General features: G+C 75.0%; 56 protein-coding genes and 1 pseudogene (1 of these 57 cut by a window edge). 33 read left to right on the top strand and 24 right to left on the bottom strand.

Features of this window, described 5'->3' with window-relative positions; genetic code table 11:
• Window positions 1-281 carry the beginning of a catalase gene (locus ACZ6ZR_RS05240; RefSeq protein ID WP_465639531.1) on the bottom strand. The gene continues 592 nt to the left of window position 1, outside the view, so only the first 281 of its 873 coding nucleotides appear in the window; it begins with the start codon at window positions 279-281; its stop codon lies beyond the left edge, outside the window.
• Window positions 282-375: 94 nt separating this feature from the next.
• Here ACZ6ZR_RS05240 and ACZ6ZR_RS05235 point away from each other — a divergent pair, with 94 nt between their 5' ends.
• The 10 genes from ACZ6ZR_RS05235 to ACZ6ZR_RS05190 all read left to right on the top strand — a co-directional run bounded on the left by ACZ6ZR_RS05235 (window position 376) and on the right by ACZ6ZR_RS05190 (window position 12191).
• Complete coding sequence (locus ACZ6ZR_RS05235) at window positions 376-3081, top strand: AAA family ATPase (RefSeq protein WP_465639529.1); 2706 nt, start codon at window positions 376-378, stop codon at window positions 3079-3081.
• Between the two features lie 284 nt (window positions 3082-3365).
• Entirely contained in the window at window positions 3366-4871 is a 1506-nt protein-coding gene (locus tag ACZ6ZR_RS05230; protein ID WP_465639527.1) for a GMC family oxidoreductase, read from the top strand.
• Between the two features lie 22 nt (window positions 4872-4893).
• Window positions 4894-6429 carry a GMC family oxidoreductase gene (locus ACZ6ZR_RS05225; protein ID WP_465639525.1) on the top strand — a complete coding sequence of 512 codons (1536 nt, stop codon included), beginning with the start codon at window positions 4894-4896 and terminating at the stop codon, window positions 6427-6429.
• Between the two features lie 9 nt (window positions 6430-6438).
• Window positions 6439-7545 carry an NAD(P)-dependent alcohol dehydrogenase gene (locus ACZ6ZR_RS05220; RefSeq protein ID WP_465639523.1) on the top strand — a complete coding sequence of 369 codons (1107 nt, stop codon included), beginning with the start codon at window positions 6439-6441 and terminating at the stop codon, window positions 7543-7545.
• Window positions 7542-8390, top strand: coding sequence for a phosphatase PAP2 family protein (locus ACZ6ZR_RS05215; protein ID WP_465639521.1), 849 nt, complete (start codon window positions 7542-7544; stop codon window positions 8388-8390). Before ACZ6ZR_RS05220 ends, ACZ6ZR_RS05215 begins: the two co-directional genes overlap by 4 nt.
• Entirely contained in the window at window positions 8387-9205 is an 819-nt protein-coding gene (locus ACZ6ZR_RS05210; RefSeq protein ID WP_465639519.1) for an alpha/beta fold hydrolase, read from the top strand. The genes ACZ6ZR_RS05215 and ACZ6ZR_RS05210 overlap by 4 nt, the downstream gene beginning before the upstream one ends.
• 83 nt (window positions 9206-9288) lie before the next feature.
• The gene (locus ACZ6ZR_RS05205) at window positions 9289-9885 is read left to right on the top strand and encodes an NADPH-dependent FMN reductase (protein ID WP_465639518.1); all 597 of its coding nucleotides are present in this window, start codon (window positions 9289-9291) and stop codon (window positions 9883-9885) included.
• 9 nt (window positions 9886-9894) lie between these two features.
• Window positions 9895-11316 (top strand): aldehyde dehydrogenase family protein, encoded by a 1422-nt coding sequence (locus ACZ6ZR_RS05200; RefSeq protein WP_465639516.1) that lies wholly within the window; start codon window positions 9895-9897, stop codon window positions 11314-11316.
• Window positions 11317-11325: 9 nt separating this feature from the next.
• Window positions 11326-11556, top strand: coding sequence for a putative antibiotic biosynthesis monooxygenase (locus tag ACZ6ZR_RS05195; protein ID WP_465639514.1), 231 nt, complete (start codon window positions 11326-11328; stop codon window positions 11554-11556).
• The gene (locus ACZ6ZR_RS05190; protein ID WP_465639512.1) at window positions 11553-12191 is read left to right on the top strand and encodes an NADPH-dependent F420 reductase; all 639 of its coding nucleotides are present in this window, start codon (window positions 11553-11555) and stop codon (window positions 12189-12191) included. Before ACZ6ZR_RS05195 ends, ACZ6ZR_RS05190 begins: the two co-directional genes overlap by 4 nt.
• Before the next feature lie 50 nt (window positions 12192-12241).
• Here the strand turns inward: ACZ6ZR_RS05190 and ACZ6ZR_RS05185 are convergent, their stop codons facing one another.
• A complete protein-coding gene (locus tag ACZ6ZR_RS05185; RefSeq protein WP_465639511.1) occupies window positions 12242-12865 on the bottom strand; it encodes a GNAT family N-acetyltransferase in 624 nt (207 codons plus the stop codon).
• Between the two features lie 238 nt (window positions 12866-13103).
• Between ACZ6ZR_RS05185 and ACZ6ZR_RS05180 the strand changes: the two genes are divergently transcribed.
• Window positions 13104-13832 carry a dienelactone hydrolase family protein gene (locus ACZ6ZR_RS05180; protein WP_465639509.1) on the top strand — a complete coding sequence of 243 codons (729 nt, stop codon included), beginning with the start codon at window positions 13104-13106 and terminating at the stop codon, window positions 13830-13832.
• A gap of 49 nt (window positions 13833-13881) precedes the next feature.
• Here ACZ6ZR_RS05180 and ACZ6ZR_RS05175 read toward each other — a convergent pair whose 3' ends face one another.
• Complete coding sequence (locus tag ACZ6ZR_RS05175) at window positions 13882-15372, bottom strand: FAD-binding oxidoreductase (RefSeq protein WP_465639508.1); 1491 nt, start codon at window positions 15370-15372, stop codon at window positions 13882-13884.
• Window positions 15373-15599: 227 nt separating this feature from the next.
• Here ACZ6ZR_RS05175 and ACZ6ZR_RS05170 point away from each other — a divergent pair, with 227 nt between their 5' ends.
• The gene (locus ACZ6ZR_RS05170) at window positions 15600-16367 is read left to right on the top strand and encodes a S1 family peptidase (protein ID WP_465639506.1); all 768 of its coding nucleotides are present in this window, start codon (window positions 15600-15602) and stop codon (window positions 16365-16367) included.
• Between the two features lie 194 nt (window positions 16368-16561).
• Here ACZ6ZR_RS05170 and ACZ6ZR_RS05165 read toward each other — a convergent pair whose 3' ends face one another.
• Together ACZ6ZR_RS05165 and ACZ6ZR_RS05160 are read right to left on the bottom strand one after the other, a co-directional pair.
• On the bottom strand, window positions 16562-17275 hold the full coding sequence (locus tag ACZ6ZR_RS05165) for a hypothetical protein (protein WP_465639504.1): 714 nt from the start codon (window positions 17273-17275) through the stop codon (window positions 16562-16564).
• A gap of 159 nt (window positions 17276-17434) precedes the next feature.
• Window positions 17435-17695 (bottom strand): hypothetical protein, encoded by a 261-nt coding sequence (locus ACZ6ZR_RS05160; protein WP_465639502.1) that lies wholly within the window; start codon window positions 17693-17695, stop codon window positions 17435-17437.
• A gap of 262 nt (window positions 17696-17957) precedes the next feature.
• Here ACZ6ZR_RS05160 and ACZ6ZR_RS05155 point away from each other — a divergent pair, with 262 nt between their 5' ends.
• Window positions 17958-18161 (top strand): cold-shock protein, encoded by a 204-nt coding sequence (locus ACZ6ZR_RS05155; protein WP_465639500.1) that lies wholly within the window; start codon window positions 17958-17960, stop codon window positions 18159-18161.
• Window positions 18162-18219: 58 nt separating this feature from the next.
• Here ACZ6ZR_RS05155 and ACZ6ZR_RS05150 read toward each other — a convergent pair whose 3' ends face one another.
• The 4 genes from ACZ6ZR_RS05150 to ACZ6ZR_RS05135 all read right to left on the bottom strand — a co-directional run bounded on the left by ACZ6ZR_RS05150 (window position 18220) and on the right by ACZ6ZR_RS05135 (window position 22042).
• Window positions 18220-18444: a helix-turn-helix domain-containing protein gene (locus ACZ6ZR_RS05150; protein ID WP_465639499.1), complete on the bottom strand. Its 225-nt coding sequence runs from the start codon at window positions 18442-18444 to the stop codon at window positions 18220-18222.
• The gene (locus ACZ6ZR_RS05145; protein ID WP_465639497.1) at window positions 18444-18914 is read right to left on the bottom strand and encodes a DUF2975 domain-containing protein; all 471 of its coding nucleotides are present in this window, start codon (window positions 18912-18914) and stop codon (window positions 18444-18446) included. Before ACZ6ZR_RS05145 ends, ACZ6ZR_RS05150 begins: the two co-directional genes overlap by 1 nt.
• 77 nt (window positions 18915-18991) lie before the next feature.
• Window positions 18992-20152 (bottom strand): hypothetical protein, encoded by a 1161-nt coding sequence (locus ACZ6ZR_RS05140; RefSeq protein WP_465639495.1) that lies wholly within the window; start codon window positions 20150-20152, stop codon window positions 18992-18994.
• A gap of 156 nt (window positions 20153-20308) precedes the next feature.
• Window positions 20309-22042, bottom strand: coding sequence for an amidase (locus tag ACZ6ZR_RS05135; RefSeq protein WP_465639493.1), 1734 nt, complete (start codon window positions 22040-22042; stop codon window positions 20309-20311).
• Between the two features lie 97 nt (window positions 22043-22139).
• On the opposite strand from ACZ6ZR_RS05135, the gene ACZ6ZR_RS05130 reads away from it, so the two are divergent.
• From ACZ6ZR_RS05130 to ACZ6ZR_RS05120, 3 genes are all read left to right on the top strand, one after another.
• Window positions 22140-22739 carry a TetR/AcrR family transcriptional regulator gene (locus ACZ6ZR_RS05130; protein ID WP_465639491.1) on the top strand — a complete coding sequence of 200 codons (600 nt, stop codon included), beginning with the start codon at window positions 22140-22142 and terminating at the stop codon, window positions 22737-22739.
• Window positions 22740-22801: 62 nt separating this feature from the next.
• Window positions 22802-23401 (top strand): CGNR zinc finger domain-containing protein, encoded by a 600-nt coding sequence (locus tag ACZ6ZR_RS05125; RefSeq protein WP_465639489.1) that lies wholly within the window; start codon window positions 22802-22804, stop codon window positions 23399-23401.
• A gap of 82 nt (window positions 23402-23483) precedes the next feature.
• Window positions 23484-24566: an NAD-dependent epimerase/dehydratase family protein gene (locus ACZ6ZR_RS05120; protein WP_465639488.1), complete on the top strand. Its 1083-nt coding sequence runs from the start codon at window positions 23484-23486 to the stop codon at window positions 24564-24566.
• Between the two features lie 185 nt (window positions 24567-24751).
• Here the strand turns inward: ACZ6ZR_RS05120 and ACZ6ZR_RS05115 are convergent, their stop codons facing one another.
• Both ACZ6ZR_RS05115 and ACZ6ZR_RS05110 read right to left on the bottom strand, forming a co-directional pair.
• Window positions 24752-25906 carry a sensor histidine kinase gene (locus ACZ6ZR_RS05115; protein WP_465639486.1) on the bottom strand — a complete coding sequence of 385 codons (1155 nt, stop codon included), beginning with the start codon at window positions 25904-25906 and terminating at the stop codon, window positions 24752-24754.
• 9 nt (window positions 25907-25915) lie between these two features.
• Entirely contained in the window at window positions 25916-26644 is a 729-nt protein-coding gene (locus ACZ6ZR_RS05110) for a response regulator transcription factor (protein ID WP_465639485.1), read from the bottom strand.
• Between the two features lie 202 nt (window positions 26645-26846).
• On the opposite strand from ACZ6ZR_RS05110, the pseudogene ACZ6ZR_RS05105 reads away from it, so the two are divergent.
• The 3 genes and pseudogenes from ACZ6ZR_RS05105 to ACZ6ZR_RS05095 all read left to right on the top strand — a co-directional run.
• Window positions 26847-27467: pseudogene (locus ACZ6ZR_RS05105) on the top strand (glycosyltransferase family 2 protein); the annotation flags it as partial.
• On the top strand, window positions 27447-28088 hold the full coding sequence (locus ACZ6ZR_RS05100) for a TIGR04282 family arsenosugar biosynthesis glycosyltransferase (protein WP_465639642.1): 642 nt from the start codon (window positions 27447-27449) through the stop codon (window positions 28086-28088). The pseudogene ACZ6ZR_RS05105 and the gene ACZ6ZR_RS05100, both read left to right, overlap by 21 nt.
• A complete protein-coding gene (locus ACZ6ZR_RS05095) occupies window positions 28085-28771 on the top strand; it encodes a class I SAM-dependent DNA methyltransferase (RefSeq protein WP_465639483.1) in 687 nt (228 codons plus the stop codon). The genes ACZ6ZR_RS05100 and ACZ6ZR_RS05095 overlap by 4 nt, the downstream gene beginning before the upstream one ends.
• Here the strand turns inward: ACZ6ZR_RS05095 and ACZ6ZR_RS05090 are convergent.
• Window positions 28749-30152 carry a glycosyltransferase 87 family protein gene (locus tag ACZ6ZR_RS05090; protein ID WP_465639482.1) on the bottom strand — a complete coding sequence of 468 codons (1404 nt, stop codon included), beginning with the start codon at window positions 30150-30152 and terminating at the stop codon, window positions 28749-28751. The two genes, ACZ6ZR_RS05095 and ACZ6ZR_RS05090, sit on opposite strands and share 23 nt — an antisense overlap.
• 113 nt (window positions 30153-30265) lie before the next feature.
• On the opposite strand from ACZ6ZR_RS05090, the gene ACZ6ZR_RS05085 reads away from it, so the two are divergent.
• From ACZ6ZR_RS05085 to ACZ6ZR_RS05070, 4 genes are all read left to right on the top strand, one after another.
• Window positions 30266-31447: a molybdopterin-dependent oxidoreductase gene (locus tag ACZ6ZR_RS05085; protein WP_465639480.1), complete on the top strand. Its 1182-nt coding sequence runs from the start codon at window positions 30266-30268 to the stop codon at window positions 31445-31447.
• A complete protein-coding gene (locus ACZ6ZR_RS05080) occupies window positions 31444-31872 on the top strand; it encodes a hypothetical protein (protein ID WP_465639478.1) in 429 nt (142 codons plus the stop codon). Before ACZ6ZR_RS05085 ends, ACZ6ZR_RS05080 begins: the two co-directional genes overlap by 4 nt.
• 64 nt (window positions 31873-31936) lie before the next feature.
• On the top strand, window positions 31937-32653 hold the full coding sequence (locus ACZ6ZR_RS05075) for a molybdopterin-dependent oxidoreductase (protein WP_465639476.1): 717 nt from the start codon (window positions 31937-31939) through the stop codon (window positions 32651-32653).
• A complete protein-coding gene (locus tag ACZ6ZR_RS05070) occupies window positions 32637-33284 on the top strand; it encodes a cytochrome b/b6 domain-containing protein (RefSeq protein ID WP_465639475.1) in 648 nt (215 codons plus the stop codon). The genes ACZ6ZR_RS05075 and ACZ6ZR_RS05070 overlap by 17 nt, the downstream gene beginning before the upstream one ends.
• 7 nt (window positions 33285-33291) lie before the next feature.
• Here the strand turns inward: ACZ6ZR_RS05070 and ACZ6ZR_RS05065 are convergent, their stop codons facing one another.
• The 7 genes from ACZ6ZR_RS05065 to ACZ6ZR_RS05035 all read right to left on the bottom strand — a co-directional run bounded on the left by ACZ6ZR_RS05065 (window position 33292) and on the right by ACZ6ZR_RS05035 (window position 40037).
• Window positions 33292-34062, bottom strand: a complete 771-nt coding sequence (locus tag ACZ6ZR_RS05065) for an FAD:protein FMN transferase (protein WP_465639640.1) — start codon at window positions 34060-34062, stop codon at window positions 33292-33294.
• Between the two features lie 17 nt (window positions 34063-34079).
• Complete coding sequence (locus tag ACZ6ZR_RS05060; protein WP_465639473.1) at window positions 34080-34523, bottom strand: FMN-binding protein; 444 nt, start codon at window positions 34521-34523, stop codon at window positions 34080-34082.
• Between the two features lie 48 nt (window positions 34524-34571).
• Window positions 34572-35903 (bottom strand): ferredoxin reductase family protein, encoded by a 1332-nt coding sequence (locus ACZ6ZR_RS05055; RefSeq protein WP_465639471.1) that lies wholly within the window; start codon window positions 35901-35903, stop codon window positions 34572-34574.
• A 311-nt stretch (window positions 35904-36214) separates the two neighbouring features.
• Complete coding sequence (locus ACZ6ZR_RS05050) at window positions 36215-36379, bottom strand: hypothetical protein (protein WP_465639469.1); 165 nt, start codon at window positions 36377-36379, stop codon at window positions 36215-36217.
• 264 nt (window positions 36380-36643) lie between these two features.
• Window positions 36644-37381, bottom strand: a complete 738-nt coding sequence (locus ACZ6ZR_RS05045) for a succinate dehydrogenase/fumarate reductase iron-sulfur subunit (protein WP_465639467.1) — start codon at window positions 37379-37381, stop codon at window positions 36644-36646.
• Window positions 37378-39336 carry a fumarate reductase/succinate dehydrogenase flavoprotein subunit gene (locus ACZ6ZR_RS05040; RefSeq protein ID WP_465639465.1) on the bottom strand — a complete coding sequence of 653 codons (1959 nt, stop codon included), beginning with the start codon at window positions 39334-39336 and terminating at the stop codon, window positions 37378-37380. The genes ACZ6ZR_RS05045 and ACZ6ZR_RS05040 overlap by 4 nt, the downstream gene beginning before the upstream one ends.
• Entirely contained in the window at window positions 39333-40037 is a 705-nt protein-coding gene (locus ACZ6ZR_RS05035) for a succinate dehydrogenase cytochrome b subunit (protein WP_465639463.1), read from the bottom strand. Before ACZ6ZR_RS05035 ends, ACZ6ZR_RS05040 begins: the two co-directional genes overlap by 4 nt.
• An 83-nt stretch (window positions 40038-40120) precedes the next feature.
• Here ACZ6ZR_RS05035 and ACZ6ZR_RS05030 point away from each other — a divergent pair, with 83 nt between their 5' ends.
• From ACZ6ZR_RS05030 to ACZ6ZR_RS05020, 3 genes are all read left to right on the top strand, one after another.
• Entirely contained in the window at window positions 40121-41044 is a 924-nt protein-coding gene (locus ACZ6ZR_RS05030; RefSeq protein ID WP_465639461.1) for a LysR family transcriptional regulator, read from the top strand.
• A gap of 36 nt (window positions 41045-41080) precedes the next feature.
• The gene (locus ACZ6ZR_RS05025) at window positions 41081-41290 is read left to right on the top strand and encodes a hypothetical protein (RefSeq protein WP_465639459.1); all 210 of its coding nucleotides are present in this window, start codon (window positions 41081-41083) and stop codon (window positions 41288-41290) included.
• 63 nt (window positions 41291-41353) lie between these two features.
• Window positions 41354-43273 carry a potassium channel family protein gene (locus tag ACZ6ZR_RS05020; RefSeq protein ID WP_465639457.1) on the top strand — a complete coding sequence of 640 codons (1920 nt, stop codon included), beginning with the start codon at window positions 41354-41356 and terminating at the stop codon, window positions 43271-43273.
• Here ACZ6ZR_RS05020 and ACZ6ZR_RS05015 read toward each other — a convergent pair.
• Both ACZ6ZR_RS05015 and ACZ6ZR_RS05010 read right to left on the bottom strand, forming a co-directional pair.
• Window positions 43224-44063 (bottom strand): hypothetical protein, encoded by an 840-nt coding sequence (locus ACZ6ZR_RS05015; RefSeq protein WP_465639455.1) that lies wholly within the window; start codon window positions 44061-44063, stop codon window positions 43224-43226. The genes ACZ6ZR_RS05020 and ACZ6ZR_RS05015 overlap by 50 nt on opposite strands.
• Before the next feature lie 9 nt (window positions 44064-44072).
• Window positions 44073-44420 carry an SAV_915 family protein gene (locus tag ACZ6ZR_RS05010; RefSeq protein WP_465639454.1) on the bottom strand — a complete coding sequence of 116 codons (348 nt, stop codon included), beginning with the start codon at window positions 44418-44420 and terminating at the stop codon, window positions 44073-44075.
• 236 nt (window positions 44421-44656) lie between these two features.
• On the opposite strand from ACZ6ZR_RS05010, the gene ACZ6ZR_RS05005 reads away from it, so the two are divergent.
• Both ACZ6ZR_RS05005 and ACZ6ZR_RS05000 read left to right on the top strand, forming a co-directional pair.
• A complete protein-coding gene (locus ACZ6ZR_RS05005; RefSeq protein ID WP_465639452.1) occupies window positions 44657-44992 on the top strand; it encodes a DUF7336 domain-containing protein in 336 nt (111 codons plus the stop codon).
• Window positions 44989-45273: a DUF7336 domain-containing protein gene (locus tag ACZ6ZR_RS05000; protein WP_465639450.1), complete on the top strand. Its 285-nt coding sequence runs from the start codon at window positions 44989-44991 to the stop codon at window positions 45271-45273. Before ACZ6ZR_RS05005 ends, ACZ6ZR_RS05000 begins: the two co-directional genes overlap by 4 nt.
• 410 nt (window positions 45274-45683) lie before the next feature.
• Here ACZ6ZR_RS05000 and ACZ6ZR_RS04995 read toward each other — a convergent pair whose 3' ends face one another.
• Window positions 45684-47633, bottom strand: a complete 1950-nt coding sequence (locus ACZ6ZR_RS04995) for an APC family permease (RefSeq protein WP_465639639.1) — start codon at window positions 47631-47633, stop codon at window positions 45684-45686.
• 170 nt (window positions 47634-47803) lie between these two features.
• Window positions 47804-48940, bottom strand: a complete 1137-nt coding sequence (locus tag ACZ6ZR_RS04990) for a TIGR03364 family FAD-dependent oxidoreductase (protein WP_465639448.1) — start codon at window positions 48938-48940, stop codon at window positions 47804-47806.
• Between the two features lie 151 nt (window positions 48941-49091).
• Between ACZ6ZR_RS04990 and ACZ6ZR_RS04985 the strand changes: the two genes are divergently transcribed.
• Both ACZ6ZR_RS04985 and ACZ6ZR_RS04980 read left to right on the top strand, forming a co-directional pair.
• Window positions 49092-49853, top strand: coding sequence for a GntR family transcriptional regulator (locus ACZ6ZR_RS04985; protein ID WP_465639446.1), 762 nt, complete (start codon window positions 49092-49094; stop codon window positions 49851-49853).
• 3 nt (window positions 49854-49856) lie between these two features.
• Window positions 49857-50540: a phosphonatase-like hydrolase gene (locus ACZ6ZR_RS04980; protein ID WP_465639444.1), complete on the top strand. Its 684-nt coding sequence runs from the start codon at window positions 49857-49859 to the stop codon at window positions 50538-50540.
• Window positions 50541-50595: 55 nt separating this feature from the next.
• On the opposite strand, the gene ACZ6ZR_RS04975 is transcribed toward ACZ6ZR_RS04980, so the two are convergent.
• Entirely contained in the window at window positions 50596-51576 is a 981-nt protein-coding gene (locus ACZ6ZR_RS04975) for a DUF5937 family protein (protein WP_465639442.1), read from the bottom strand.
• A gap of 62 nt (window positions 51577-51638) precedes the next feature.
• On the opposite strand from ACZ6ZR_RS04975, the gene ACZ6ZR_RS04970 reads away from it, so the two are divergent.
• The 3 genes from ACZ6ZR_RS04970 to ACZ6ZR_RS04960 all read left to right on the top strand — a co-directional run.
• Window positions 51639-52946: an MFS transporter gene (locus ACZ6ZR_RS04970; protein ID WP_465639440.1), complete on the top strand. Its 1308-nt coding sequence runs from the start codon at window positions 51639-51641 to the stop codon at window positions 52944-52946.
• A 74-nt stretch (window positions 52947-53020) separates the two neighbouring features.
• Window positions 53021-53311, top strand: a complete 291-nt coding sequence (locus ACZ6ZR_RS04965; protein ID WP_465639438.1) for a DUF1330 domain-containing protein — start codon at window positions 53021-53023, stop codon at window positions 53309-53311.
• Between the two features lie 105 nt (window positions 53312-53416).
• A partial coding sequence (locus tag ACZ6ZR_RS04960) for a serine hydrolase domain-containing protein (RefSeq protein ID WP_465639436.1) occupies window positions 53417-54244 on the top strand: 828 nt, incomplete at its 3' end.

The following is a 54244-nucleotide window of genomic DNA, read 5'->3' as shown; positions in this document are numbered from 1 at the left end:
TCCAGTTCGCCGATCCGGACGGCGAGGCCGTGGTCGGAGGGTGCGCCGTCGTGGCCCTGCGGCCCGCCGAGGGTGCTGGAGAACCGCGCGGTGGCGGGGGTGGCCGGGGTGGCGAAGAGCGCGGCGGTGCTCAGCGGCGGGGCGAGCGGCGAGGGCGTGAAGCTGCCGGACGCCCAGCCGCCCCGGGCGTGCAGGAGTCGGTCGCGGGGGTCGGCGCCGGTGGCCGCGGCGATCCGGGAGGCGAGCCGGGCGCCGTGGGCGGCGGTGGAGTTGCTGGTCATGGCCGTGACGGTAGGGCGCGTGGTCCGGTCCGCGGATCGGTCACCGTATCGGTCGGGGCCGCGTGGTGAGGGACTGTCAGTGAGTACGGGGAGCGTGGAAGTGAAGCTGTACGGGCGGGAGCGGGAGCAGGCCGAGCTGGCGGGGCTGCTGACGGGTGCGCGGGAGGGCCGGGGGTCGGCCCTGGTGCTCTGGGGCGATCCGGGCATCGGCAAGAGCGCGCTGATGGAGCGGGCCGCGGCCGGTGCGGAGGGCTTCACCGTGCTGGCCTGCCGGGGCAGCCGGATGGAGTCCGGTCTGGCCTTCGCCGCGCTGCACGAGATGCTCTGGCCGGTGGCGGGGCGGATCGATGCCCTTCCACAGCCGCAGGCCTTGGCGCTGCGCGAGGTGCTCGGGCACGGCCACGGTGACGCGGAGCAGTTCCTGATCTACGTCGGCGCCCTCACCCTGCTGACCGAACTCGCCGCCGAGGAACCGCTGTTGCTGCTGGTCGAGGACAGCGCGCAACTGGACGGGTCGACCGCCGCCTGTCTGGCCTTCGTCGCCCGCCGGCTGTCCGGCGCGCCGGTGACGATGCTGATCGCCTCGCACACCGATCCGTCCGCCGGGGGCTACTGGGAGGGCCTGCCGGGCCTGGCCGTCTCCGGGCTGGCGGAGACCGAGGCGGCCCGGCTGGTCCGGGCCGAGGTCCCGGACGCGACCGATGCCACCGTGTCGCGCGCCGTCCGGGAGGCCTGCGGCAATCCGCTGGCCCTGCGCGAACTCCCGGCCCTGCTCGGCGAGTCGACGGAGCGCCTGGCGGTCGGCCCGCGCCTGCGGCACGCCTTCGGCGCCCGGACCGCCGCGCTCTCGGCTCCGGCACGGGCCCTGCTCCTGCTGCTGGCGGCCGAGGACCGGGGTGACCAGCACCTGGTGCGGCGGGCCGCAGGCGCGCTCGGCCTCGGCCCGCAGGCCTGGGAGGAGGCCCGGCACTCGGGGCTGCTGACGGTCCGTGAGCAGGAGCTGGGGTTCCGCGCGCCGCTGATCGGGTCGGTGGTGTACGAGGCCGCGCCGTTCGCCGAACGGCAGGCCGCGCACCGGGCGTTGGCGGCGGCGCTGGGCGACGGCCCGGTCCACGCGGGGCTGCGGGCCTGGCACCTGGCGGCGGCGGCCGACCGCCCGGACGAGTCGGTGGCGGACCTGCTGGAGGAGGCGGCGCGACAGGACCGCTCGGGCGGGGGTGCCGCCTCCGCCACCCGGGCGCTGCTGCGGGCCGCCGAACTCTCCCCCGCACCACCGGACGCCGGGCGGCGGCTGGCCCTCGGGGCGCTCAACGCCTGGGAGTCCGGGCAGGTGGAGCGGGCCAGGGGCCTGCTGGAACGGGCCGGACAGCTGGTGCCGGACGAGCTGGTCGCCGAGGCGAGCGGCGGGCTGGCGGGGCTGGCCGAGTTCGCCCACGGCGACCAGGAGAGCGCGCACCGGCTGCTGCTGCGCGACTCCCGGACCGTCTCCGAGCCGTCCCGGGCACTGGAGTTGGCCGCCCTGTCGATGCGGGCCGGCTGGGCGGCCGGCTCGCCCGAGCGGCAGGCCACCGGGCTGGCCCGGGTCAACGAACTGACCAGGGAGGGCAGTTCGCCGGAGTCGGTGGTGCTGGCGGAGCTGGCACCGTGGTGGGGCGCCGGCGGGTCCGCCGGCCCGGTGCTCACGGACGAGGCGGTGGCCCGGCTGGGCGCGGTCTGCTGGCGGCTGGTGCCGCCCGGCCCGATCGCCGTGGCCTGGGGTGCCGAGCGGGCGGTGGCGGAGGCCTTCGCCCGCAAACTGGCCGACCTGCGGCGCGGGGACGCGGCCAGCGCGCTGGTCCTGACGGTGCCGCAGACCGCGACGCTGGACATCGTCTCCGGCCACTGGGAGACGGCGGCGGCCAACGCCGCCGAGACGCTGCGGCTGGCCGAGGAGATCGGAGCCGGACACGCCGCCTCGCAGTGCCGCAACTCGCTGGCCTGGTTGGCGGCGCTGCGTGGTGAGGACCGGACCGTCGCGGAACTCTCGGCCGTGACGCTGGAGTTGTCGGTGCCCCGGCGGGTGCGGGCGCTCACCGCCGCCGCGTACTGGAACCAGGGGCAGGCCGCGCTGTACGCCGGGCTGGCGGAGCAGGCCCTGGAACGGCTGGTCCGGCTGGCCGAGCCCGGCCACCACGCGGCGCACCCCACCTTCGCCCTGCTGGCCGCCGCCGACACGGTGGAGGCCGCCGTCCGGGCCGGCCGCCCGGAGGCCGGGGCGGCGGCCTTCGCGACGCTCGCCTCCTGGGCCCGGCGGACGGGCGCGGCGTGGGCGGTGGCGGCGGCGCACCGCAGCGCGGCGGTGCTGGACGGCGGGTGGGCGCAGGAGTGCTTCGAGCGGGCGCTCACGGTGCCGGGAGCGGCGGAGCGGCCGTTCTGCCACGCACGGACGCATCTGCTGTACGGCGAGTGGCTTCGGCGGGCGCGGCGGCGGGCGGAGGCGCGGGTGCACCTGGCGGAGGCGGCGGAGGTGTTCCGGCGGCTGGGGGCGGTGCCGCTGCTGGCACGGGCCTGCGGGGAACGGGAGCTGACGGGAGCTCAGGGACGTCCGGCGGAGGAGGACGGCGGTCTGACGGCCCAGGAGCTCCGGGTGGCCCGGCTGGCGGCCGAGGGGCTGACCAACCGGGAGATCGCGGCCCGGCTGCTGATCAGCCCCCGGACGGTGGGGCACCACCTGTCCCACGTCTTCGCCAAACTCGGCATCGCCGCCCGCGCGGAACTGTCCCGGGTCGACTTCGACAACGGGCTGCGCCTGGTGGCCTGAGGCCGGCGGCCTCTGGCAGTCGGTGCGGCAGGGCAGCGACCCAGGGGCGCGAGGAACTGCGCGCTGCGGGAGGCACCGACCCGTGTGCCGGGTACGGACACTCACGTGCAAGTGAATCTCCGTACCCGGCACACGGGTCTTCTTCTTCCGTCTCGCGCAGTTCCTCGCGCCCCTGACCGCCCTCCGGGCGGTCCGAGGGCGGTCCGGGCGGTCCGAGCGCGGTACGGGGGTGACGGATTCGGTGACCGATGTGCTGGTCGGCGCGGCTGCCTAGCGTCGTCGGCATGAACGACAACGTCCTGACCACCGTCATCGTCGGGGGCGGCTCCGCCGGAGCCGTGCTCGCCGCCCGCCTGACCGAAGACCCCGCCCGCCGCGTGCTGTTGCTGGAGGCGGGCCCCGCCTACGCCCCCGGCACCTACCCCGAGGAGGTCGCCTCCAGCAGCGTGCTGGGCGGCGGGACCGGGCACGACTGGGGGTACCGTTCCGAGCCCGGGGTGATCGGGCATCCGGTGGAGGCGTTCCGGGGCAAGGTGCTCGGCGGCAGCTCCGCCGTCAACGGGTCGGTCGCGGTGCGGGCCCTGCCCTCGGACTTCGCCCGATGGGCGGCGGGCGGGCTGAAGGGCTGGTCGTACGAGGAACTGCTGCCCGCCTTCCGGGCCTTGGAGTCGACCACGGCGGGGGCCGAGGAGCTGCACGGCCGTGGCGGGCCGCTCCCGGTCATCCAGCTGACCCGGGAGGACCTCAGCCCGATGCAGCGGGCCTTCGTGGACGCGGCGCTGGCCGTGGGCCTGCCCGCGGTCGAGGACTTCAACGGCGCCGAGCCGCACGGGGTGGGCCCGTACCCGATGAACGTCCGGGACGGGGTGCGGGTGAACACCGGCATGGCGTACCTGACCGGGGCGGTCCGGGCCCGGCCGAACCTGACGATCCGTGACGGCACCCTGGTGGACCGGGTGCTGTTCGACGCCGGGCGGGCGGCCGGGGTGCTGCTCGCCGACGGGACCGAGGTCCGGGCCGCCGAGGTGGTCCTCAGTGCGGGGGCGTACGGCAGTGCGGCGATCCTGCTGCGCTCGGGCATCGGGCCGGCCGAGGAGCTCCGGGAGCTGGGCGTTCCGGTGGTGGCCGACCTGCCGGTGGGGCGGCGGCTGCAGGACCACCCCTTCTTCTACAACGCCTACGCGGCGGCGCCGGAGCGGATCGGCGCGCAGACCCCGGTGATCGGGGCCAAGGTCTGGACGGCCGGATCCGGGGCCGCCGAGGGCGAGTTGGACCTGCACATCACCGCTACCCACCTGTTCGACCACGCCGCCAGCCCGACCGGGGTCGGCTACGTGCTGGCCGTGGCGCTGGTGCGCCCGGCGTCGGTGGGACGGCTCTCGCTGGTCAGCCGGGATCCGGCGGACGCACCCCGGATCGACCTCAACTTCCTGGCCGAGCCCGAGGACCGCCGGCGGCTGGTCGAGGGCGTGAAACTGGCCCGCCGGATCGGTGCCGCGGAGCCGCTGGCCACGCTGGCCGACCGGGAGCTCAACCCGGGCCCGCAGGCGGTGGACGACGCCGCGGTCGAGGCGGCGGTGCTGGCCACCCTGGACACCTACCACCACCCCACCTCCACCGCCCCGATGGGCGCCGAGGACGACCCGACGGCCGTCACCGACCACCTGGGCGCGGTGCGCGGGGTGGCCGGGCTGCGCGTGGTGGACGCCTCGATCCTCCCCGACGTCCCGTCGGCCGCCACCAACCTCACCGTGATCGCGGCCGCCGAGCACATCGCCCGCCGGATCTGAACTCCTTTCCGAGGAAACGCACATGAGCAACGAGTACGAGCACATCGTCGTCGGTTCCGGATCGGCCGGCGCCGTGGTGGCCCGACGTCTGGTGGAGGCCGGCCGCCGGGTCCTGCTGCTGGAGGCGGGCCCGGCCGACGAGAACGAGGCCATCCACGACCCCACCGGTTCGATCCGGCTCTGGGGCAGCGACTGGGACTGGGCCTACGCCACCGAACCGCAGACCCACGCCGACGGCCGGCGGCTGCCCTGGCCGCGCGGGCGAACGCTGGGCGGGTCCAGCTCCTTCAACGGCATGATCTACGTCCGGGGCGCCGCCGCCGACTACGACTCCTGGGCCTACCAGGGCGCGGCCGGCTGGTCCTGGCGGGAGGTCGAGCCCTACTTCCGCCGGATGGAGGACTTCGACGGCGGACCGGCCGGCGGCCGTGGCACCGGTGGGCCGCTGCACGTCCAGCGCAACCCCGGGCCGGACCCACTGGTGCGGTCCTGGGTGGCGGCGGCGGAGCAGTACGGCCTGCCGTTCAACGAGGACTACAACAGCGGGAGTCAGTACGGCGTCAGCTTCACCCAGCACACCATCAAGGACCGCCGCCGGCAGTCGACCTGGGTGGCCTACGGCCACGCCGTCCGGGAGAACCCGCTGCTGACCGTGGTCACCGGCGCGCTGGTGACCCGGATCGTGGTCGAGGGCGGACGGGCGGCCGGGGTCGCCTACACGGTCGACGGCCGGGAGACGGTGGCCCGGTCGGCGGGAGACGTGGTGCTCTCCGGCGGGGTGTTCGGCACGCCCCAGCTGCTGATGCTCTCCGGCGTCGGCCCCGCCGACCACCTGCGCTCCTTCGGCCTGCCGGTCCGCGCCGACCTGCCCGGCGTCGGACAGAACCTGCAGGACCACTGGTCGGCCCCGTTGGTCTGGCGGTCCAAGCGCCCGCTGCCGGCCTGGGCCGCCCAGGGCCTGGAGGCGCAGTACTTCGCTTCCTCCCGACCGGGCCTGCCGGTGCCCGATGTCCAGCCGCTGTTCCTCTCCTTCCCCTACCCGGTGCCCGGGGCCGAGCTGCCCGAGCACGGCTTCTCGGCCGTGGGGCAGCTGCTGCACCCGTACAGCCGGGGCGAGCTGCGGCTGCGCTCGGCCGACCCGTCGGTGCCACCGGTGCTGGACCCGCGGGTGTTCTCCGACCCGCGCGACCTGGAGACCCTGACCGACAACCTGGAGCAACTGCGGGAGATCGCCCGGCAGTCGGCGCTGCGGGAGTGGAACGACGGCGAGGTGCTGCCGGGCCCCGGCACCGCCGGCCGGGCCGCGCTGCGCGAGCACGTCCGCGCCACCGTGGTCTCCGGCCACCACCAGGTCGGCACCGCCCGGATGGGCCTGGACGCCCTGGCCGTGGTCGACCCCGAGCTGCGGGTGCACGGGGTGGCCAACCTGCGGGTGGCCGACGCCTCGGTGATGCCGCACGAGACCACCGGCAACACCAACGCCCCGAGCATCATGATCGGCGAGAAGGCCGCCGACCTGGTCCTGCGCCGCACCGTGTCCGTCTCCCAGGGGAGTTGAGCAGACCTCATGCCCACCACCGTCACCGCCGCGGTCACCCGTGCCCCCGGCTTCCGGCTGGAGAGCCTGACCCTGGAGGACCCGCGCCCGGACGAGGTGCTGGTCCGCTACGCCGCCGCCGGGCTCTGCCACACCGACCTGGAGGCCGCCGCCGGCCGCCTGCCCACCCCGCACCCGGTGGTGCTGGGCCACGAGGGCGCGGGCGTGGTGGAGGCCATCGGCTCGGCCGTCACCGGCTTCGCCCCGGGGGACCGGGTCGTGCTGAGCCTGGACTCCTGCGGGCGCTGCCCCAACTGCCTGGCCGAACAGCCCGCCTACTGCGAGCACCACCTCCCGCTGAACTTCCACGCCCGCCGCGCCGACGGATCGGTGGGCCTGCGGGACGCGGCCGGGGAGCCCGTCCACGACCACTTCTTCGGCCAGTCCTCCTTCGCCTCGCACGGCCTGGCCCACCCTCGTGGCCTGGTGCGGGTGCCGGACGGCTTGCCGTTCGAAACGCTGGCCCCGCTGGGCTGCGGGGTGATCACCGGCGCCGGGGCGGTACTCAACTCGCTGCGGGTCCCGGTGGGCGCCACGGTGGCGGTCTTCGGCCTGGGCGCGGTCGGGCTCGCCGCGCTGATGGCTGCCGCGACCTGCGGCGCGGGCCGGATCGTCGCCGTCGACCGCAACCCGGAACGCCTCGCTCTGGCAAGGGAGTTGGGCGCCACCGAGGTGGTGGACGCCTCCCGCGACGAGCCGGTCGGGGCGGTCCTGGAGCTCACCGCCGGGCGCGGGGTCGACCACAGCGTGGAGTCCACCGGCGTGGTCGAGGTGATGAACGCCGCCGTCGCGGTGCTCGCCCCGCTTGGCTCCGCCGCGGTGCTCGGCGTGGCCGGACTGGAGGCCGAACTCCGGATCAACGCCTTCGAGTTGCTCAAGGGCCGGAGCGTACGGGGCTCGGTGATGGGGCATCAGGTCCCCGGGGTGCTGATCCCCCGGCTGCTGGAACTGCACCGGCAGGGCCGCTTCCCGCTGGAGCGCCTGGTCACCGGCTACCCGCTGGCGGAGATCGACCGCGCGGTGGCCGACGTCCGGTCCGGCCGGACGGTCAAGGCCGTGCTGCGGCACGGCTCATGACCCTCCGCCATCCGGCCCGGACCGCCTTCCTGGCGCTCGTGCTGCTGTATCTGGCGGCGGTCTGGACACCGCTCGGCCAGCGGGCCGAGAACGCCCTGATCGTCGGCTATGCGGACGCGGCCCGGATCCTCCCGGCCGTCGAGTCCTGGGGGCCGCCGCCGCTGGTCCACGAGTACGCCACGGTCGCCGGCGGCCTGGCCGTGATCGCCGCGCTGACCGTGGTGCGTCGGGGCTGGCGGGAGGGCGGCGCGGCCCTGCTGACCGTCACCGTCACCCTCGGGGCGGCGGAGTTGCTCAACAAGGTCCTGCTCACCCGGCCCGACCTGGTCGGCGCCGAACAGGAGTTACTGGCCGCGAGCTTCCCCAGCGGGCACGTGGCGATCGCCGCCGCGCTGGCACCGGGCCTCGCCCTGGTGACCCCCGCGCGACAGCGGCCGCTCGTCGCGGCGGTCGGCGCCCTCTGGGTGGCGGTGACCGCCGGAGCGGTGCAGGCCCTGTACTGGCACCGGCCGAGCGACGTGCTCGGCGCGGTCCTGCTGGCCTGCGGCGTGCGCCTCGCCGCCGGACGGCTGCTCCACACCGACCGGCCACCGGGGCCGACCCGCCCGGTCGCCGCCGTCCGCCCCGGCATCACCGTCCGGCTGCCTCCCCCGCGTGCCGCGCTGCTGCTCGCGGTCCCGGTCGCGTACGCCGCCGCCAGTCGGCAGGACGGGCTGCCGCGCCCGCTGGCCTTCGCCCTGGCGGCCTGGCTCTGCGCCGCCATGATCCTTCGAACTTCCTTGCTCACCAGCATGGTTGACCATCCCCGCGGCACCCGCCGCGCACCCACCGAGGAACGTCCATGAACAGCACCACCGGCCGCAAGGCCGCCCTCGCCGCCACGGCCACCGCCGTCGCGGTCACCTCCCTCACCTCGCTCGCCCCGGCCGTCGCCGAGGACCGGCACGGCTCCGGACCCAAGCCCACCGTGGTCCTGGTGCACGGCGCGTTCGCCGACGCCTCCGGCTGGAACGACACCGCCGACCGGCTCCGCCGCCAGGGCTTCCCGGTCCGCGCGGTGGCCAACCCGCTGCGCGGACCGGCGAACGACGCGGCCTACCTCCAGGGCCTGCTCAAGGGCGTCAAGGGCCCGAAGATCCTGGTCGGCCACTCCTACGGCGGCGCCGTCATCACCAACGCCGCCCCGGGCATCACGGACGTCAGGGCCCTGGTCTACGTCGCCGCCTTCATGCCCGCCGAGGGCGAGTCGCTCGGCGGCCTGCTGGCCGGGGCCGGCGCGCCGGACCTGCCCGCCCAGCCCTTCGAGTACACCCGCCCGGACGGCACCGTCTCCACCGAGATCGCCCTCGACCCGGAGCGGTTCCGGGACACCTTCGCGGCCGACGTCCCCACCGGGACGGCTGCGCAGATGGCCGCCGCCCAACGGCCCATCGCCGCTGAGGCGTTCGGCCAGCCGCTGAAGCAGGCCGGGTGGAAGACCATCCCGACCTGGGTGCTGGTGGCCAAGAACGACCACGCCCTGCCGCCCGCGCTCCAGCGCACCATGGCGGCCCGGGCCCAGGCCCGCACCACCGAGGTCGCCAGCTCGCACGCGCTGATGGTCAGTCACCCCGACGCCGTCGCCGACGCCGTCCGGGACGCGTACCGCCACACCCGCTGACCCTCCGTCGCGGGCCCCGTCCCCGGGCCGCGCACGGCACCGCCCCGGGGCCCGCGACGCTCCCGAGCAACGAAAGAACCACCGTGTCAGACAAGCACTTCCTCGCGCTCTCCGGCAGCCTGCGGCACTCCTCGCACAACACCGCCCTGCTGCGCGCCCTGCAGGACCTCGCCCCGGCCGGCGTCACCGTCGAGCCGCACCCCGGTCTCGGCGCCCTGCCGTTCTTCGGCCAGGACCTGGAGGACGGCCCGGCCCCGGCCGCCGTCGCCGATCTGCGCCGCCGTGTACAGGCCGCGGACGGCCTGGTCATCGCCACTCCCGAGTACAACTCCGCGATCCCCGGCGTGCTGGTGAACGCCCTGGACTGGCTCTCCCGTCCGTCCGAGGAGCACCGGTCGCCCGTCCTGCGCGGCAAGCCGGCCGCCATCCTGGGCGCCTCGCCCTCCCGCTTCGGCACCGCCCGGGGCCAGTTGGTGCTCCGCCAGATCCTGCACCGCACCCAGACCCCGGTGGTGGCCCACCCTGAGGTCACCGTCTTCGAGTCGCACCGGCGGTTCGCCAGCGACGGCTCCTTCGTGCACGACGATCTCACCGACAGCCTGCTCCGCGCCCTGCTGGCCGAGCTCGTCCTGCTGGCCGAACAGACCGACCTGACCGAACGTCACTCCCACACCTCCTGAGGATCTCCCGTGCACCACGCCCGACACCTGATCAACGGTGAGTGGACCGACTCCGCCCGCCGCACCGAGTCCCTCAACCCCGCCACCGGTGAGGTGCTCGGCACCTTCGCCGACGGTGGCGCCGAGGAGGCCCGGGCCGCCATCGCCGCCGCCCGCACCGCCTTCGACACCACCGGCTGGGCCCGGGACCGCCAGCTGCGCGCCCGCGCCCTGTTCGAGCTGGCCGACCGACTCGCGGCCCGCCGCGAGGAGTTCATCACCCTGCTGGCCCGCGAGAACGGCAAGGTCCTGGCCGAGGCCGCCTTCGAGATCGACCTCACCGTCCCCAAGCTGCGTTACTACGCCTCGCTCGCCCTGAGCGACCACGGCAGCGCGGCCGAGGTCCGCCCCGGCCTCTACTCGATGACCCTGCGCGAGGCGGCCGGCGTGGCCGCCGTCATCGCCCCGTGGAACTCCCCGGTGGTGCTGGCCGTCCGCTCCTTCGCCCCGGCCCTGGCGGCCGGCTGCACCGTGGTGATGAAGCTGCCCGGCCAGACCGGACTGGTGAACGGCCTGCTCGCCGAGGTCATCGCGGAGACCGAGAGCCTGCCCGCCGGCGTGGTCAACGTCTTCACCGAGTCCGGCAACGACGGCGCCCCGCTGCTGGTCACCTCCCCCGAGGTGGACGTGCTCAGCTACACCGGCTCCACCGTGGTCGGCCGGATCATCATGGCCAACGCCGCCCCCACCCTCAAGCCGCTCTCGCTCGAACTCGGCGGCAAGAGCCCGATGGTGGTCTTCGACGACGCCGACCTCGACGCCGTCGTCCCGGTGCTCACCAAGGCGGTCACCACCTTCACCGGTCAGTTCTGCATGACCGGCAGCCGGATCCTGGCGCAGCGCGGCATCGCCGACGAGCTGCGCCGCCGGATGAGCGACGCGCTGCGGGCCGTCAAGGTCGGCCCCGGGGACGACCCGGGCAGCGAGATGGGCCCGATGATCGACGAGGCCAACGCCCGGCGGGTCGAGCGGATGGTGACCGAGGCGGACGGGTACGCGACCGTGCTGGTGCGCGGCGAGCGCGACGGCGCCTTCCTCTCCCCCTCACTGGTCGAGGTCGCCGACCTGGACGCCCCGATCGTGCAGCGCGAGGTCTTCGGGCCGGTCGCCACCTTCGAGCTCTTCGACACCGAGGCCGAGGCCGTCACCCGGGCCAACGCCACCGAGTTCGGTCTCGCCGCCTCGGTCTGGACCCGGGACGTGGACCGGCCGCTGCGGGTCCAGCGCGAGCTCAAGGCCGGCACGGTCTGGACCAACACCTGGGCCGTGGTGCACGACATGTTCGAGGAGGGCGGCTTCAAGCAGAGCGGCCTGGGCCGGCTCAACGGGGTGCGCGGCCTGGAGGAGTTCCAGGAGGTCAAGCACTTCGTCCACGCGGCCCCGCAGGGCTGACCGGTCGTCTTGGAACCGCCCCGCTGGAAGACGGCGGTGGTCTCGGCCATCGCCGTCTTCCCCATCTCCCTCCTCGCCGCGGCGTTCCTGACGCCGCGTCTGACCGGCCTGCCGCAGGCGGCCAGGTCGGCGGTCTTCGCCGTGCTGTTCAGCCTGCTGATGACCTACGTCTGCCTCCCCCTGGTCACCCGCGCCCTGCGCCGGTGGCTCCACCCCTCGCACCAGGAGCACTCCCCATGACCACCGCCGTCATCGGTACCGGAAACATCGGCCGCCGCCTCACCGCCGGCCTCGTCGCGGGCGGCGAGCCCGTCCTGCTGGCCGGCACCGACCTGGCCGCCACCCGGGCCCTTGCCGCCGAACTCGGCGTCCTGGTAACCCCGCTGACCACCGATCAGGCCGTCGAGCAGGCCGACGTGATCGTCTTCGCGGTCTGGCTCGACACCACTCGCGAGCTCTTCGCCCACTACGGCGAGCGGCTCTCCGGCAAGGTCCTGGTCGACCCCTCCAACCCGATCGCCCCCGACGGCGTGGGCGGCTTCGCCAAGACCCTGGGCCCCGAGGAATCGGCCGGGCAGCTGCTGGCCGCCCTCACCCCGCCGGGCGCGCACCTGGTGAAGGCCTTCGGCACCCTCTCCGCCGACACCCTCACCGCCGCCGCCCACCGCTCCCCCGAGCGCGCCGTCGGCTTCTACGCCGCCGACGACGAGGCAGCCGGCAAGGTGGTCGCGGCCCTGATCACCGCCGCCGGCTTCGACCCCGTGCCGATCGGCGGCCTCGACCGGTCCATCCGGATCGAGGTCTTCGGTGACCTGCACGAGTACGGCGCCCTGGGCCGCGCCGTCACCCGCGCCGAGGCACTCGCCGCGCTCTGAGGGTCCGTCACGGCCCTTCCCCTCGCTCCCGGAGGGGAGGGGCCGTGTGGTCATGCCCGGGCGGCCGCCAGCCGCCGTTCGAGGGCGGCCCGGCACGCGGGCCACTCGGGCGCGATCACCGAGAACATCGCCGAGTCACGCAGCCCGCCCTCCTCGCCCGGGGCCCAGGAGGCCGACCAGTTCCGCAGCACGCCCTCGAACCGCGCGCCCACCGAGGCGATGGCGGCCCGCGACCGCGCGTTCCGGGCGTCCGTCTTGAGGTCGACCCGGGCCACGCCCCACTCCTCGAAGGCGTGCCGGAACAGCAGGTACTTCGCCTCCCGGTTGATCCCGGTCCCCTGCGCGGAGGCGGCCAGCCAGCTGAAGCCGACCTCGACCGCCCGCAGCCCCTCGCCGGAGGGCCACGGCCTCGGATCCCAGAAGGCCGTCGCGCCGACGGCCCGGCCGGTGGCGGTCGCTATCTGCGCGTACGGCACCAGCCGCCCGGCCGCGGCCCGGGCGAGCTGGGTGTCGATGTACCCCGCCACCCCGTCCGCCCTCGGCACCCAGGTGTAGCCGAAGGATCCGCGCTCCTCCTCCACCGCCTGCTCCAGATCAGCCGCATGACGCCGCGTCAGCGGCTCCAGGCGCACGCGTACGCCCTCCAGGACGGGACCCTCCACTGTGAAACCCATGGCCCGAGCCTGGCAGCAGGGCGCGGGCCCGTCACGCGATATCCACCTGGTGGAACGCCCCGGACCGCCCACGGGCAGGCCGCCCCCAGGGCATGCGGCGGCTGACACCAGGTCACCTCCCCGCCCGGCCGGCCGGTCGGCGACCGGGGCTTCGGCCCCGTCCGGTCGGAACGGGGTGGCATCCGCCATCGGCGAACACCGACCCGGGCGGGCGCAGCGGTCGTTAGCGTCCGGTCGTATGACGACGACGGTCTCCACCCGTACGGTCGAGTACTCGGCCGATGACCTGACGATGGCCGGGCACCTGGCACTGCCCACCGGTGCCGGGCGGCGGCCCGCGGTGCTGATCGGGCCCGAGGGGATGGGGCTCAGCGAGGTGGAACGGCAGCGGGCCGAGGCGCTGGCCGAGTTGGGGTACGTGGCGCTGGCGTTCGACCTCCACGGCGGGCGCTACCTGGCGGAGCCGGAGGAGATGCTGGCCCGTTGCCTGCCGCTGCTCGCCGATCCCGACCGCATGCGCGCGGTCGGACACGCCGCGCTCGACGTGCTCCGCGCCGAACCACGGGCCGACCCCGACCGGATCGCCGCCATCGGGTACGGCACCGGGGGTGCGATCGCGCTGGAACTCGGCCGCGACGGCGTCGACCTGCGCGCGATCGGGACCGTCAACGCGCTGACCACGGGCCGCCCAGGCGAGGCGGCGCGCATCCGCTGCCCGGTGTGGGCCGGGGTCGGGTCGCAGGACCCGATCATGCCGCCCGCCCAACGGGAGGCGTTCGCCGCCGAGTTGGAGGCCGCGGGCGTCGACTGGCGCCTGACGGTCTACGGCGGGGCCCTCCACGCCTTCCACCACCCGACGGTCGACCACACCACGGTCCCCGGCGTCGGCTACCACCCGCGGCACGCACGACGAGCCTGGCGCGACATCGTCGCCCTCCTCACCGAGTGCCTGCCGGTCACGGAGTGAGCCGACCGACGCACCGCACCGCGGTACCCGGCACCGTTGGCGGCGGGGCTCAGGCGCGGGCCACCGACTGCGGGAAGGCGAAGACGCCGTCCGGGTCGTACGCGGCCGAAACCGCCTTCAGGCGTGGGAGGTTGGCGCCGTAGTAGGCGGTGCCCCAGTCGGGGAGGGTGGCGTCGATGTAGTTGACGTAGGCGCCGGTGGCTCCGAGGGCGGCCAGGCCGTCGCGGACGGCGTCGACGGAGGCGGTGACGGCGGCCTGGTCCGCGCGGGTGGCGCTCGCGTAGACCTGGGCGGAGGCCAGGGCGGAGCGGTGCGGGAAGGCGGTGGCGTCGGGGGCGAGCTCGGCGACGGCGCCGCCGAGGGAGTCCAGCAGGAGGTCCAACCCGCTGCGGCCGTCCAGGAGTTGGACCAAGCGGCCGGAGTCGAGCGGGCCCGGGAGCATCCGGGAGACCGCGACGAAGGAGGACCGGGGCAGGCGGCCGCCCTCGGAGACGGGGTGGCACTGGGCGATGGTGTCGTTGGCGCAGCCGGCCATGTACTTCATCGCGTCGAGGTAGCTCTTGGGCACGGCGGTGCGGAAGGTGGTCCGGCCGCCGGCCCGGGCGACCAGGGCGTCCAGCAGCGGGGCGAGCGCGGCCTCGGTGCCGACGTAGCAGCCGCCGACTCGGGCGGTGGGCGGAGTGCCGCCCGAGACCACGCAGTTGGACCACAGCTCCGTCGGGGCGTCGGCGATCCACTCCTGCCAGGCGCCGACCACCTCGGGCGCCGAGCCGGCCGGGAAGCGCAGGGCGAAGACGGTGAGCCCGGGCGCCGGGGCGGTGCGGAAGGTGAAGGAGGTGACCACGCCGAAGTTGCCGCCACCGCCGCCGCGCAGCGCCCAGTACAGGTCCGGCTCGCACTCCTCGGAGACGCTCAGCACCCGGGAGTCGGCCGTCACCAGCTCCGCGCCGGCCAGCCGGTCGCAGGTCAGCCGGTAGTGGCGGGCCAGCACGCCGATGCCGCCGCCGAGGGTGAGACCGCTGACCCCGACGGTCGGGCAGGACCCGGCCGGGAGCAGCCGGCCCGCCGCCGCCAGCGCCGCGTAGACCTCGATCAACCGGGCCCCGGCACCGACCCGGGCGGTGCCGTCGGCGTCCACCTCGACCCGGGCCATCGGGCGCAGGTCCATCACCAGGCCGTCGGAGGGCACGCTGTAGCCGAGGTAGCTGTGGCCGCCGCTGCGCGCGGCGATCGGGACGCCGTGGCCGCGGGCGGCGTCCAGGCACCGCTGGACGTCCTGCGCCGAGGTGCAGGAGGCGACGGCGGCGGGGTACTGACGGTCGTTCAGCTCGTTGTAGCCGAGCCGCGCCACCGCGTACCCCTGGTCACCGGGCAGCAGCAGCCGCCCGTCCAGCCGGGCCTTCAACGCCGCCCAGTCCGGCGGTACGGCCCGCCGGGCGGTCACGGTCGCGGTCGCGGCCCGGGCCGGCTGAACGCCGGTGGCCGCCAGCGCACCGCCCAGCCCGAGCGCGGTCAGGAACCCCCGTCGGTCGATCGACATCCGCCCGCTCCTCCCGTTCGGCACCACTGCGGGCCATCGTGCCCCCGGCCCGGCCCGTCCTGACGGAGGCTCAGCCGGGCGCCGCCCGCTTCACCTCGACGGACGGCGCACGCCCGGCGCATCCGGGTACCGCGGACGCTCGGGCCAGGTGCCCGCCGCGCCGCTCCCGCCGACGTGCCGTCAGGCGTCCCGCGTACCCGATCGGCCGCCCGGCTCGTTGGCAGGGCATGAAGAAGAGGATCTCCCTCCTGGCGGGCGCGCTGGCGGGTGCCGTGGCGATGACCTCGGGCGCTGCCCATGCCGTCGTCGGCGGCACCAGGGCCTCGACCAAGGACCTGCCCTACGTGCTGATGCTGTCGGACGGCCGCGGCCAGCAGTTCTGCACCGCCGACCTGATCGCGGCGGACACCGCCGTGACGGCCGCGCACTGCCTGGTGAAGAAGGACACCTCGGCCCTCACGGTGGTGGCCGGCCGGGACGACAAGCGCTCGACGACGGGGACGGTGGTCAAGGTCGCCTCGGTGGACGTCCACCCGCAGTTCGCCCCCGCGGCCGCCGAGAAGGGCTACGACGTGGCCGTGCTCCACCTCGCCGGGCCGCTGACCGGGTACCCGGCGGTGCCGCTGGCCCGTCGCGGGAGCGCACCCGCCGCCGGGGCCTCGGGCACGGTGGCCGGCTGGGGCAACACGGACGCGCACGGCGCGGGTACCCGGTACCTGATGCGGGCGACGGTGCCGGTCGTCGCCCCGGCCACCTGTGCGGCGTGGTACCCGGCCTTCAAGGAGGGCCTGATGACCTGCGCCGGGTACCAGGAGGGCGGCGCCGACACCTGCCAGGGCGACAGCGGTTCACCGCTCGTCGTGCAGGGGGTGCTGGTCGGTCTCAGCTCCTGGGGCGACGGCTGCGGCGAGGCCCGGAAGCCCGGCGTCTACACCGGGGTCGGCCATCCCGCGGTCCACGACTTCATCACCCGTCACACCGGCGCGGTCCACTGACCCGTGCGTCCGTCGGCGGCGCGGAATCGGTGGACACGGTGTTGTGGAGAGGCCGTTGAAGCGGCGGGGGCGGGGAGGTGTCGACGGCGGCCCGGACGGAAGCGGTGCGGGCGAGGGTTTCTGTCGTGCCGTCAGCCCATCGGCCTCGATCCGGCCGAACAAGATCGACGATCTCCTGGGCTGATGAGCCCCGCTCATCGATCGCGGGCCTCCGCCAGGGCGGCCAGCATCGGCTCGCGGGCCGGATCGTCCGGCGGCAACAGGGCGACGGCCCGGTCCAGTTGTCGCAGGGCGGCCCGCCGCAGGCCGGCCGGGTCGAGGGTGGGGCCGTCCAGGCGGGACAGCGCCAGCAGGGCGGAGCCGAGGTTGAAGGCGACGTACGGCTCGGCGCTCCCGCCCGCTGCCCCGGCCAGGGCCTCGCCGAACAGTCCGACTGCGAGGGCGAGGGCGGCCTCGTCCCGCTCCTCGGCGGCGGCTTCGTACAGCCCGGCGGCGACCAGGTTGAGCAGCTCGTGGGCGGGGGCCGGGCGCGGCGGGTGCGCCTCGACCAGTTCGCGGAGGCCCGCGGGCACCACCTCGGGACGGACCGCGAGCACGGTCGCGAGGAGGGCCTCGAACGCGGGCTCGTCCCAGGGCGACTCGCCCGGCAGGCGCGCGAGCCGGGCGGCGTGATAGCTCGCCGCCAGGTAGACGGTCTCCACGTCGACGGCCGCCGCTCCCCCGGGCTGGTCGGGGGTGAGCCGCTCCCTCGCCCCGTACACGAGGGCGGCCGTGCGGTGACGCAGGCTCAGCTCCCGCAGGGAGTCCTCCGGTTGGGCGTCGAACGGCGGCCCCCACTCGGGCCCGCCCATCGCCTCGCCGATCGCCTCGCGCACCGCGTCGCGCATCCGCGGACCGAGCACCGCCATCCCCGCCCCCACTCCCGTCGACGTCGACCGGCGGACAGCGTAGCCAAGGGCCGTCGATCCGGCGGGAGTTCACCGGAAGTCGCCCTTAGGGCATCAGACCAACGGGCAGCCGGCCGGTCGGCGTTCAACTGCGGCGGACTTTCGACAGGCCTGCCACCGTCAGACCGTGCGGTCGACCCGTTCGAGGACGGCGGCGTTCGCCAGGTCGGTGGAGGGGTCGGAGACGTGCACGCAGTAGACGCCGGCCTCCCGGCGGGTGGTGGAGTCCACGTTCTTCCCGGTGACCACCGTGCCGTTCCCGAGGACGTGCGCCGCGGCCCGCGCGTAGGGGGCCTCGGCCGGTGCGGCAGCGGCGGCGGGGGCCGCGAGCAGGCCGGTGAGCATCGCGACACCGGCCAGGACGGACGTTCCTCGGCGCATGGGGGTACCTCTTCTCCGGAGCACTGGGTTCGTACGCACCCCGCCCGACCGGAGCGCGCCTCCGGTGGCCATGGTCACGACCGGCCCCCGTCCGGCGGACCGGCACCACGCGGAAGCCCCGGTCGTAGGACAACCGCCACCGGGGCCGCCGACTGGTCCGGAAGGGGGCGGCCCGTGCCATCGGGGTTTCCGGCCCGGGCCGCCGGGGATGATCGTCGCCAATCACCACGCTCCGGGCGTGGGCACGAGAAGGGCACGCGGGATGGCACAGGGCACGGTCAAGTGGTTCAACGCGGAGAAGGGGTTCGGCTTCCTGGAGCAGGACGGTGGCGGGCCGGACGTCTTCGTGCACTTCTCGGAGATCCAGACCACCGGCTTCCGCAGCCTGGAGGAGGGCCAGCGGGTCGAGTTCGAGGTCGGCCAGGGCCCGAAGGGTCCGCAGGCCCAGCAGGTGCGCGTGCTCTGAGCCTCCCTGACGCCGGGTCAGGCCGCGAGTGGCCCGGCCCGGCGCCGCCGGGGGCCGGTCAGCCGCCGAGGGCCTCGTCGTCGGACTCCCAGCGCAGCAGGTCGCCGGGCTGGCAGCCGAGTGCCTCGCAGAGCGCGGCCAGGGTCGCGAAGCGGACGGCCTTGGCGCGGCCGTTCTTGAGCACCGCGAGGTTGGCCGGCGTGATCCCGACCCGGTCCGCGAGCTCGCCCACCGACATCTTGCGGCGGGCCAGCATCACGTCGATGTCGACCACGATCGGCATCAGATCACCTCGTCCAGCTCGGCCCGCAGCTCGGTGGCCTGGGCGAGCAGCATCCGGAGCACGAGCACCACGAGCGCGACCCCGAGGATCCCCAGGCCGATCCCGGCCATGATCACGGTGACCCCCGGGTCGTCCCGCTGCCCCGGCGCGTTGACCGCGGTGACCACGAACCAGAGCAGGGCGACGCTCACGACCGAGCCGATCACCCCGTTCACGTAGCGGAAGGCCGCGTGCGAGAACACGGTGCCGCGCCGCACCATCGCCACCAGCCGCCAGACGCAGTACAGCGCCACCTGGGCGGCGCCCGTCCCCAGCACCACGATCACCCGGAACGCGGTCAGCGGCACCGACCCGTCCTCCGGGTCGCTCCCGCTGATCAGCGTCCAGAGCATCAACACCTGGAGCAGCACCGTTCCGGTGAACACCACCCCGAGCACGGCACGCAGGGCGCGCACGGTGAACCGTCCCATGACTCATCCCTCCATCGATCAACGATGGGAATCTATCGATTTTCGATAGGGGACACAAGGCCGGCGCCCGACGCGGGTCAGACCAACCGGTCGTGGTGCTGAGCGGCGACGGCCCGCACCAGCGCGGCGAAGCCCTCCCGGGACCGGTGCTGCCGCCGCTCCGCCCCCTCGCCGTCCCCGTCCGCCGCCTCCTCCTCCGCCTCCTCCAGCGCCTCCTCCAGCGGCTCGGCGTACTCGTCGTGCAGCAGCCAGCAGCCCTGGATGCCGGTGAGCAGGTCCTCCAGCAAGTCCCGGGCCGGGCGCTTCGGGTCGAGCGGGGTCAGCCGCAGCTCGGGGCCCTCGTCGTCCTCGTCCTCGTCCTCCTCCGCGTAGGCGGCGAGCAACTCCTCGGCCTCCTCCAGCTGTTCGCGGAAGGCCGCCGGATCCGGCAGCACCCCGTCGGCCACCCGCAGGGCGTGCCGCACCAGGCCGGTGACCACGTCGTACGGGGAGGCCCCGGCCTCGATCAGCTCCAGGACCAGCGTCGGCGTCTCGTACGGCAGGGACTCGACGGCGTCCGCCTCCCGGACCACGTCGGCGACCGGGTGGCCGGAGACGGCGGCGGCCGCCTCGGCCGCGGCGGCCAGCCAGTGCGCGGCGGCCACCGCCGCGGCGGTCGGGTCCACCTCGGAGAAGAGCGCGGCGGGGCCGAACGGGTTCCCCTCCAACAGCCGGTCGGCGGCGGCCACTTGGACCGGGGAGGCGTCCTCGCGGGAGAGCAGCACGGCCTGCTGCGCCCGGCCGCCGAGGTCCCCCAGCTCGGCCGCCTCCACCGCGGCCAGCTCGCCCCGCACCTCGGCCCGGACGGCCTCGGTCAACTCCGGTACGGCGAGCGCCAGCAGGGCCCGGCCGATCCGGTTGGCGTTCTCCACCAGCGGGCTGGAGGAGACGGTGATCGAGCCGCCGTGCGGCAGGTGCGGCTCGGCCACCGCCTGCGCGACCTCCTCGAAGGCCGTGCGCTCGCGCTCGCGGTGCCAGCCCTCGGTGCCCGGCTCCAGGGAGTCCGCGGCGCCGGCCGGGTGGGTGTAGGTGTACCAGGCGGCGGAGGAGAGCTGGGTGAGCACGCTGGCCAGCCGCGAGAGGCCCGCCAGGTCGGTGCCCACCGGGACGGCGGCGACCCTGGCGGCCAAGTCCCCCTCCCCGCTCCCCCAGGTGGCGATGAGCTCGTACCGAACGGGATCGACGCTGTACCGGGTCATGACGGACCACCTCCAGGCTCCGCACCGTCATATCACCTGCCGCCGACGCCCCGTGGCCGGATCCACCGCGAAACGCCCTGACAGCAGGCGACGGAGGACGGAAAGAAGGCGGTGTGGTGACGCCCGCCTGAGGGAGCGTCACCGCACCGCCGGGTGTCAGGCCTCCAGGCGCGGGGTGCGCCCCGGCTCCGTCCGCCGCGCGCCGGTCGCCTCGAAGGCGGCGCCGAGCGCGAGCAGGGCGTTGTCGTCGTAGGCGCGGCCCGCGAAGGTCAGGCCGACCGGCATGCCGGTGTCGGCCATGGTGCCCATGGGCACGGTCACGGTCGGGATGCCGAGGTGACGGGGCACCAGGTTGCCGTTGGCGACCCAGACGCCGTTGCGCCAGCCGAGCCCGGCGGAGGCCTCGTTCACGTCCATGTCGGCCGGGCCGACGTCGGCCAGCGCGGGGAAGACCACCGCGTCCAGGCCGAGCCCGTCCATCCACTGCTCCAGGTCGACCCGGCGGGTCTCCTCCAGGCCGCGCAGGCCCTGCTCCAGGTGCGGCATGTCGGTGAAGGAGGCGTACGGGCGCTCCTTCACGAAGCGCGGGTAGTCGCCGATGGTGTCGTCGAAACCGGCGTAGCGGTCCGGGAGTTCGCCCTGGTGCTTGGGCCAGATCCGGTCGGCGTCCACCTCGGCGATGCTCGGCAGGGCCGGGTCGCCGTTGGCGCGCAGGAAGTCGTCCCAGGCCCAGGCGGAGAGGTCCTCGATCTCGACCTTGAGGAAGTCCCGGCCGACGAACCCGCGGGTGAACAGCGAGGGCGCGCCCGGGCGGTCCGCCTCGTAGTTGGACACCACCGGGAAGTCGACCACGACCACCTCGGCGCCGGCCGCCTCCAGGTCGCGGCGGGCGGCCTCCCACAGGGCGATCACCGAGGCGCGGGTCTCCACCCGCTGCCCGGTCTGGCCGCCGATGCCGCCCTCGGGGTTGGTGCCGGCCTCCGGGTCGGCGTTGACGTACATCGCCGGAACGCCGACCCGCTTGCCGGCCAGCGCGGCGCGCGCGGCCGCGGCGTCGGCGGGGGCGAGCGCGGGGTAGGAGGCGGGGCGGACCTCGGAGGCGGCCGGCAGCTCCACCCAGGGCTGGGCGCGCCACAGGTCGCCGCGGGTCTCCGCGTCGTCGGCCACCACGACGTCCAGCAGTTCGAGCAGGTCGGCCATGGTGCGGGTGTGCGGGACCACGACGTCCATGGTCGGCACCAGCGGCCAGTTGCCGCGCACCGAGATGACGCCGCGGCTGGGCGTGTAGGCGCAGAGCGCGTTGTTGGAGGCCGGGGCACGGCCGGAGGACCAGGTCTCCTCGCCGAGGCCGAAGGCGCCGAAGGAGGCGGCGGTGGCGGTGCCCGAGCCGTTGGAGGAGCCGGAGCCGTAGGCGCTGGTCAGCCACTCGGCGTTGTACGGGCTCTCGGCGCGGCCGTAGACCCCGCGCTGCATGCCGCCGTTGGCCATCGGCGGCATGTTGGTCAGGCCGATCAGCACCGCCCCGCCGGCCCGCAGCCGCTCGATCGCGAAGGCGTCGCGCTGGGCCACCAGGTGCTCGAAGGCGGGCGAACCGGCCGCCGCCGTCAGGCCCTCGGCGAGGTAGCTGTCCTTCGCGGTGTACGGGATGCCGTCCAGCGGGCCGAGCGTCTCGCCGCGGGCGCGGCGCGCGTCGGAGGCCTCGGCCTCGGCGCGGGCCGCGGGGTTCATCACGACCATGGAGTTGAGCGCGGTGGCGGTGCCGGGGCGGTCGTACGCCTCGATCCGCGCGAGGTACGCGTCCAGCAGCTCGACCGAGGTGGTCTCGCCCTTCTCCAGCGCCGCGCGCAGGCTGGCGATACCGGCTTCCACAACATCGAATCCGCGCGTCATTGCGGGTCTCTCCTGGCAGGTCGGGGCAGAGGAATCGTACTGACTAGATTTTCAGTCTAGACTAACGGTCTAGAACGACGGAACCGGGGATGGGGCCATGGTCGAGAGGAAGCGTCAGCCGAGCGGCGACGAGGCGCGCGAGAAGGCGATGCGGGCCGCCATCGCGGCCATCGCCGAGAAGGGCCCGGCCGGTGTGCGGATGGCCGACATCGCGGCCCGAGCCGGCATGAGCACCGGCCACATCCTCTACCACTTCGGCCGCAAGGACCGGCTCCTGCTGGAGGTCCTCGCCTGGAGCGAGGCCGACCTCGGCGCCCGCTTCGAGGAGGCCGCCGGGCGGGCCGCAGGCGCCGGCGAGAAGCTGGCCCTCTTCGTCCGCTACTACCTCCCGCGCCGGCAGGGCGACGAGCGCTACGGCCTGTGGACCCACATGTTCGCCCGTCAGCACGACGACGCCGACCGGCACTTGCTCACCGAACTCTCCGACACCTGGGACGCCCGCCTGGAGGCCGTCGTCCGCGAGGGCCGGTCCCGCGGCGAGTTCGCCCCCGTCGACCCGGTCGACTTCACCATCCGCGCCGTCGCCATGCTCAACGGCATCTCCGCCGACATCATGTTCGGCCGCCCCCGCTGGCAGCAGGCCTCCCCCGACGCCTTCGCGCTGGCCGCCCTGGAGCGCGAACTCCGGCCCGCCTGACGGCCGGTGGCATGTGAGGTACGGGCTTCTCACGGGTCACGGTCGCGGATACCGTGAGAAGCATGAGTGTCGACGACCTTGAGAGCGGCGGGGCGCCCTTACTCGGCGAGCCCCTCACCATCGAGCTGGCCAACGCCACCTACGCCGTCCGCGGCCGCTTCGTGGACGGGCTCCGGACCACCGAGCACCTGGCCGCCTGGCTGCGCGACAACCGCGCACGCTTCACCGAGGCCATCCCCGACCAGGACCTGCTGACGGTCGGCCCGGACGCGCTGGACGCCACCCGCCGGCTGCGCGACGCGGTCCGGCTGCTCACCGACGCCGCCGCCCACCGCACCCGCCCGCCGCAGGAGGCGGTCGAGACCGTCAACCGGCAGGTCCGCACCACTCCGCGCTGGCGGGAGCTGAGTTGGGACGGCAGCGACCCCGTCGCCGCCACCCGCACCGCCTCCGACCCGGTCGGCGCCGCCCTCACCGAGGTCGCCCAGCAGACCGTCGACCTGTTCTCCGGCCCCGACCTGGACAAGGTGACCGCCTGCGAAGCCCCCGGCTGCGTCCTGTACTTCGTCAAGGACCACCCCCGCCGCGAGTGGTGCTCACCGGCCTGCGGCAACCGCGCCCGGGCCGCCCGGCACTACGCGCGGAGCAAGCGGAGCGCCTGACCGCGCACCTGAACCCTTACGGCTTGCTGACGTCCCGCCCTGGTTCCCCGAGCCGGGCCGCCTCCGGGCGTAGCGTCCGGGCATGGACATTCTGCTGACCGGCGGCGCCGGGTTCATCGGTTCCGCCGTGGCCACCCGGCTGGTGGCGCAGGGGCACCGGGTGCGGGTGCTGGACGCGCTGCTCCCCGCCGCGCACGGCGCCCCCGGGCGCCACCCCGAACTGCCCGCCGGGATCGAGGAGTTCGTCCACGCGGACGTCCGGGACCGGACGGCGGTGGAGCGGGCGCTCGACGGGGTGACGGCGGTGTGCCACCAGGCCGCGATGGTCGGGCTGGGGGTGGACCTGGAGGACGCCCCCGAGTACGTGGGCTGCAACGACCTGGGGACGGCCGTGCTGCTGGCCGCGATGGCCCGGCGTGGGGTGCGGGACCTGGTGCTCGCCGGATCGATGGTGGTGTACGGCGAGGGCCGGTACGACTGCGCCGAGCACGGCGGGGTCGCCCCCGGTCCGCGCCGAGTGGCGGACCTCTCGGCCGGACGGTTCGAGCCGCCCTGCCCCGAGTGCGGCGAGCCGCTCCGCCCCGGCCTGGTCACCGAGGACGCACCCACCGACCCCCGCAACGTCTACGCCGCCACCAAACTCGCCCAGGAGCACCTGGCCTCCGCCTGGGCCCGGGCCTGCGGCGGACGGGTCCTGACGCTCCGTTACCACAACGTCTACGGCCCGGGGATGCCCCGGGACACCCCGTACGCGGGCGTCGCCTCGCTCTTCCGCTCCGCCCTCGCCCGGGGCGAGGCCCCGCAGGTCTTCGAGGACGGCGGCCAGCGGCGGGACTTCGTGCACGTGGACGACGTGGCCGGGGCGAACGCCGCCGCCCTCGCGGCGGTGGCGGACCGCCCGGACGGCACCGCCCGGGTCTACAACGTCGGCAGCGGGGAGCCCCACACCGTCGGACAGATGGCGGCGGCCCTCGCCACGGCGACGGACGGCCCCCCGCCGGTGGTCACCGGCCGGTTCCGGCTCGGCGACGTCCGGCACGTCACCGCCGACTCCGCCCGCCTGCGACGGGAGTTGGGCTGGCAGCCGCAGGTCGGCTTCGCCGAGGGAATGGCGGAGTTCGCCGCCGCCCCGCAGCGCGGCGCCGCACCGGCGGCCTCGGGCTGACCGGCGGCCGGCCCGGGCGCGCGGCCGCCGGCCCCGCCGCTGACCGACGGATGGTCAGAACTCGGAAAGCACAAGGCCGTTAGGGCGAATGTCCGACCGCCCGGCGCCGGGCGCGGAGCGGTTCGACCAGGTGCGGCGCGGCCCCGCCGAAGGCGCGGACCAACCCGCCGGCAGCAGCCCCGGGGTCAGACCGGACGCCCCGCCGTGGGGAGGCGGATCTCGAAGCGGCAGCCGCCGTCGACGTTGGACACGGTGGCGCTGCCCGCGTGGGCCTCGGCGATGCCGCGGACGATGGCCAGGCCCAACCCCGCGCCGCCACCGGCGCGTTCGGCCCCGTCGGCGCCGCCGAGCAGGTGCGGGGTGCGGGCGCTGCTGCCGCGCCAGCCGGTCTCGAACACCCGGGGGAGGTCCTCCTCCGGGATGCCGCCGCAGGCGTCGGTGACCGCGAGCACCACCTCGTCGGCCTGCCGGCTGGCGGTGACCGCGACCACGCCGTCCGCGGGGGTGGAGCGGATCGCGTTGACCAGCAGGTTGCCCAGCGCCCGGGAGACCTCCCGGCCGTCGACCTCCACCGGCGCGGGGTCGACCTGCCCGCCCAGCAGCCGCACGCCGCGCTCGCGGGCGAGCGGGTCGGCGCAGGCGAGGGCGTCCCCGACCAGGTCGAAGCAGGAGATCCGGGAGGGGGTGAGGTGGAGCGCTCCGGCCTGGAGCCGGGAGAGTTCGAAGAGGTCGTCGACCATCCCGGTGAGCCGGTCGACCTCGGCGCCGATCCGGCGGTGGTAGCGGTCCGGGTCCTCGGCGATGCCGTCCTCCAGCGCCTCGGCCATGGCGCGCAGCCCGGCCAGCGGGGTGCGCAGGTCGTGGGAGATCCAGGCGATCAGCTCCCGCCGGGAGGCCTCCAGGGTCTGCTCGCGACGGCGGGATTCGGCGAGCCTCGCGCTGGTAGCGGCCAACTCTGCGCTGAGCTGGGCGAGTTCGGCGTTGAGGGGCCCGGAGGGCGCGGCGAATCCGCCGTCGCTGCCGACGGTCCGGGCGGCGACGGCCAGGGCCCGGCTGCCGCTGACGGCCTGCCGGCCGAGCACGGCGGCGGCCAGCAGGGAGACCACCGCGCCTATGGCCAGCACCGTCATCACCACGCCGAGGTCGTGCTCGGAGAGGAACATCGCCTGGGCCACGGCGGTGGTGCCGGAGGCCATGGCCAGCACCGTGACCACGGCGACGGCGAACAGCGAGAGTGCCACCGAGCGCCGTCGCAGCGCGCGGACGGCCGGCCAGCCCAGCAGGGCGGCGGCGCCGGCCCCGAGGGCGGCGTAGGCGGCGATGAGCAGGAGGTCCTTCATGACGGTGGGTCAGCTCCCTGTCGGGTCGAAGCGGTAGCCGACGCTCCACACGGTGGTGATCAGCCCGGGGGTGGCGGGGTCGTCCTCGATCTTCTCGCGCAGCCGGCGGATGTGGACGGTGACGGTGGAGCGGTCGCCGAACTCCCAGCCCCAGACCCGCCGCATCAGCTCCTCCCGGGAGAAGGCCGTGCCGGGGTGGCGCAGCAGGAACTCCAGGAGGTCGAACTCCCGCAAGGTGAGGGCGAGTTCGCGCCCAGCGCGGTAGCAGCGGCGCCCGGCCGGGTCGAGCAGCAGGTCGCCCGCGGCCAGCACGGCGGGCTGCGGGGCGCGGGCGGCGCCGCGGCGCAGCACCGACTGGACCCGCAGGGTCAGCTCGCGGGGGCTGAACGGCTTGGTGACGTAGTCGTCCGCGCCGAGCTCCAGGCCGAGCACCCGGTCGGCCTCGTCGCCCTTGGCGGTGAGCATCACGACCGGCAGGCCGGCGCCGTCGGGCCGCTCGCGCAGCCGCCGGCAGACCTCCAGGCCGTCGATGCCGGGGAGCATCAGGTCGAGGACGACCAGGTCGGGCCGGTGGGCGGCGGCGGCCGCGAGGGCGGCCGGCCCGTCGGCGGCGCGGTCGACCAGGAAACCCGCGCGCAGCAGGTATCCGGCGACGACCTCGGCGACGGTCGGGTCGTCGTCGACCACGAGGATCCGGGCGGCGGCGGGGGCAGCCGGGGCGGGGGCAGGCAGGTTCACGTGGTGAGCGTAGGCGCTGTGACCGCCGCCCGGGAGGACGGGCTCGCAGCGCGTAGCACTTCCGTAAGCAGGTCGCGGCGGGCCGGGGGCGGTGTCCGGCACTAGCGTGAAACGGGTGACCACTCCCTCCCTCCCCGCCTCCGTCGACGTGGTGCTGCCGTGTCTGGACGAGGCCGCCGCACTGCCCTGGGTCCTGGGCCGGATGCCCGTCGGGTGGCGGCCGATCGTGGTGGACAACGGCTCCACCGACGGCTCGGCCGCCATCGCCGCCGGCCTGGGCGCCACCGTGGTGCACGCGCCGCAGCGCGGCTTCGGCGCCGCCTGCCATGCCGGACTCTCGGCCGCCACGGCGGAGTTGGTGTGCTTCCTGGACTGTGACGGTTCGTTGGACCCGGGCCAGCTGCCCCGGGTGCTGGAGCCGGTGCTGGCGGGTGCCGCCGATCTGGTGCTCGGCCGGCGGCGGCCGACCACCGCCGGGGCCTGGCCGCTGCACGCCCGGCTGGCCAACGCCGAGCTGGCCCGGCGGCTGCGGGCCCGCACCGGTGCGCCGCTGCACGACCTGGGACCGATGCGGGCCGCCCGGCGGGAGCGGCTGCTGGCCCTCGGGCTGGCGGACCGGCGCTCGGGATACCCGCTGGAGATGGTCCTGGCCGCCTCGGCGGCCGGGATGCGGATCGCCGAGACCGAGGTGAACTACCTTCCCCGGTCCGGGCGTTCGAAGGTGACCGGGACGCTGCGCGGCACCCGGCAGGCCGTCCACGACATGCGGGCGGTCCTCGCCGCACCGCCGCCGACCCTGCTGGTGCTCGCCAAGGCCCCGGTCCCTGGCCGGGTCAAGACCCGGCTCACCCCCGCGTTCACGCACCGTCAGGCGGCCGAGCTGGCCGAGGCGGCGCTCGCCGACACGCTGGCCACCCTCTCCACCGTGCCGGCCGGGGCGCGGGTGCTGGTCCTGGAGGGCGAGCCGGGTGGGTGGCTGCCAGGCGGCTGGCGGGTGGTGCCGCAGGCCGGCGGCGGGCTCGACCAGCGGCTGACGGCGGCGTTCGGGCACGCCCCGGCCGGCGCCCCCGCCCTGCTGCTCGGCATGGACACCCCGCAGGTGGAGGCCGCGACCCTGGCCGCCCCGCTGGCTCCCGGGGCCCGCGCGGGGGTGGACGCCTGGTACGGCCCGGCCTCCGACGGCGGCTTCTGGGCGCTCGGCCTGGCCCGGCCCGCCGAGGCGCTCGCCGGCCGGCTGCTGCTCGGCGTCCCGATGTCCACCCCGCACACCGGTGCGGCGCTGCTGGAGCGGCTGGACCGGGCCGGGCTGCGCGTCCACCGGCTGCCGCGGCTCACCGACGTGGACGACGCCGCGACCGCCGCCGAGGTCGCCGCCACCGCACCCGGCAGCCGCTTCGCCGCGCGCCTGTCCGGGATCACCGCCGCCGCCCGGGCGCAGCGGTGACCGGCGGCGGGACCACGGCGACCGCCTGCGGGACCCCGGCCCGGCCGTGGATCGACGACCCGTTCACCCGGGCGGTCCGCACCGGGCGCGGGCCGCTCTGGCTGCGCCGCGAGGACGGCTCCCGGCACCGGCTGGAGGTGGAGCGCTGGTGCGCGCCGCCCGACCGGGCCGACCGGACGGTGCTGGAGCGCTGCCGGCACCGGGGCGGACCGGCCCTGGACGTCGGCTGCGGCCCGGGGCGCCTGGTCGCCGAACTGCTGGCCACCGGTGTCCCGGCCCTCGGTGTGGACCTGACCGAGGCGGCCGTCACCCGCACCCGGGGGCTGGGCGGCAGCGCCCTGTGCCGCTCGGTCTTCGACCGGCTGCCCGGCGAGGGCCGCTGGGGCACGGTGCTGCTGGCCGACGGCAATCTGGGCATCGGCGGCGACCCGGCCGCCCTGCTGGACCGGGTGGCCCAACTGCTCGTCCCCGGAGGGCTGTTGATAGCCGAGGTGGAGCCGGTGGAGGTGGACGAGCGGCTGCTGGTGCGGATCGAGGACGGCGACGGGCGGACCGGGCCGCCGTTCCGCTGGGCCCGGCTGGGGGCCGAGGCGCTCGCCCGGTGCGCCCGGCCGGCCGGGCTGGTGGAGACCGAGCGCTGGACCGCCGACGGCCGCCGCTTCACCGCCCTGCGGCGGAGCTGACCCGGGGCCGGCGTCGCGCCACCGCTCCGGCCAGCACCACCAACAGCGCGGCCCCGTAAGCCGGTTGCTGCGCCTGACCACCCGTCAGGTAGAGCATCTGGGCGGCGGCCGGAACGGCCAGCCACTCCCAGCGCCCGTCCAACGCGACCAGCGCCACCACCAGCAGCCCGTACCAGGGGTAGGCCGGGGCGACCACCAGCAGCGCCGTCCCGGTCACCACCAGGGCGCCGCTCCACGGCCGTTGCGGATCGCCCCGGAACAGCACCCACGCCACGGCCGCCAGGATCACCAACACGCCTGCCACCGCCGCCAGTCGGTCCGGCAGCACCAGCCGCAGCAGCCCGAAGCGGTCGAAGCCGTCCTGCTGGTAGCCCTCCTCCCGCAGGTAGCCCGGCAGGTAGCCGAGCACCGCGCCGCCCGAGGCCGCCAGATAGGGCAGGTAGGAGAGGGCGAAGGTGACCACCGCCGCCAGCGGCAACACCAGGTCACGCGGGCGCGGCCACCGGGCGAACACGCCCGACAGCGCACCGGGCAGGGCCAGCGCCGGTACCAGCTTGGTGGCGACCGCGAGCCCCAGCAGCCCGCCGCCGAGCACCGCCCGGCCCCGCCGCGCCGCCGCCAGCCCGGCCACCAGCAGCAGCGCCCCGAGCGCGTCGACGTGCGCGTCGTTCACCGCCCACACCGCCACCCCCGGACACCACCCCCAGAGCGCGGCCCGCCACGGCGGCCCGGCGTCCGTCCGCCGCAGCACCAGCAGCAGCGCGCCCGTGGTGGCCACCGCCAGCAGCGCGCCGCCGACTTGGGCGGCCCGCACCCCGTACCGGCCGCCGAGCGCGTACAGCCCGGCGAACCAACCCTCGGCCACCGGTGGGTAGATGGTGTGCACGGACGGCCGGTTGACCTTGCTGCACTCGCCCGCCGAGGTCCGCCGTTCGTCCCAGCCCGCGCAGGGGCCGCCGGGCGGGAAGAGCTCGGGCGCGCGGGCCCGCAGCCCGGCCAGCGCGGGGGCGTCCGGGGCGTGGTCGTACGGGGAGATCCCGGCGGCCTGCACCCGGCCGTCCCACAGGTAGCGGTAGGCGTCGTCGCTGGTGCGGGGCGGAGCCAGCAGCCCGGTCAGCGCGACGGCGACGCTGCCCGCCAGCGCCACCCGGGCCACCGGCCCCGGCGGCACCCGGCGCAGCAGGGCGACGGCGAGCGCGAAGAGCGCCCCGTCGAGGGCGTACCAGCCGTACAGCCCGCCGCGCTCGCCGAGCGTGCCGCCGCCCCGCACCGTGGCGGCCAGTGCGGCGACCAGCGCCGCCAGGGCGAGGACGGCGGGCCAGACCGGGCGGGCCGGGCGGACGGAGCGGGCGGGGCCGGCGAGGCGCTGGGTGTCGGACACTCCGTCAGCGTGCCACCGCCGCACCGGTGCGGACCGTAGCCGCGAGCCGCCGTAGGACTTCCGTAAGCATGTCGCACCCACCGCAGCCGCCGGATCGGCGCTCTCATGAAGGCATGAAGGACACCACCACCGGCGGCGCCTCCCGCCGGTTCGACCTGCCCCTGCCGCAGCCGCCGGACGTCCTGCGGATCGGACCGCTGCGCGAGGGCACCTTCCGGTCCCCGCTGCACGAACCGCGCGGCGCCGTGGTCATCGGCCGCTGGCTCGGGGCCGCGATCGTGCTCTGCTTCCTGAGCGGCCTGCTCAGCCACGCCCTCCAGGACCCGCCGGGCTGGCTGCGCGACCACCTGACGAGCCGTCCGGTGAACGGCTACCGGGTGACCCAGGGGCTGCACGTGATCGCCGGGACGGCGGCCGTGCCGCTGCTCGGCGCCAAGCTCTGGACGGTGTACCCGAAGCTCTTCGAGTGGCCGCCAGCCCGCAGCCTGCGGCACCTGCTGGAGCGGCTGGCCATCGCCGTGCTGGTCGCCGCGACCCTGCTGGAGCTGTTCACCGGACTGCTCAACACGCTCCAGTGGTACCCGTGGCCGTTCCCGTTCCGGCAGACCCACTTCTGGCTCGGCTGGACCATCACCGGGGCCCTGCTGCTGCACCTCGCCGCCAAGGCCGCCACCATCGCCGAGCACTGGTGGCGCCCCCGCGTCCCCTTGCCGGGCCGCCGGGCCTTCCTCACCACCGTCACCGCCTCGGTCGCGGCCGTCACCGTCACCACCGCCGGGCAGACCGTCCCCTGGCTGCGCGGCCTCGACCTGTTCGCCCCGCGCCGTCCCGACCTCGGGCCGCAGGGCCTGCCCGTCAACCGCACCGCCGCCCAGGCCGGCACCACCACCGTCCCCGCCGACTGGCGGCTGACCGTCGACGGCCGCCACCCGCTCCGGCTCTCCCGGGCCGAGCTGCTGACGCTCCCTCAGCACACCGTGCGGCTGCCGATCGCCTGCGTCGAGGGCTGGAGCGCCTCCGCCGACTGGACCGGGGTGCGGCTGCGCGATCTGCTCGACCGCGCGGGCGTGGCCGCCGACGCCCGGCTGCGGATCGTCTCCCTGGAGGCCGACGGCCCCTACGCCGTCACCACCATGGAGCCCGTCCACGCCCGCGACCCGCTCACCCTGCTCGCCCTGTCCGTCAACGGCCAGGTGCTGGACGCCGACCACGGCTACCCGGCCCGGGTCATCGCCCCCAACCGCCCCGGCGTCCTCCAGACCAAGTGGGTCTCCCGGATCGAGGTGCTCGGATGAGGGCGCTGCGCCTGGCCACCGGCACGGCCGGTGCCCTGCTGCTCGGCTACGGCGTGTACGGGCTGCTGACCGACCCTCAGATCACCGATCCGCTGGACGTGCTGCTCTGGTCGGCCGGCGCGGTGGTGCTCCACGACGGGCTCTGGGTGCCGCTGGTCCTGCTCGCGGGGGCGCTGCTCACTCGACTCCCGGCGGTACGGGCCGGGCTGACGGTGGCCGCGGCGGTCAGCGCGGTCGCGGTGCCGGCCGTCCTGCGGGCCGGGGAGGACCACGGGAACCCCTCCGTCCTCCCGCTGCCCTACCTGCGCAACTGGCTGCTCCTGCTGGCCGGGATCGCGGCCGTGACCGCCCTCGCCGCTGTCTGGGGCGCCGCCCGCCGGGCCCGGAGCGGTGAACGGGACGGCGGGCGCGCGTCGAAGAGATGACGGAAGTCTGACGCCCGCCCCCCGGGCCTGGTCACGGGCCCGGTGAGCTGGTCGAATCGGGGGCATGACGGACGACAGCGGAGCCGACGGCCGGGGAGCCCCGGTCGGGCGGCGGGTGGTACTGGCCATGCTCGGGCTCGGCGCGGCCGGGGTCGCGGCCGGGCCCTGGCTGCAGCGCGGCGTGGAGGCCGTGGTCGCCGGGGACCCGACCGGGGTGACCGGCCTGCTCCCCGGGGCGAGCGGCTTCCGCTACTACTCGGTGGTCGACTCGGTCCGGCCCCGCACCGCCGCCGACTACGCCCTGACCGTCGACGGCCTGGTGGACCGCCCGGCCGTCTACCGGCTGCCCGAACTCCAGGCCCTGCCGCAGCGCCGGATCGTCCGGGACGTCCAGTGCGTGACCGGCTGGCGGGTGCCCGAGACCAGCTTCGAGGGCGTCCGGCTGGCCGACCTGCTGGACGCCGCCGGGGTGCGGGCGGGTGCCGGCGCCGTCCGGTTCAGCTGCTTCGACGGCGCCTACACCGAGAGCCTGACGCTCGATCAGGCCCGCCGGGAGGACGTCCTGCTGGCGCTACGGATGCAGGACGCGCCGGTCACGCACCAGCACGGCGGGCCGGTGCGGCTGTACGTGGCGCCGATGTACTTCTACAAGTCCGCCAAGTGGCTGTCCGGGATCACCCTCACCCCCGCCGTCGAACCCGGCTTCTGGGAGCGCCGCGGCTACGAGACCGACGCCTGGGTCGGCCGCTCGAACGGACGTGACGATGCCCCGACCTCCTGAGCCCGACCGGCAGCCCGATCAGGTGCCCGAGCGGGTCCGCCGCTTCACCTCCGCCCAGCGGCGGGTGCACCGGGCCACCGCCGCCCTGATGCTCACCTGCCTGGCCACGGCCGCCGCCCTCTACCTCCCGTCGCTGGCCCAACTGGTCGGCCGCCGCGGGCTGGTGCGCACCGTCCACGAGTGGTCCGGCCTGCTGCTCCCGGTGCCGCTCCTGCTCGGCCTGGTCTCCCGGGCCCTGCGCGCCGACCTCACCCGGCTCAACCGCTTCACGGCGGTGGACCGGGCCTGGCTGCGCGGCGTGCGGCACGGCTCGCCCCACCGCCCCGCGGGCAAGTTCAACGCCGGGCAGAAGCTGTACGCGGCCTTCACCGCCGGAGCGGTCCTGGTGATGCTCGGCACCGGCCTGCTGATGTGGTTCACCGGCCTCGCCCCGCTCGCGTGGCGCACCGGCGCCACCTTCGTCCACGACTGGCTGGCCACCGCCGTGGCGACCGCCGTCACCGCCCACGTCTGGCTGGCCGTCAGGGACCCGGAGGCCCGCCGCGGCATGCGCACCGGCACCGTCACCCGCACCTGGGCCGCCCGCGAACACCCCGACTGGACCCCGGACGAGGACCCGGGCCCGGCCTGACCCCCCGTCATCCCCGGAACGCACAGACCGCGCCCCGCAGGGTCCAGGCCGTCGGGGCGGCGGGCGGCAGGTGGCGGGCCAGGCCGCGGGTGCGGAGCCGGGAGCCGTCCGGGAGGACGGCGAGGGCCTCCACCTCCGGGCGGGCCTCGGCCCAGGCGAGGCCGGGGCCGGGGCCCATGGCGCAGACGGCGGTGGCCCAGGCGTCGGTACGGGCCAGGCCGGTACCGGGGGCGCCGACCAGGGTCAGCGAGGCGAAGCCGAGGGCGGGGCGGCCGGTGAACGGGTCGAGGACGTGGGCGCCGCGCTCCGCCGTCCCGGAGGTGGCCACGGCCAGGTTCCGGCCGGTGAGCACCGCCGCCAGCGCACCAGGCCGCAGCGGGTGGGCCACCCCGATCCGCCACGGACCGCCGGCGGTCTGGACGTCGCCGCCGCCGCTCACACAGTGCTCGCCGGAGCCGGAGTCCCGCAGGATCCGGCAGGCCTCCTCCACCGCCCAGCCCTTGACCCAGCCGCTCGGGTCCAGCCGCCCGCCGGGGCGGGCGGAGAACCAGCCGTCGGTCTCCCGGCCGGTCTCCGCGCAGCGGGCCAGCACCTCGGCCAGTTCGGGGTGACAGTCCGTCACCCCGGCCTCGCCCCGGGCCAGTCGGCTCAGTTCGCTGTCCTCCCGGTAGGTCGAGAAGCGCGCGTCGATCTCGTGCAGGCGGGCCACCAGCCGCTCCAGCGCGGCGGCGGTGCGCGGGCCCGGGTCCCGCACGGTGACCGAGAAGACCGTCCCCATCACGTGCTCGGCGTGCTTCACGACCCGCTCCCGCCCGCCTTGTCGAGGGCGCTCTGCAGGGAGCGGGTGTAGCCGTCGCTGGTGTAGGTGGCCCCGGTCACCACGTCGATGCCGGCGCTCTGGGCCGCTATCGCCTCCTGGTTGAGGACGGGGAGCGCGTAGGAGTTGATCTCCCGGTCGCGGCGGTCCCCGGACGGGTAGCGGACCGCCTCCACAGCGGTGATCCGCTCACCCGCCAGGGTGACCTTGACCTGCACCGGCCCGTACCGGGTGTCGACCGCGTCACCGGTGACCGAGCGGGTGGCGGCCGAGGCGTCGGTGGCCGCCCCGGTCGGTCCGGCGGCCGGTGCCACCGGGGCGGCGCCGATCGCGGCGGACGGGGTGCTCTCGTGCGGTTTCAGCGAGAGCAGCAGGATCACCCCGGCGGCGGTGGCGCTCCCGGTGACGACGGCGCGGCGCATGACGGCTCCTCAGGTGCTCGGATCAGGTGCTCGGGTCGGGTCGGATGCTCAGAACGCGAACGACTCGTGGTGGATGCGGTCTGCCCGCACCCCGGCGGCCCGTAGCGCCCGGACGGCCTCCGCGGCCATCGCCCCGGGCCCGCACAAGTAGACCTCGTGGTCCGCCAGGTCCGGGACCAGCCGGTGCAGCGCCTCGCCGAGGTCGCCGACCTCGGTCCGGGTGCCGGTCAGCGCGTGCACCCGGGCGTCCCGGCCCCGGCGGGCGGCGATCAGCGCCAACTCCCCGGTGAACAGCAGGTCTTCGGGGCTGCGGGCCCGCTGCACCAGGGTCACCTCGCCAGGCAGCGTCTCGAACAGCGCACGCAGCGGGGTGATCCCGACGCCCGCACCGAGCAGCAGCACCCTGGGCCGCCGGTGCAGCCGGGCGGTGAAGGCGCCGTACGGGCCCTCGGCGCGGACCCGGGTGCCCGGGCGGAGCGCGGCCACCGCCGCGCTGTGGGCGCCCAGGTCCTTCACGGTGAAGCGCAGGTGGCCGGGGTGCGGCGGCGCGGAGAGCGAGTAGGGGTTGGCGGCCCAGCGCAGCCCGGGCGCCTGGAACTGCAGTCGGAAGAACTGGCCCGGCTCGGCGCGGAGTTCGGCCAGCCGGCGGCCGGTCAGGAAGACCGAGACCACGCCCGGCCCCTCCGGCCGCACCTCGGCCACCACCAGGCGGTGCCGGCGGTCCCGCAGCCACGGCAGCGCCAGCCGGTACCAGCCGAGCGCGGCGGCGGTGCCCAGGTAGAGCACGTACCAGGCGGCCCGGCCGGGGGTGCCGCCGCCGAGGTCGGCACCGGTGGCCAGCTGGTGGCCGAAGGCCAGTGCCACGGAGAGGTAGGTGGCCAGGTGGAGGAAGTACCAGGTCTCGTACGACATCCGGCGGCGGGCGGCCCGGGCGGAGACGGCACCGGTGCCGAGCAGCAGCGCGGTGCCGAGGGCGGCCTTGAGCATCTCGGGGTAGTGGAGCACGATCTCCACGCCTTCGCCGAGCAGGCCCTGACCGTCCGTCAGCGCGTAGCCCCAGACCACCGTCAGCAGGTGGGCGGTGACCAGCGCGACCAGGTAGCGCCCGCCGAAGGCGTGCCAGCGGGCCAACCGGTCGGCGCCGACCTCCCGTTCCAGGACCGGCAGGCGGGCCATCAGGAGCAGCAGCACCGGCGCCGCGTACCCGGCCAGCAGCCCGGTGATCCGCCCGGCCCCGGTCAGCCAGCCGGCCGCCCCGGTGACCGAACCGGTCCCCTGCCACCAGAGCTCCAAGACACCGAGGGCGCCGAGCCCGACCACGGACAGCACCGCGGCGGGAACTGCTCCGACCGGGAAACGACGTGACGGGGCGGCGGCCATCGCGGCCTCCTCTCCGGGGGTACCGGGCGGCCGTTCGCCGCCGAGGAGTCAGACCCTGTCACCGGAAACTCTCAGTTCCCTGTGAAACCAGGCCGCCCACCGCTCCTCCAAGACCCCGGTACGCCACTGCTCCGCAGGTCAGCGGCCTTCCCGCGGAGGTTTTCCGCCCCACCGGATCTCACGGCATTCTCATCGGCCACCCAGCCCCCGACCGCCCGGCCCCCGACCGCCCGGCACGCGAACGAGGGGCGACCGCCACCGCGGACGCCCCTCTTCCGGACCACCGTGAGACCCGTTCGGCGGGCCGACCGCTACGCCTCTCCGGACCTCTCCCCGTCGGCGGGCAGACCAACCTCCTCGCGGTCCTCCTCGGTGCGCTCCTCCAGTTCGTCCTCGTCCGGGCGGCGCGGCAGACCACGGCCGTGGCCGGTGTCGGGATCGCCCTCGACGTCCTTGTTCGACTTGTGATGCGACATCGGTCCTCCTCGGCCCGGCTGAGCGGGCATGGGTGGGTGAAGGTCCTGCTCCCCCATCACCGCCTCCAGCCGGACCCTCCGCAAGTCGGCGCCCCGCGGAGGGGACCGTACGGCCCGCCTCACTCGCCGAGGTCGCCGCACCGTGCTCCGGCACCGCCCGTTGATACCGGTGCGCTCCAGGCGCCACAATCGGGGCCCGGCAACTGCACGCCGACCGGACACCGTCATCGCCCGGAAGGGGACCGCCTCCTCGGCCCACGGCGGTCAGCCGCGCAGCGAGCGCAGGTGTTCGCGGTTGAGGAGGGAGATGCCGGTCAGCGGGATGCCCTTGGGGCAGGCGGTGGCGCACTCTCCGGTGTTGGTGCAGCCGCCGAAGCCCTCGGCGTCCATGGTGTCGACCATGGCCCGGACCCGGGAGGAGCGTTCGGGGGCGCCCTGCGGGAGGACGTTGAGGTGGACCACCTTGGCGGCGGTGAAGAGCATGGCGGAGCCGTTCGGGCAGGCGGCCACGCAGGCGCCGCAGCCGATGCACTCGGCGTGCTCGAAGGCCAGGTCGGCGGTCTCCTTCGGCACCGGGGTCGCGTGTGCCTCGGGGGCGGAGCCGGTCGGGGCGGTGACGTAGCCGCCGGAGCCGATGATGCGGTCGAGGGCGGAGCGGTCCACCACCAGGTCCTTGACCACCGGGAAGGCGCCGGCCCGCCAGGGTTCGACGTCGATGGTGTCGCCGTCCCGGAAGTGCCGCATGTGGAGCTGGCAGGTGGTGGTCCGCTCGGGGCCGTGGGCGCGGCCGTTGATGACCATGCCGCAGGCGCCGCAGATGCCCTCGCGGCAGTCGTGGTCGAAGGCCACCGGCACCTCGCCGCGCTGGATCAGCTCCTCGTTGAGGGTGTCGAGCATCTCCAGGAAGGACATGTCGGGGCTGATGCCGGAGACCTGATAGGTGGTCATGGAGCCGGGGGCGTCCGGGCCGGGCTGGCGCCAGATGCGCAGGGTGAGGTTCACGCGTAGCTCCGCTGGGTGGGGTGGACGTGTTCGAAGTGGAGTTCCTCGCGGTGCAGCACGGGCGCCCGCCCGGTGCCGGTGAACTCCCAGGCGGCGGCGTAGGAGAACTCCTCGTCGCGGCGGGCGGCCTCGCCGTCGGGCGTGGCGCTCTCGGTGCGGAAGTGACCGCCGCAGGACTCGGTGCGGTGCAGCGCGTCCAGGCACATCAGCTCGGCCAGCTCCAGGTTGTCGACCAGCCGGTTGGCCTTCTCCAGCGCCTGGTTGAGCTCGGCCCCGCTGCCCGGGACCTTGACGCGCCGCCAGAACTCCTCCCGCAGCTGCGGGATGCGGGCCAGCGCCCGGCGCAGCCCGGCCTCGTCGCGGGCCATCCCGCACTCGTCCCAGAGGAGTTCGCCCAGCTCGCGGTGGAGCGAGTCGGGGGTGCGGTCGCCGTCCACAGCGAGGATCCGGGCCAGCCGGCCGGCGGTCTCGGCCTCGACGGCGGCGATCTCGGGGTGGTCGGCGGGGACGGGGGCGAGCGGTGTGGAGCCGAGGTAGTGGTTGAGGACGGGCGGCAGCACGAAGTACCCGTCGGCGAGGCCCTGCATCAGGGCGCTGGCGCCGAGCCGGTTGGCGCCGTGGTCGGAGAAGTTGGCCTCCCCGACGGCGAACAGGCCGGGCACGGTGGTCTGCAGGTCGTAGTCGACCCAGAGCCCGCCCATCGTGTAGTGGATCGCGGGGTAGATCCGCATCGGCGTGCTGTACGGGTCCTCGGCGGTGATCCGCTGGTACATCTCGAACAGGTTCCCGTACCGGGCCTCGACGGTGTCCCGGCCGAGCCGGGCGATGGCGTCGGCGAAGTCCAGGTAGACCCCTTGCCCGCCGGGGCCGACGCCCCGGCCCTCGTCGCAGACCACCTTGGCGGCCCGGGAGGCGATGTCGCGCGGGACGAGGTTGCCGAAGGCGGGGTAGATCCGCTCCAGGTAGTAGTCGCGCTCGTCCTCTGGGATCGCGGCCGGCGGCCGGGTGTCGCCCTCCGCCTTCGGCACCCAGATCCGGCCGTCGTTGCGCAGCGATTCGCTCATCAGGGTGAGTTTGGACTGGTGGTCACCGCTGCGCGGGATGCAGGTCGGGTGGATCTGGGTGAAGCAGGGGTTGGCGAACAGCGCACCACGCCGGTGGGCCCGCCAGATCGCGGTGGCGTTGGAGTTCTTGGCGTTGGTGGAGAGGTAGAAGACGTTCCCGTAACCGCCGGTGGCCAGCACCACGGCGTCGGCCAGATGGGTCGTCAGCTCACCCGTCACCAGGTCCCGGGCGAGGATGCCCCGGGCCCGGCCGTCGACCACCAGCAGGTCCAGCATCTCGGTGCGGGCGTGCAGTTCGACGTTCCCGGCGGCGATCTGGCGGGACAGCGCCTGGTAGGCGCCGAGCAGCAGCTGCTGCCCGGTCTGGCCCCGGGCGTAGAAGGTCCGGGAGACCTGCACCCCGCCGAAGGAGCGGGTGTCCAGCAGGCCGCCGTACTCGCGGGCGAACGGGACGCCCTGGGCCACGCACTGGTCGATGATCTCCACCGAGACCTGGGCCAGGCGGTGCACGTTGGACTCGCGGGCCCGGAAGTCCCCTCCCTTGACGGTGTCGTAGAACAGCCGGCGGACGGAGTCGCCGTCGTTGCGGTAGTTCTTGGCGGCGTTGATGCCGCCCTGGGCGGCGATCGAGTGGGCCCGCCTCGGGGAGTCCTGGAAGCAGAACTGCACGACGTGGTAGCCCTGTTCGGCCAGGGTGGCACCGGCGGCGCCGCCGGCCAGACCGGTGCCGACCACGATCACCGTGTGCTTGCGGCGGTTGGCCGGGTTGACCAGCTTCGCCTCGAACCGCCGCCGGTCCCACCGCTGTTCGATCGGCCCGTCCGGGGCGGCGGTGTCGGCGATCGGGGCGCCGAGGGTGTAGTCGAGGTACGTACGGTCGGGGGAGCTCATCGGACCACTCCGGTCATCACGGCGACGGGGACGGACAGGAAACCGACGGTGAGCAGCAGCGCCAGCGCGTTCGCGGTGAGCTTGAACACCCGGTCGCGGCGCGGGTTGTTGGCGCCGAGGGTCTGGGCGGCGCTCCAGAAGCCGTGCCGCACATGCAGGCCGAGGGCGAGCACCGCCAGGCAGTACACTCCGCCGCCGTACCAGGTGGAGAAGGAGGCCACGATGTTCTGGTACGGGTGGCCCTCCTCCCCCAGCGGGTTCACCGTGAGGGTGGTCAGGTCGAGGATGTGCCAGACGATGAACAGCCCGAGGATCACCCCGCCCCAGCGCATCGTGCGGGTGGCGTAGCTCGCCCGGCGGCGGGTGTGCGCGTACTTGACCGGACGGGCCGCCAGGTCACGGCGGCTCAGCTGGTACGCGGCGACGGCGTGCGCGACCACCGCGGCCAGCAGCGCGGCCCGGGCCAGCCAGAGGAACCAGCCGAAGTGCAGCAGCGGCTCACCGAGGGTGCGCAGCCAGTGGGCGTAGCCGTTGATGTCCTCGGGCCCGAAGAACACCTTGAGGTTCCCGAGCATGTGGGCCACCAGGTAGAGCAGCATGACGAGCCCGCTGACCGCCATGACCGCCTTCTTGCCGAGGGTCGAGCGCCAGAGGACCGCCAGTCTGGAGGGAGGGCCGTCCGGCCGGGTCGCGAGTGCCATGCCGTCGACGGTAGGGACCTTCGACCCGGTGCGTCCAAGACATGGTTCCGGGCCTGACGATAGGTCCTGCCTATGATGGGTGGATGCAGCTCCAGCAGCTCCGCTACTTCACCGCCGTCGCCGAGACCCGCAACTTCACCCGCGCCGCCGAGCGGGAGCTGGTTGCGCAGCCCTCGCTCTCCCAGCAGATCCGTTCCCTGGAGCGGGAGTTGGGGGCGGAGCTGTTCCACCGGGCGCGGACCGGGGCCACCCTCACCGACGCCGGCGAGGCGCTGCTGCCGCTGGCCCGGCGCATCCTCGCCGACACCGAGTCGGCCCGGCGCGCGGTGCAGGAGACCGTCCAGCTGCGGCGCGGCCGGGTCCGCTTCGGGGCGCCGCCCAGCCTCTGCGTCAGCCTGGTCCCGGACGTGCTGCGCAGCTACCGGGCCGCCCACCCCGGTGTCGACCTCCAGCTCCAGGAGGGCGGTTCGCGCGGGCTCGAACGCGCCCTGGAGGCAGGCGAGTTGGACCTGGCGCTGGTGGTCCCGCCGGAGGGCGGCGGGCCCGCCGCGCTGGCCGTCACCGAGCTGCTCCACGAGGAGCTCGTGCTGGTCTCCGCCACCGCCCCCGCCGCCGGGCGCCGGGCCCGGATCGAGGACCTGCGCGACCGTCCGCTGGTGATGTTCCGCGAGGGCTACGACGTCCGCGACACCACCCTGGCCGCCTGCCGCCGGGCCGGCTTCGAGCCCGTCTACGCCGTCGAGGGCGGCGAGATGGACGCCGTCCTCGCCTCCGTCCGGGCCGGCCTGGGCCCCGCCGTCCTCCCCGGCATGGTCGCCGCCCGCTCCGGCCTGCACGTCACCCCCTTCACCCGCCCCGGCCTCGGCCGCACCATCGCCCTCGCCCACGGCCGCGAAGTCCCCCTCAGCCGAGCCGCCGCCGAGTTCCGCACCACCCTCCTCACCCACCTCACCGAAGCCGACCGCACCGGAGCCCTCCCCCCGGGCAGCCGCCTCCTCCTCGGCTGACGGACAGGACGCCGGGGCCTGTGCGAGGATCCCGGCATGGTGGCGACCGATACGGATCCCGTGCTCAGGCGGTTCGTGCGGGACGAGGAGCCGGCGGCGGCCGGGCTGCACTGCTCGTACATGGCCAGGGCCGAGCTCTCCGACGCCGAGGCCCGTCATTTCACCTGGGCCCAGGGCATGCTGATGGAACGGCCGGTGACACCCGTCAGCCGCCGGGAGCTGCTCGACGGACCGCAGTGCATGTGACAGGTCGTCAACAATCCGTCGCCGGTGCGCCCGCCGGGCCCGGGGGGCGGTCAGACTTCCGGGGTGAGCACTTCCATCCCGCCTCAGCAACCCCTGCCGCCCCTGCCGCCCCGCTTCGAGCAGCCTCCGCTGCCGCTGCCGCTGCCCAGGGAGCCGGAAGGGCCGCCGGAGCCGGAGGGGCACCTGGTGGTCTGCGGCAACGACGCGCTCGCGCACCGGCTCGCCCTCGAACTGGCCACCCTCTACCGGCAGCAGGTCGTGGTGGTGCTCCCGTCGCGGCTGCACGGGCACGGCCCGCAGATCACCGCGCTGGCCGCCGACGAACGCCTGCGGGTGACCGCCGTCGAGGCCGCCGAGACCGATGTCGCGGCGCTGGCCGCCGCCGGTGTGGGGCGCGCCGCGGCGCTCGCGCTCACCTCGGAGGACGACCAGGCCAATCTGCAGGCCGCGCTCCGGGCCCGCCGGCTCAACCCCGATCTGCGGCTGGTGGTGCGGGTCTTCAACCGGCGGCTGGGCGCCCGGGTCGAGCAGCTCCTGGACCGGGCCGCGCTCGCGCGCGACCCCGGTCCCGGCCCGGGCGCGCTCAAGGCCTCCACCACCGTGCTGTCCGCCTCCTCCACCGCCGCCCCGGCCCTGGTCGCCGCCGTGCTGGGCGGCCACACCCACGCCCTGCCGGTCGACGGCCGCCTGCTGCGGGTCGCCGAACTCGAGCCCGGCGCCCGGGCCGAGGGCACCGAACTCGCCGTCCTGGCCGCCCCCGCCCCGGTCCCCTCCCACCCCGACGGCCGCCCGGCCCGGGTGGCGCTGCCCGACCCGGCCGAGGTCCCGGCCGACGGGCCGCGCACCGTGCTGGAGCTCCTCGGCCCCAGCACCCCGCCCCGCCCGCGCCGCCTGCCCGACCTCAACCGCCTGCCGGTGGCGCAGCTCTTCACCCCCCGGCTGCGCTGGGCACTGACCGGACTGGCCCTGCTGCTGCTCGTCCTCACCTGCCTCAACTGGCAGGTCACCGGCCAGCCCCCGCTGCACGCCGCCTGGCTGGTCACCCTCGACGTGCTCGGCATCTCCGACCCGGCCGCCGAGGCCGGCCCCGGCGGCAAGACCCTGCAACTGGTCTCCGCCGTCAGCGGGATGCTGCTGATGCCGTTCCTGATCGCGCTCAGCCTCGACGCCCTCGGCACCTTCCGCTCCGCCACCTCCCTGCGCCGCCCGCCGTCCGGCCTGACCGGCCACGTCGTCCTGGTCGGCCTCGGCCGGGTCGGCAGCCGGGTGCTGGACCGGCTCTGGGAGTTGGGCATCCCCGTGGTCTGCGTGGACCGCGACCCCACCGCGCGGGGCGTGGTCCGGGCCCGCACCTACGACATCCCGGTGGTGATCGGCGACGCCACCCAGGACGGCGTCCTGGAGGAGGCCCGGATCGGCCAGAGCCTGGCCCTGCTCGCCCTCACCAGCGAGGACGGCACCAACCTCGAAGCCGCGCTGGCCGCCCGCGAGAGCGATCCCCGGCTCCGGGTCGTGCTCCGGCTGTTCGACGACGACTTCGCCAACGACATCTACCGCGCGCTGCGCGACTCCTACCCCCAGGCCGACACCCGCAGCCGCAGCGTCTCCTTCCTCGCCGCGCCCGCCTTCGCCTCCGCCATGATGGGCCGTCAGGTGCTCGGCGCCATCGCCATCGGCCGCGAGGTCCTGCTGGTCGCCGCCCTGGAGGTCACCGGCAACCCCCGGCTGGCCGACCACACCATCGGCGAGGCCCAACTCCCCGGCTCCTGGCGCATCCTGGCCATCGACCTGGCCGATCCCGCCGAACGCCGCCCCGACCTGACCAGCCCCTACACCGCCGAACCCGAACTCCTCTGGAACCCCTCCCCCACCCATCTGCTCTCCCCCGGCGACCGGGTCGTGGTCGCCGCCACCCGCGAGGGCCTCAGCCTCCTCACCACGCACCAACCGACCCCGGCCCCGTCCCCGTCCCAGGACGGCTGAGCACCTCGCGTCCCGGCTCCAGGGTGAGCCCGGGCACCGCGAGGCCCGACCGGGCGCAGCCGTGGGCGAGTTCGGCCCGGAGGCGGAGGGCGAGGGAGGACAGGACGGGTGGGTCCAGGACGGGCCGGCGGTCGTGCCCGTTCCCGCCACCGAGGTCCAACTGCCTGAGCTCGACGCCGTGTTGGTCCCTGGTCCGGGCCATCAGTCCGACCATCCGGCGCACGGCGGCCAGGTACGGCTTGACCGCCTCCGGCCGGGAGCCGACCGGGCAGTGCAGGCCGACCAGTTCGAGCTCGGGCCGGCGCAGGATCCGGGCGATGGCGTGCTGGGCGGACCCGTCGGTGACGGAGAGACCGGGGGCGGCCGCCGGGGGGCAGCCCGGCAGCACGCACAGCAGGACCTGCTGCCGCGCCCCCGGCTGCACCAGGGCGGCCAGCCGGGCGCTCTGCGAACCGTTGTCGAGGACGATGCGTCCCGCACCGACCTCCACCCCGGCGCGCAGGTCCTCGGGGCTCCCGGGGCCGCCGTGCAGCAGGATCCGCCCCGGCGGGAGGCCGGCGGCCACCGCCAGCGCCAACTCCCGCGCGGAGCGCACCTCCAGGCCCATCCCCTCCTCCCGGACCCACCGGACCACCGCCCCGCACAGGAACGGCGGAGCCACGTGCACGACGTCGGCGTCCGGGAAGGCGGTGCGGTAGGCGCGGCAACGGTCGCGGAGCCCGGCCTCGTCCGGGACGCCACCGGGCGGGACCTGGCGGTCCTGGCGGACCGGCCGGTGCGCGAGGGACATGACGGCCCCTCAGCCGATCGGGAGGCGGCGGGCGGCGCCGAGCTGTCGCGGGTCCCAGGTGTCCGCGGTGACGGCCGGGGCGGAAAGCTGGGGGTCGACGGTGAGGGCGGTGATGCCCATCGGGGCGGCGAGTGCGCGCAACGCCGGTTCGGCGAGCCGGATCCAGGGCTGCCGGGGGCCGAGCGCGGCGGTCAGCAGCTGCTCGGTGCTGAAGCCGACGGCCGTGCGGCCGCCCAGCGGTGTACGGAAGAACCGGGCGGAGCACCCCGTCGGTCCCGGCCGGACGGGCACGTACAGCGGTCCGGCCGGGACGCGTTCCCCGGGCTCGGAGTCCTCGGCGCACTCGCACTGCGGCATGGCTGTTCCTCTCCTGGCACGGACCCGGCCACCGCTCCGGCGACGGGCGCGGTCCCGACGCTACGCCCACGGAGCACGCCCGGTGTCACGTTCCTGACGCCCGCTTGACACGGAACGCTCCGTTCCTGACGCACCGTTGGCACCGGCCCCGGAGCCCGGCCGACCGATTAGGATGATCACGGCGGCCGGGCCCGTGGGGACCGCGAGCCGCCTCGTGCAGATTGGAGTGCCGAATCGTGGATTCTGACGCCGTCGAGGACCTGTACGGCCTCCTGCACGCCCGGCATCTGGCCGAGGAGCCGGACGGCAGCATCATCCACCGGGATCCGGACGGTGAGCTGCACGACGACGCGCAGGAGTGGCGGCTGCTCGGGCTCTTCTCCTCGCGGGAGAAGGCCGAGGCCCGTCTCGCCGAGGCCCGGCTGCTGCCGGGCTTCGACGAGGACTCCGACTGCTTCGAGATCACCGTCCTCGGCGTGGACCACGACCTGTGGACGGGCGGCTTCTTCACCAGCCTTCCGGGCGACCTGACGGACGACCCGACGGACGCTCAGGAAGGCGGTACCCCGTGACCAGGGTTCTCCATCTGCTGGTGCACCGTCACATCTTCGATCCCGCCGACGCGGACGCCCTTCCGGAGCCGGAGCAGGACGGCGAGCCGCTGTTCTGGGACGACGCGGAGGAGACGTTCAAGATCCTCGGCCTCTACTCCAGCCGGGAGCGCGCCCTGGCGCGGATCGCCGAGGCGAGCACCGAGCCGGGTTTCGAGGAGAGCCCGGACGGGTTCTCCGTCCACGAGTACACCGTCGACGAGGTCCGCTGGGCCGACGGCTTCTCCGCCGACGACCTCTGACGACGCCCGGGGCCGAGGGATCGTCACTGGTTCTTGCGGTCCAGGTACTTCTTCCCCCGGTTGATCGGGCCGCCGGGGACACCGTGCAAGGCGTGCTGAAGTTGCCCTCCCGGGCGACGATCGCCTGCTGGACGGCCCGCTCCACCTGCTTCGCGGAGGGCTGGGTGGCCTGGCGGTTCTCGGCGAGCCGCAGTACCACGCATTTGGGCATGGCGGAGGCCACCACCGCCGGCGTCCCCGCCGACGGGGCGTCAGCCTGGGTCTGGGCCCGGGCCGCCCTGACCACGCCGCCGCCCACCACATCGACGAAGTTCCCGTCGCCGGAGACGCGCTGGTATCCGGTCCACCCGTTGTCGTCGACGCTGACCATCGCACCCGGAGCGGAAAGGGCTTCACTGCCGGGCACGGCACTAGGCGACGTGGACGCGGGGGCGGCGGGAGCGGTCCGGCTCGGCCTCGCGCAGCACCTCGCGGGTGACGGGGGCGACCTCGCCGTGGCCGAGCAGGAAGAAGCGGAAGAACTGGGCGAAGGGGTTGCCCTCGGTCCACTCGAAGTAGATGTGCGGCTGCAGGCCGGTGCGGTCACGGGCCGTCAGGAGCAGGGCGGCCAGGGCGTTGGGGATGCTGGAGCTCTCCAGGGTCAGGACCCGGTAGCGGTCGTGCAGCACCTCGCCGCGGACGGTGAGCTCCGCCTCGAACTCGGACGGGTCCAGCACCGTGACCTCGACGAAGACCAGGTCGTCCTCGGCGGGGATGTCGTTGTCGGCGCAGATCTGGCGCTTCTTCTCCTGGTACTCGGCCAGGTCGCGGCTGTCCGGCTCGTTGGCGATCAGGCGCAGCGGGCGGTTGGTGTGGTCGCGCAGGAAGCGTTCGGCGGTCGGGTCCAACACCACGTTGGTGACCCGGAGTTCGAAGGCGCGCCGGAGGCGGGAGAGCAGGGAGACCAGCACGATGGCGGCGATGAAGCAGGCGCCGATCTTGACCCCGTCGGGGCGCTCGGCCACGTTGACGGCGGTGGTGTAGACGAAGATCACCGCGATGGTGGCGAAGCCGATGGTCCAGCCGCGCTGGCCGGCCTTGCGGGCGGCGATGGTGACGGCGATGGCGGCGGAGGTGATCAGCACCAGGACGCCGGTGGCGTAGGCGCCGCCCTGGGCGTCCACCGAGGCGTCGAAGATCCAGGTCACCAGGAAGGCGATCAGGGTCAGCACGATCACCATCGGCCGCACCGCGCGGGCCCAGTGCGGGGCCATGCCGTAGCGGGGCAGGTAGCGCGGCAGCAGGTTGAGCATCCCGGCCATCGCCGAGGCGCCGGCGAACCAGAGGATCAGGATGGTCGAGAGGTCGTAGACGCTGCCGAAGGCGCTGCCGAGGTTCTCGTGGGCGAGGTAGGCGAGCGCCCGGCCGTTGGCCGGGCCGCCGGGCTTGAAGGCGTCCTCGGGGATCAGCAGGGTGGTGATGACGCTGGTGCAGATCAGGAAGGTGCTCATGATCAGCGCGGCGGTGGTGAGCAGCTTGCGCGCTCCCCGGATCCGGCCGGTGGGGCGCTGCTCGGTGTCGTCGGGGTCGCCCTTGATGTGCGGCATCACGGCCACGCCGGTCTCGAAGCCGGAGAGGCCGAGCGCCAGCTTGGGGAAGACCACCAGGGCGACCCCGACCATGGCGAACACGTTGCCGTGCTCGGTGGTGAGCGCGGAGGACCAGTCGTTGACGACGTGCGGCTCCTGGGTCAGCTGCCAGAGCCCGTCCCCGACCACCACCACGTTCAGCGCCAGGTAGACGGCGACCAGCACCACCGCCACGCCCATCGCCTCGCTGAACCCCTTGAGGAAGACGGCGCCCAGCAGCGCGATCAGGATCAGGGTGATCAGGACCTGACGCCCCGACAGCGCGGAGGTCAGGTGCGGGTTCTCCACCAGGTGGGCGGTGGCGTCGGCCGCCGACAGGGTGATGGTGATCATGAAGTCGGTGACCGCGAAGCCGAGCAGCGCCAGCACGAAGAGCTTGCCCTGCCAGAACGACAGCAGCCGCTCCAGCATGGCGATCGACCCCTCCCCGTGCGGGCTCTCCTTCGCCACCCGCCGGTACACCGGCAGCGCGCCCGCCAGGGTGACCACCACCAGCACGACGGTGGCCACCGGCGACAGCAGCCCGGCCGCCAACGCCGCGATCCCGGGCTGGTAGCCGAGGGTGGAGAAGTAGTCCAGGCCGGTCAGGCACATCACCCGCCACCAGCGCGCGCCCTGGGGCCCGCCGTCCCCCTGCGCGTGCGGGCCCGGGTGCCGCTTCGCCGTGTCGGCGAGGCCCTCCAGCAGCCAGGCCCGCAGCCTCGACCCCCCCGACGCCGCCCGCGAGCCCACCGCATCCACCGCACCGCTCCGTCCGCGCAGCCGCACGTCACCGGGCCCGGTGACACCGCGTCAGGTTAGGAGATCATCAGCTGACCGCCCGGCGGCACCACGCCCAGGTCGGACCTTCGGCGGCATCCGCCACCCGGACGGCCGACGACCCGTCGGAAAACGGTGGGCCGTCAGAGGGCGGTGGGCTCCAGGGTGCCGGCGAAGGTGCGGGCCGCGAGGCCGAAGGAGAGCGTCATGCCGACGCCCGAGGTGACCGAGAGGGCCCGGACGCCGGGGGCGAGGTCGCGGACCAGCAGCGGGCCGCGGGCACTGCTGGCGTAGACGCCCTGCCAGCGTTCGAGCACCTCCAGGCGTTCGACGCCCAGGACCTCGGCGACCGCGTCGAGCAGCAGCCGGGAGACCCGCTCGTCCAGGAACGGCGGGGTGGTGTCGTCGTAGTGGTGCGAGTCCCCGGCGAGGATGGTGCCGTCCGGCAGGCCGGTGAACATGACGTTGGCGCCGATCTCCACCAACTCCGGGCTGTGGGCCAGTACTTCCTCGCGCAGACGGGCGGCCGAGGGCTGCCGGGTGAAGGCGTCGTAGCGCAGCATCGAGGTGGCCGTCAGCACGGCGGAGTCGGTGCGGAAGCCGGCCGGGGCCTTGACCCGGGCCATGTTGAGGCGGCAGCGCTCGATCCCGTGGCGCTCGGCCACGTCCGGGAAGAGGTGGTCGAGGTCGTGGCCGACGCAGACCAGGATCTGACGGCCGTGCACCGGCCCGCGGCTGGTGTGCACGGTGCCGGGCTCCACACCGGTGACGGCGGTGCCCCACAGGATCCGGGCGCCGGGCTGCTCGCCGATCCACCGGGCCAGCGCGGGCGCGGCCTCGCGCGGGTTCACCCGCAGGTCGTCGGCGAGGAAGGCGCCGCCGACGATGCCGGCGGCCTCCGTCCGCCCCAGCGTCTCGGCGGTCTCGGCGGCGCTGCGCAGCCGCACCGCGTCCGCGCCGCGGTCGGCGTGCAGCTCCTCCAGCACGGCCGCCTCCGCCTCGGAGCGGGCGACCACCAGAGCGCCGGCCTCACGTGCCCAGAACCCGGCGGCCGCGGCGGCGCGCAGCCAGCCGCCCCGGGAGAGCCGGGCTATGTCGAGCAACTCACCCTGCTGGGCGCCGATGCAGCAGTGCCCGAAGTTGCGGACGGACGCGCCCACCGGGCGCCGGTCGCGTTCGACGACGGTGACGGACAGTCCGTTGGCGAGGGCCTCGAAGGCGTGCGCGAGGCCGACGATGCCGGCCCCGACGACGACCAGGTCAGAAGGTGCGGTGCTCATGGCGACAGACTTCCCGCCGGGCTGATCACCTGTCAAGGGCTGTATAGACAACTTTCCCTCTGCTCATCGCGGCGACACCTGATGTTCACCTGCGCAAGCCCACCTCGGGCCGCCTCTTGGGATTCCGCCGACGTAGTGTCATAGTCGAGTTGTGAAGACAAGTTTGGACGGGCCGCTGCACCAGCGGCTCAGCGCGGAGTTCCTGCACCGGATCACCAGCGGGGCCTGGCCCGAGGGCGAGCCGGTGCCCAGCGAGGCCCAGCTGTGCGCCGAGTTCGGCGTCTCCCGGGGCCCGGTCCGCCAGGCCCTGGCCGCGCTGCGCCGCGAGGGCAACCTGGCCGGCGGCCGGGGCCGGCCACCGGTCGCCCGCCGCACCGCGCCCTCGCAGCCGTTCGCGACCTTCCTCTCCTTCACCGAGTGGGCGGAGTCGATCGGCCGCGAGCCCGGGCAGCGGACGATCGAGGTCTCCCGCCGCCGGGCCTCCCCGCCCGCCGCGGGCCGGCTCGGCCTGACCGAGGCGGACTTCGTGGTCGAGCTGGTCCGGCTGCGGCTGCTCGACGGCGTCCCCGCGATGCTGGAACGCTCCAGCTTCATCGGCGAGGTCGGGCAGCACCTGTTCGACTTCGACCCGGACTCCGGCTCGGTCAACGCCGAGCTGCTCCGCCGCGGCGTGGACCTGTACCGCGCCCGGCACACCATCGACGCCGTCGCCGCCGGACCGGCCGACGCCGAACTCCTGGAGGTCCGGCCCCGCGAACCGCTGCTGCGGGTCCGCCGGGTCACCTCCTCCAGCCAGGGCGAGCCGCTGGAGTACGGCGACGACCGCTACCTCCCGGCCATGGCCACCTTCACCATCGAGAACACCATCGAAGGCCGCACCGTCGCCGGCCGCTACCGCACCGAAGAGGACTGACACGTGATCGAGCTCGCCGTTCTGGACATGGCCGGCACCACCATCGACGAGGCCGGGGCGGTCTACCGGGCGCTGCGCACCGCCGTCGAGCGCACCGGCGTCACCGTCGCCGACCAGGACCTGCAGACCTGGATGGGCACCGACAAGCGCGAGGCCATCGACGCCCTGGTCCGCCTCGGCGGCGGCACCCCGACCCCCGAGCTGGTCGAGGAGAGCTACCGGGCCTTCGCCGAGTACCTGCGCGAGGCCTACCTCGCCACCCCGCCGCAGCCCCTCCCCGGCGTCGAGCAGGCCCTCGCCGAGCTGCGCTCACGGGGCATCAAGGTCGCCCTCACCACCGGCTTCAGCGACGACGTCGCCGTCCCGCTGCTCGCCGCGATCGGCTGGTCCACCGGCGAGGGCGGCAACCTCGACGCCGTCGTCACCTCCGACGAGGTCGGCCGCGGCCGGCCCGCCCCGTACATGATCCACCGCGCCATGGAGAAGACCGGCGTGCTCGACGTCCGCGCCGTCCTGGCCGCCGGCGACACCGCCGTCGACCTCCAGGCCGGCACCAACGCGGGCGCGGGCGTGGTGGTCGGCGTCCTCACCGGCAAGGTCGACGAGGCCTACCTCGCCTCCCACCCCCACACCCACATCCTGGCCAGCGCCGCCGGCATCCCCGCCCTCGCGGAGACCCGGCCGTAGCGCAGACCCGGCCGTCGTCCTGACGGATCGTCCGACAGGAGGGGCCCGACCAGGGTCAGCGGTACAGGGCTTCGCCCCGTGCGGTGCGGGCGTAGAGGACGGTGCGTCCGGTGCGGTGGGGTGCGATGAGCCCGGCCGCCGCCAAGCGGTGGAGGTGGGCGGAGACTCCGCCGGGGGCGAGCCCGGTGCGGTGGGCGAGTTCGAGGGTTCCGGCCGGGGTCTCCAGCAGCCCGAGCAGGCGCGCGCGGGTGGCGCCGAGGGCCGGGGCGAGGTCGGTGGCCCCGGTGGTGGCCTCCCACAGGGTGCCGACCCCGCGCACGGGATAGCGGATCACCGGTGTCCAGGGCTCGGAGGTCTTGACGTACAGATCGGGCCAGGCGAAGGCGGAGGGCACCAGCACCAGGCCCCGTCCGTCAAGGCGGCGCCGGGTGGGGCCGGGGACGCCGTTCCGCAGGGTGATCCGGAGCATGGCGTCCTCCGGGTCGAAGTCCAGGCCGGGGTGGACGCCGGCCATCATCGCGGCCGGCCCGCGCTCGGTGAGGACGCGGGCCCGGTGGTGGATGTCGGACTCCAGCAGCGCGCGGATCCTCGGCCAGACCGGAGCCAGTGCGCGGTCCCAGTAGCCGGACAACTCCTCTGCCACCGACTGGAGTTCACGCTCCGGGTCGGCCAGCAGCGGCAGCAGCGCCGCCGGCGGCCGGCCCACGAAGACGGCGTCGAGGTCCTGGCGGACCACCTCGGCGGGCGTCCCCCGCAGCTGCGCGAGTTCCTCGTCGAGCTCGGTCAGCGGGGAGTGCGGGGTGGGAGCCAGGAAGCCGGGCAGTCCCGTGGCGGCACCCGTGGCCAACTCCCTTGCCACGGACGGTCCGACGAGCAGCGGGTCGTGGCGGTGGGCGGAGAGCCAGGGCATGTGGACGGCCCGGCTGCCGGGCCGGGCGAGCGCCCGGAGCGAGGCCATCAACTCCCAGGCCGGTGACAGCGCCCAGCGCAGCTGCGCCAGGTCGGCGGCCTCCATGGCCAGGGTCAGCGTCGGCACGAGGATTCACCCTACAGTGAATCCGTTGAGGTGCTCCGGGGCGGGGCCGGAAGCTGCCCGGCATGACCGACACGATCACCCCGGCGCACTCGCCCACGCCCGCCGCCACGCTGCCTCCCCGGCCCGCGCGCCGGGACCGCTCCCGTTACCTGACGGCCTCCGCGGTCGCGGTGTGGGCGGCCCAGGCGGGCCAGGTGGCCGTCCCGCTCACCGCCGTCGCCGTCCTGCACGCCGGAGCGCGCGGCACCGCCCTGCTGCACATCGCGGTGACCGTGCCGTTCGTGCTGCTGGGCCTGCCCGCCGGGGCCTGGCTGGACCGGGTCGCCCGACGCCCCGTCATGATCACCGCGGACCTGGTCCGCGCCGCGGCCCTCGCCACCGTGCCACTGGCCGCCTGGGGAGGCCACCTGACGATGGCCCACCTGCTGGCCGTGGTGACCCTCCAGGGAGCGTCCACCGTCTTCTTCGACCTGGCCGCCCAGAGCCTGGTCAAGGAACTCGCCCCCGGCGCCCTGCTCGCCCGCACCAACGCCCGTCTGGCCACCGTCACCCAGTCCGCCCTGATCGCCGCGCCGCCGCTGGCCGGCTGGGCCGTGGGCCTGCTCACCGCACCCACCGTCCTGCTGGTGACGGCCGCCGGATACCTGTGGTCCGCCGTCTGGTTGAGCACCCTCGGCCTCCGGGAGCGCCCCACCACCACCGCCCATCGCCGCGCCCTGCTGCGCGAGATCGGCGAGGGCGCCGCCTTCGTGGCCCGCCGGCCGGTGCTGCGCGCCGTCCTGTTCTCCGGTGGCCTGGTCAACTTCGGTACCGCCGGGGTCACCACGCTGCTCCCCGTCCTGACGCTCACCGAACTCGGCTGGAGCGAAGGCTCCTTGGGGCTTTTCCTCGGCGCCGGAGGCGTCGGCGGCCTCACCGGGGCGCTCGGCGCCGTCCGGCTCGCCACCCGTCTCGGCGCCGGACGCGCCGCCCTGCTCGTCGGGCTGGGCGTGGCGCCGCTGGCCCTGACCCTGCCGTTGCTGCAGGATCCCGTCCCCGCCCCGCTCGCCGCCCTGGCCTGGGCCCTGGTGATGCTGAAGATCGGCTTCGACTCCGTGCTGATGACGACCTTCCGTCAGCAGCTCACGCCCACCCGCCTCCTGGCGAGGGTCAACGGCACGATGCGCGTCCTGTTCACCACCGCCACCGCCCTGGGCGCCGCCACCGCCGGAGCCCTGGCCCCCCTGCTCGGCACCCGCCCCGCCCTCGCGGTCGCCGCCACCGCCCTCGCCTGCACCTGGATCCCCACCGCCTGCTCACCCCTGCGCAGGCTCACCACCCTGGCCCCCGACGCGCCGTCGGCCGGTACGTCCCCCGAAACACCCCGGTGATCTTCCGCCGGGTAGGCTCGACCACGGCAGTTGACACGGCGTCAGACGTGCACGTTCCACCACTGGAGGTTCTCGTGGCCAAGGGCTACTGGGTCAGCGCCTACCGCACCATTCACGATCCCGAGAAGCTGGCCGCCTACGGCGAGTTGGCCCGCGCGGCCGTCGAGGCCGGCGGCGGACGGACGTTCGTCCGCGGCGGGCGGACCGTTGCCCACGACGACGGCATCGCCGAGCGCGTCGTCCTGATCGAGTTCGACAGCTTCGAACAGGCCGTCGCGGCCCACGCGAGCGAGGCCTACCAGCAGGCCCTGCTCGTCCTGTCCGACAGCGTCGAACGCGACTTCCGCATCGTCGAAGGACTCTGACCGCCGGGAATAACCCGGCGAATCCCCCGTGTTGATCAAGCGACTAGTGCCGTGCCGGGGCAAACCTTGCCGGGCACGGCACTAGCGATCAACGGGGGGTCAGTCATGTCCGTGAGCGGGACGGTAGCCGAGGGGTTCGAGGGCGTCCGGGAGGAGTTCGCGGCCTTCCTCGCCGAGGAGCCGGCCGAGCCGGGCGCGCAGCTCGCGGCGTACCTGGACGGGCGGTTGGTGGCCGACCTGTGGTCCGAGGGCGTCGAGCGGGAGAGCCTGACCGGCGTCTACTCGGTGACCAAGGGCGCCGCGCACCTGCTCGTCGCCCTGCTGGTGCAGGACGGCGTCCTGGAGCTCGACCGTGAAGTGGCCTCGTACTGGCCGGAGTTCGCGGCCGAGGGCAAGGGCCGGGTGACCTTGCGGGAGCTGCTGGCCCACCGGGCCGGGGCGGTCTCCGTGAAGGGCGGGTTCACGGCGGAGGAGCTGGCCGACGACCGGGTGGTCGCCGCGCGGGTGGCCGCGCACGCGCCGTACTGGGAGCCCGGGACGGCGCACGGCTACCACGCCACCGTGATCGGCGCGCTGACGGGTGAGGTGGTGCTGCGGGCGACGGGGCGCACCCTCCAGGAGCTGTACGAGGAGCGGATCCGCGCGCCGTACGGCCTGGACTTCTACCTCGGGCTGCCCGAGGAGTTGGAGCCGCGCTTCGTCGGCCTGCAGCGGGCCGCGCCGACGCCGCAGCAGGAGGCCGCCTTCGCGGCGCAGCCGCAGCCCGGGGAGGACAGCCTGTTCGCGGTCTCCTTCAACCTGCGCACCGACCTGGTGGAGTTCGGCAACCGGCGGGAGACCAGGGCCAAGGGGCCGGCCTCGGCCGGCGGCGTGGGCAGTGCCCGCGGTGTCGCCGGGATGTACGCGGCGGCGATCAGCGGGCTCGGCGGCCAC

It is taken from the genome of Kitasatospora sp. NPDC088742 (assembly GCF_055584905.1).
Note: the sequence above shows the minus strand (reverse complement) of the source record. Positions and strands in the feature narration are given on the sequence as shown.

Excerpts from the sequence above, each read along its gene's own strand:
- ACZ6ZR_RS05225 (WP_465639525.1), top strand. The coding sequence starts at position 4,894 with ATGAGCAACGAGTACGAGCACATCGTCGTCGGTTCCGGATCGGCCGGC.
- ACZ6ZR_RS05165 (WP_465639504.1), bottom strand. The coding sequence starts at position 17,275 with ATGGCGGTGCTCGGTCCGCGGATGCGCGACGCGGTGCGCGAGGCGATC.
- ACZ6ZR_RS05115 (WP_465639486.1), bottom strand. The coding sequence starts at position 25,906 with ATGAAGGACCTCCTGCTCATCGCCGCCTACGCCGCCCTCGGGGCCGGC.
- ACZ6ZR_RS05030 (WP_465639461.1), top strand. The coding sequence starts at position 40,121 with ATGCAGCTCCAGCAGCTCCGCTACTTCACCGCCGTCGCCGAGACCCGC.
- ACZ6ZR_RS05125 (WP_465639489.1), top strand. The coding sequence starts at position 22,802 with ATGAGTGTCGACGACCTTGAGAGCGGCGGGGCGCCCTTACTCGGCGAG.
- ACZ6ZR_RS05180 (WP_465639509.1), top strand. The coding sequence starts at position 13,104 with ATGACGACGACGGTCTCCACCCGTACGGTCGAGTACTCGGCCGATGAC.
- ACZ6ZR_RS05025 (WP_465639459.1), top strand. The coding sequence starts at position 41,081 with ATGGTGGCGACCGATACGGATCCCGTGCTCAGGCGGTTCGTGCGGGAC.
- ACZ6ZR_RS05170 (WP_465639506.1), top strand. The coding sequence starts at position 15,600 with ATGAAGAAGAGGATCTCCCTCCTGGCGGGCGCGCTGGCGGGTGCCGTG.
- ACZ6ZR_RS05185 (WP_465639511.1), bottom strand. The coding sequence starts at position 12,865 with ATGGGTTTCACAGTGGAGGGTCCCGTCCTGGAGGGCGTACGCGTGCGC.
- ACZ6ZR_RS05175 (WP_465639508.1), bottom strand. The coding sequence starts at position 15,372 with ATGTCGATCGACCGACGGGGGTTCCTGACCGCGCTCGGGCTGGGCGGT.
- ACZ6ZR_RS05230 (WP_465639527.1), top strand. The coding sequence starts at position 3,366 with ATGAACGACAACGTCCTGACCACCGTCATCGTCGGGGGCGGCTCCGCC.
- ACZ6ZR_RS05220 (WP_465639523.1), top strand. The coding sequence starts at position 6,439 with ATGCCCACCACCGTCACCGCCGCGGTCACCCGTGCCCCCGGCTTCCGG.
- ACZ6ZR_RS05085 (WP_465639480.1), top strand. The coding sequence starts at position 30,266 with ATGAAGGACACCACCACCGGCGGCGCCTCCCGCCGGTTCGACCTGCCC.
- ACZ6ZR_RS05140 (WP_465639495.1), bottom strand. The coding sequence starts at position 20,152 with ATGACCCGGTACAGCGTCGATCCCGTTCGGTACGAGCTCATCGCCACC.
- ACZ6ZR_RS05040 (WP_465639465.1), bottom strand. The coding sequence starts at position 39,336 with ATGAGCTCCCCCGACCGTACGTACCTCGACTACACCCTCGGCGCCCCG.
- ACZ6ZR_RS05035 (WP_465639463.1), bottom strand. The coding sequence starts at position 40,037 with ATGGCACTCGCGACCCGGCCGGACGGCCCTCCCTCCAGACTGGCGGTC.
- ACZ6ZR_RS05010 (WP_465639454.1), bottom strand. The coding sequence starts at position 44,420 with ATGCCGCAGTGCGAGTGCGCCGAGGACTCCGAGCCCGGGGAACGCGTC.
- ACZ6ZR_RS05145 (WP_465639497.1), bottom strand. The coding sequence starts at position 18,914 with ATGGGACGGTTCACCGTGCGCGCCCTGCGTGCCGTGCTCGGGGTGGTG.
- ACZ6ZR_RS05120 (WP_465639488.1), top strand. The coding sequence starts at position 23,484 with ATGGACATTCTGCTGACCGGCGGCGCCGGGTTCATCGGTTCCGCCGTG.
- ACZ6ZR_RS05070 (WP_465639475.1), top strand. The coding sequence starts at position 32,637 with ATGCCCCGACCTCCTGAGCCCGACCGGCAGCCCGATCAGGTGCCCGAG.
- ACZ6ZR_RS05190 (WP_465639512.1), top strand. The coding sequence starts at position 11,553 with ATGACCACCGCCGTCATCGGTACCGGAAACATCGGCCGCCGCCTCACC.
- ACZ6ZR_RS05150 (WP_465639499.1), bottom strand. The coding sequence starts at position 18,444 with ATGCCGATCGTGGTCGACATCGACGTGATGCTGGCCCGCCGCAAGATG.
- ACZ6ZR_RS05130 (WP_465639491.1), top strand. The coding sequence starts at position 22,140 with ATGGTCGAGAGGAAGCGTCAGCCGAGCGGCGACGAGGCGCGCGAGAAG.
- ACZ6ZR_RS05160 (WP_465639502.1), bottom strand. The coding sequence starts at position 17,695 with ATGCGCCGAGGAACGTCCGTCCTGGCCGGTGTCGCGATGCTCACCGGC.
- ACZ6ZR_RS04970 (WP_465639440.1), top strand. The coding sequence starts at position 51,639 with ATGACCGACACGATCACCCCGGCGCACTCGCCCACGCCCGCCGCCACG.
- ACZ6ZR_RS05080 (WP_465639478.1), top strand. The coding sequence starts at position 31,444 with ATGAGGGCGCTGCGCCTGGCCACCGGCACGGCCGGTGCCCTGCTGCTC.
- ACZ6ZR_RS05155 (WP_465639500.1), top strand. The coding sequence starts at position 17,958 with ATGGCACAGGGCACGGTCAAGTGGTTCAACGCGGAGAAGGGGTTCGGC.
- ACZ6ZR_RS05065 (WP_465639640.1), bottom strand. The coding sequence starts at position 34,062 with ATGGGGACGGTCTTCTCGGTCACCGTGCGGGACCCGGGCCCGCGCACC.
- ACZ6ZR_RS05050 (WP_465639469.1), bottom strand. The coding sequence starts at position 36,379 with ATGTCGCATCACAAGTCGAACAAGGACGTCGAGGGCGATCCCGACACC.
- ACZ6ZR_RS05055 (WP_465639471.1), bottom strand. The coding sequence starts at position 35,903 with ATGGCCGCCGCCCCGTCACGTCGTTTCCCGGTCGGAGCAGTTCCCGCC.
- ACZ6ZR_RS04990 (WP_465639448.1), bottom strand. The coding sequence starts at position 48,940 with ATGAGCACCGCACCTTCTGACCTGGTCGTCGTCGGGGCCGGCATCGTC.
- ACZ6ZR_RS05075 (WP_465639476.1), top strand. The coding sequence starts at position 31,937 with ATGACGGACGACAGCGGAGCCGACGGCCGGGGAGCCCCGGTCGGGCGG.
- ACZ6ZR_RS05015 (WP_465639455.1), bottom strand. The coding sequence starts at position 44,063 with ATGTCCCTCGCGCACCGGCCGGTCCGCCAGGACCGCCAGGTCCCGCCC.
- ACZ6ZR_RS05060 (WP_465639473.1), bottom strand. The coding sequence starts at position 34,523 with ATGCGCCGCGCCGTCGTCACCGGGAGCGCCACCGCCGCCGGGGTGATC.
- ACZ6ZR_RS05135 (WP_465639493.1), bottom strand. The coding sequence starts at position 22,042 with ATGACGCGCGGATTCGATGTTGTGGAAGCCGGTATCGCCAGCCTGCGC.
- ACZ6ZR_RS05215 (WP_465639521.1), top strand. The coding sequence starts at position 7,542 with ATGACCCTCCGCCATCCGGCCCGGACCGCCTTCCTGGCGCTCGTGCTG.
- ACZ6ZR_RS05210 (WP_465639519.1), top strand. The coding sequence starts at position 8,387 with ATGAACAGCACCACCGGCCGCAAGGCCGCCCTCGCCGCCACGGCCACC.